Raw genomic sequence first — 56,674 nt, forward strand, 5'->3', positions numbered from 1 at the left:
CGCCAAGGCCGTGGTCACCAAGCGCATCAAGGCCTTGATGATCGAGGGCAAGCAGGTGCATACCGTCGGCCTGCCGCTGCACTGGGGCTTTACGGGCGTGGCCAAGCCGGGGTATCTGATCAATACCCTGACACCGGGCGTGGGGGATGCGAATTCGCAAACGCCGGAATTCAAGTCCTTCCTCGTGAAGGTGGAAAAAGCATGATGGGAGCTCAATAATGGCACTGCAATCCTTAGATATCCGGCGCCTGTCGGCTACCACGGTAACGCCGCCGCAAGCGCGCAGCCCGGTGACGGGCACCGTGGCCAAGCTGATCGATGTGTCGAAATGCATCGGCTGCAAGGCTTGCCAGACGGCGTGCATGGAATGGAACGACTTGCGCGATGAAGTCGGCGAAAACCATGGCACCTATGACAATCCGACGGACTTGACGCCGGAATCGTGGACGGTGATGCGTTTTGCCGAACACGAAGACAACGACGGCAACCTCGAGTGGCTGATCCGCAAGGATGGCTGCATGCACTGCGAGGATCCGGGCTGTCTGAAAGCCTGTCCGGCGCCGGGCGCCATCGTGCAATACACGAACGGCATCGTCGATTTCCACCAGGAAAACTGCATCGGTTGCGGCTACTGCGTGGCTGGCTGTCCTTTCGACGTGCCCCGCATTTCGAAAAAGGACGACCGCGCCTACAAGTGCACGCTCTGCTCGGACCGCGTCGCCGTGGGCCAGGAACCGGCCTGCGTGAAAACCTGCCCGACGGGCGCCATCCTCTTCGGCACCAAGGAAGACATGAAGGTGCATGCGGAAGAGCGCATCGTCGACCTGAAGTCGCGCGGTTTCGAGAATGCGGGCCTGTACGATCCGCTGGGCGTGGGCGGTACGCACGTGATGTACGTGCTGCACCATGCCGACAAGCCGAAGCTGTATTCGAACTTGCCGGAACGTCCGCGCATCAGCCCGATGGTGGGCTTCTGGAAGGGTTGGTCCAAGCCGCTGGCAGTAGCCGGCATGGCTGTCACGGCGCTGGCAGGCCTGTTCCATTACACGCGTGTCGGTCCGAACGAAGTGAGCAAGGACGAAGAGCACGAAGCCTTGGAAGAGGCCAAGCGCATCCGGGAGGAACAGCATGAAGCATAGTGAACATCACGATGGCAAGCTGCGCGACAAGGATGGCAATCCCTTGATCGAACGCTACAACCCGAACGAGCGCACGAATCACTGGGTCACCGCCATCACCTTCGTCATGCTGGCCCTGTCCGGCCTGGCCATGTTCCATCCTTCGATGGCGTGGCTGGCGAACCTGTTCGGCGGCGGGCAATGGACGCGCATCTTGCATCCGTTTGCCGGCCTGGTGATGTTTGTCTCGTTCGCGATCCTGGTGCTGCGCTTCTGGCACCACAACAAGTTCGAGGACGGCGACAAGCAGTGGCTCAAGCAAATGGATGACGTGCTCCACAACCGTGAGGAAAAGCTTCCGAAGATCGGCAAATACAATGCCGGCCAGAAGATCCTGTTCTTCGTGTTGCTGGTCAGCATGGTCGGCTTGCTGCTGTCGGGCATCGTGATCTGGCGCGCGTATTTCGCGTTCTACTTCCCGATCGACGTGGTGCGCTTTGCCGCCTTGTTGCATGCCGGTTGCGCCTTCGCCATCATCTGCGCCATCATCGTGCATATCTATGCGGCGTTGTGGGTCAAGGGCTCGATCGGCGCCATGGTGCGCGGCACCGTCACCTACGGCTGGGCGCGCAAGCACCATCCGAAGTGGTTTGAGGCTGTCATTCGCAATACGAAGGACTAAGGCTCTTCGTAATTAAACCCAACTGCAACTGCTGGGGTCAGACCCGAAGGGACTGACCCCTTTCTTTGCGGCTTGCCGCGACCGTATCGATTAAAATACTTTTACATCCCCTTTTTTGATGGGAAAACTCCATTGGTACAACGCATTCTTCAGCCAGGCGAAATCGAAGGCCTGGACCACAACGCGATTCCGCGCCTGCTGCTGCCGCAGCCTGACAGCTTGTTCAAGGCGCGCGCCTTGCGCTTGCGCGAACTGGCGCAAGGCAATATCAAGGGCATCCCCGTCGACGCGGGCATGCAGGGTTACCTGGTGCTGATGGCCGCGCTGGCCGACGCGCAGGCTGCCGTGGTGGGAAAACTGGCGCCCGGCGCCGTGCCCGCCGCCGACCCCGACGCGCTGCGCCGCGCGATGCAGCACCGCATGCCGGTGCTGCCCGTGAATGGCGCCCGTCCGCCCGTGTGGCGCGCCATCTTTGCCAGCCTGCTCGATGAATTGGCGAGCACGGCAGCCAGCCAGCCGGCATTGTCGGGCGGCCTGACGCAGGTGCTGGCGCAGCTGCGCGCGCTCGACGCGCTAGCGCTGGACGCCTGCGCCGATGCCGTGCTCGATGAAAACGGCGACAACCTCAATCCCATGCACGCGCCGTTCGTCGCCGCCGCGCTGCAAATTTTGTGGTCGGTGTCGGCCAGCGAACTGCGCGCCGCGCGCGTGCCGGACCTGGAAACGGGCACGCTGTGTCCCGTCTGCGGTTCGCACCCCGTCGCCAGCGTGATCCGCATCGGAGGCCAGTCGCAGGGGTATCGCTATCTGCACTGCGGCATTTGCGAAAGCGAATGGCATATGGTGCGCGTGAAGTGCTCGACCTGCGAACAGAATGGCAAGATCGCCTACCAGGGCCTGGACGCGGCCGATGCAAAGCCGTTCGACCCCGTGGCGGCCAAGGACGACAAATTGCCCAACAAGGCGAATGATCCGAAGAAGGTGGCGCGCGCGGAAACCTGCGACGACTGCCATACCTACCGCAAAGTCTTCAACCAGGAACACGATTACAACGTCGAACCGCTGGCCGATGACCTGGCCAGCCTGATGCTCGACTTGCTGGTGAGCGAAGCGGGCTATCAGCGCGCCAGCGGCAATCCGCTGCTGTGGCTGGGTAAAAGCACGGAACAGCCGTCATGACGACGGGGCAAACCGTGCGCCTGCCGTCGGTCGACCGCATCCTGGGCGACGCGGCTTGCCTGGCCCTGATAGCACACTACGGCCGCGTGCAAACCCTGGCCTGCGCGCGCGCCGTGCTGGCCGAACTGCGCACGGCCATGCTGGCGGGCGCAGTGTGCGAAGAGGGCGCATCGATCGCTGCCATCGTCGCGCAAATGGGCGAGCGGCTGCAAGCCCAATCGCGCTCGCAGCTGCGTGCCGTGTTCAACCTGACGGGCACCGTGCTGCACACGAATCTGGGCCGCGCGCTGCTGCCCGACGCGGCCGTGCAAGCGGTGGTGGAAGCGCTGCAGTGGCCGATGAACCTGGAATTCGACCTGGAGACGGGCAAGCGCGGCGACCGCGATGACCTGGTGGAGGAATTGCTGCGCGAACTGACGGGCGCCGAAGCGGCCACCATCGTCAACAACAATGCCGCCGCCGTGCTGCTGATGTTGAATACCCTGGCGCAGAATAAAGAGGTCGTCGTCTCGCGCGGCGAACTGGTGGAAATCGGCGGCGCCTTCCGCATCCCCGACGTGATGACGCGCGCGGGCGCCGTGCTGCGCGAAGTGGGCAGCACCAACCGCACCCACCTGGCCGATTACGCCAATGGCGTGAATGAAGACACGGCCCTCTTGATGAAGGTCCATTGCAGCAATTACGCGATCACCGGTTTCACGAAAAGCGTGGAACTCGACGAACTGGTGCCGCTGGCATCCAAACACGGCGTGCCGACGGCCGTGGACCTGGGCAGCGGCACCCTGGTCGACCTGGCCCAGTATGGCTTGCCGCACGAAACGACGGTGCGCGAAACGATAGCGGCGGGCGCCGACCTGGTGACTTTCAGCGGCGATAAATTGCTGGGCGGCCCGCAGTGCGGCGTCATCGTCGGACGCGCCGATTTGATCGCGAAGATCAAGCGCAACCCCCTGAAACGCGCGCTGCGCGTGGGCAAACTGACCCTGGCGGCATTGGCCCCGGTGCTGCAGCTGTACCGCGCGCCGGACTTGCTGGCCGAACGCCTGACTACCTTGCGTTTGCTGACGCGCCCTGCGGCCGCCATGCGCGCGCAGGCGCACACCCTGCTGCCGCTGCTGCAAGGCGCGCTGGGCATGCAATACGTGGTCACGGCCGAAGCCATGCAAAGCCAGATCGGCAGCGGCGCTTTGCCCGTCGACCAGCTGCCCAGCTTTGGCCTGGCCGTGCGCAGCGCCCCGGACTCGCGCCTGAGCAATCCCTTGGGAATGCTGGAGCAGCGCTTGCGCGCCTTGCCGTGCCCCGTGATCGGGCGCATCGGGCAAGACGCTTTGTGGCTCGATCTGCGCTGCCTGGAGGCGGCGCACGAGACGGCCTTCATCGAGCAGCTCGGCGAGTTGTCCGCATGATCGTCGGCACCGCAGGCCATATCGACCATGGCAAGACGACGCTCACGCGCGCGCTGACGGGCGTGCACACGGACCGCCTGAAGGAAGAGCAGGCGCGCGGCATTTCGATAGAACTCGGCTATGCCTACCTGCCGCTGGCGGACGGCACGGTGCTGGGCGTGATCGACGTGCCGGGCCACGAAAAATTCATCCGCACCATGGCGTCCGGCGTGACGGGCATCGACTTTGCCCTGCTGGTGGTGGCGGCTGACGACGGCATCATGCCGCAGACGCACGAGCACCTGGCGATCTTGCAACTGCTGGGCGTGACGCGCGGCGCCGTGGCGCTGACCAAGATCGACCGCGCCGATGGCGCCCGCGTGGCGCAGGTGGAGGCGGACATCGAGGCGCTGCTGGCCGGCACGCCGCTGGCGGGCAGCCCCATCTTCCCCACGGCCGCCAGCCGCGACAACGATCCCGGCGTGGCGGCCTTGCTGGCGCACCTGACGCAAGTGGCGCGCAGCCTGCCGCAGCGCGACGAGCGGCGCTTGTTCCGCCTCGGCGTGGACCGCGTGTTCACCTTGTCGGGGCAGGGCACCATCGTCACCGGCACGGCGCTGGCGGGACGCGCGCAGGTTGGTGACATGCTGCAACTGGCGCCCGGCGGCGCTCAAGCGCGCGTGCGCAGCATCCACGCGCAGAACCGCGCAGCCGAGACGGGCGTGGCGGGCCAGCGCCTGGCGCTGAACCTGGCCGGCATCGAGCGCGAGCGCATCGAGAGGGGCAACTGGATCGTCGCGCCCGAACTGGCGCAGTGTTCCGAACGTCTCGACGTGGAACTGACCTTGCTGCCCGACGCCGGCGTGCAATTGAAAGCCTGGTCGCCGCTGCACGTGCACCTGGGCGCGGCGCATCAGCTGGCGCGCGCCGTCATGCTCGATGGCGAAACCCTGTCGCCGGGGCAGACGGGCAGAGTACAACTGGTGTTCGAGTCTCCCATGCACGGCGTGCCGGGCGACCGCTTCGTCGTGCGCAATGCGCAAGCGACGCAGACGGTGGGTGGCGGCATGGTGCTCGACCCGTTCGGCCCCGCGCGCAAGCGGCGCAGCCCGACCAGGCTGGCCTGGCTGGCTGCGCTGGCCGCCTTTGTCGCACAGGGCGATATTGCTGCCTTGCTGGCGCAAAGCCCGCTGGGGCTGCGCGAGTCGCTGCTGGTGCGCCTGTCGCTACTGCCGGCGAACGCCATCGCGCTGCCGGCCGAGACGCGGCGCATCGCCCTGCGCGGTGGCGACGCCCTGCTGCTGGCGCCGCCCGCGTTGCTGGCGCTGGAAGAGCGGGTGCTGGCCGCCCTGGCGGTGTTCCACGCGCGCGCACCCGATGAAGCAGGGCCGGAACTGTGGCGCCTGAAGCGCATCGTCGACGCGGAGATGGAAGACGCCTTGTGGAGCCATCTGGTCGAAGGCTTGCTGGCGCGCGGCGAGGTGCTGGCGCGCGGCGCCAGCCTGCATCTTCCGACCCACAGCGTGGAACTGACGCCGCAGGAGCAGGCACTGGCCGAGCCCTTGCTGGCGGCCTTGCTGCAGGGGCGCTTCGAGCCGCCGTGGACGCGCGACCTGGCGCGCGACTTCGGCCTGGCCGAGGACGACACGCGCAGGCTGCTACGTAAACTGGCCAAGGCAGGGCAGATTAGCCAGGTGGTGCACGACCTGTTCTATCACCAGGCGGCGCTGGCCGAGCTGGCGCAACTGGTACGCACTCTGACCGAACAAGCGGAGCTGGACGAGCATCTGGCGCCCGGTTCCGGCGCCGTGGGCGCGGCCGCCTTCCGCGACGCCAGTGGTCTGGGGCGCAAGCGGGCGATCCAGGTCCTGGAATTCTTTGACCGCGTCGGTTATACTCGTCGTGTTGGCAATGGGCATCTATTACGCCCGCAAGCGCTGTGGTCCTATACTGCGGCCTTGCCCAACAGTTAGCTCAGGCACCGCGGAAAGCACACTCATCCGGTGATGTGGCCGGGCTTCAAACCCGGTGGAGGGCGTCAGACGTTCTCCCGTAGGTTCGACTCCTACTGTTTTCCGCCAGATATTCTTCCTTTCCCCTGCATGCTGATCGTCCCGGCGTTGGCCTATTACCACGTTGCGGAAAATACATGGTGTAATTGATAATATGCGGCGATGCAGGCTCGGGGCGATGGTAACATCGGCGGAAATCCCCTGTTGCAGATGAAAGCAAGCATGAAACAAGCAAGCATGGCGCGGCTGCTGGCAGTGGCGCTGCTGATGCCGGCGCTGGCCGCGGCGGCTGGCCTGCGCATCGTTGGCGAGCACTTGCCGCCATCGAGCATGATGGAAGGCAAGGTCGTTGTCGGACGCGAAACGATGAAGGTGCGCGACATCATGGCGCGCGCCGGCATCGCCTACAGCATCGAGTTGTTGCCGTGGAAGCGCGCGTATGCGCAGGCGCTGCGCGAGCCTGATACCTGCATCTTTTCCACCAGCCGCACGCAGGAGCGCGAAGCACAGTTTCGCTGGATCGGCCCCCTCAACGAAGCGGAGTGGATACTGTATGGCCTGGCCGAGCGGCATCTGACGCTGCGCACGCTGGCCGATGCGCGCGGCCTGGTGATCGGCACGGTGCTCGGTGACGCGCGCGACGACTACCTGCGCCAGCATGGCCTGAACGTGGCGCCCGTGACGCAGGAGTGGCTCAATCCGCAAAAACTGCTGCTGGGGCGCATCGACCTGTGGGCCGTGGGCATGGCGGTGGGCAGCAAGCCGTTTGCCGGCAAGGAGTGGGAGGGCAAGGTGGAACCGCTGCTGACCTTTAATCGCGTGCAGACTTACCTGGCCTGTAACCTCAAGGTGCCCGAGGCGCAGGTGGCTGCCATGCAGCGCGCCGCTGCCGCCATGCGCCGCGACGGCAGCATGGCGCGCTAACAGCAGCGCTGATGCAGTGCATTGAGTCAGCTTTCCAGCCACTGGCGCACGCAGTTGCGTCCTTCGCGCTTGGCCTGGTACAGGGCCTGATCCGCATGGCTGTAGGCCGTCTCGAACGGCGTGCCGGCGCGGTTCCAGCTCAGGCCCACGCTGACGGTGATGGCGCGCGTAATGGGCGCCGCATGGCGCTGGCGGCCGACGCTCTCGCAGATGCGCTGCGCGATGTGCGCCGCCTCGTCGCGCGAAGAGGTGGGCCAGACTACGGAAAACTCTTCACCGCCGACCCGGCCGATGGCCGTCTCCAGTCCCAATAATCCCTTCAGGCAGTCGACCACGGCCTGGATCACGCCGTCGCCGGCCGGGTGGCCGAAATCGTCGTTGACCTGCTTGAACAGGTCGATGTCGAGCACGATCAGGGCCATGTCGCCTTTCGCCAGGCAGTGCGAGGCATGCTCGATCACGGCGCCGCGGTTCAGGGCGCCCGTCAGCGGGTCGTGCGTGGCGCGGTATTCGAGCTGGCCGGCCAGGGTTTGCAATTGCCGGTTCAGCAAATGCATGTCGCGCTCGGCGCGGTCGCTGCGGCCGATCAGGCGCCGCGTCTCGCGCATCAGCCGTTCGTAGTGATTGATCAATTCACCGAGCACGCGGCGCTGCGCCTCGCCGCTGGCATGGACGTCGGCGTGCATGCGACGCGCGGCAGCCAGCGCCGCCGCTTCCACGGTGAACAGGTCGGGTTCCAGGCCGGACTCGGAGATGGCGGCGTGCATGCTCTAGCTGCCTCGCACGGGATGGTCGCAGAAATCGAGCGCCGTGAAGTCTTGCTGCAGCTCCTGGCCGAACTCCAGGATGGTGTCGTCGTCTTCGTCGTGATACCAGTTCAGGCGCACCTGGTTGCCATCGATGGCCGCCTGGTTCAGGGTGTCGAACAGGGTAAACAGCATCTTCGTGCTGGAGCTGTTGAAGTAGGCCAGCGAGACGTTGACGGTGATGGCGCTCTCGCGGCAGGCGTCCAGATAGGCGCGCACGGTGGCGATCAGCGGGCCATAGAAGGCGGCCGCGTTTTCCGGATATGACTCGCCCTTGATCGACAGGGTGTGCTGCTCGAAACGGAAGTCGATTTCGGGCGAACACGGGGTCGCGGCGATGAACAGTGGTGACGGTAATTGCATATGCTTTCCTGAGTCGGCTCTTTCAAATGATGGCTTTGATGCAGAAGATGGTGTGCCCCGGCTCCTGTGGGTCCTGGACGAATTCGAATTCCAGCGGCTCGCTGGCGTCGCGCGCCATGGTGAGAAAACCCAGGCCCGCGCCCTTGCTGTCGGCCGGCGCTTCTTCGCGCAGGGCCTTCTTGTAGGCGAGGCGGATTTCTTCCATCGTCATCGTGTGCAGCGGCTCCAGGCGGGCGCGGATCTGCGCCACGTTGTCCGTCGAGACGGGGTTGGCGCACAGCAGAAAAAAGCTGTCGCCGCGCGTGCCGATGCAAAACGAACCGCGCCGCATCTGCTGGTCCAGCTGCGCATCGGGCGTCAGGCTGTCGGCGGAATAATGCATGATGTTTTGCGACATCTCGATGAACGAGGAAAAGATGCGCCGCCGCGTGGGTCCGGCCGCGCCGGCCGTGTCGAGGCGCGCCTTGATGGTTTCGGAAATGGCGCTCACCACGTGCTGCGAGAAATAGCCCACGTAAAAAAAGATGATGTTGCGCTTGCGCGCCACATCCCAAAACTCGTTGAATTCTTCGTACAGCACGTCCGTGCTCCTGGCTGGCCGGTGACCCGGTTTCTTGTTGATAAGGTGGCTCGATGGCGCCAAAACTACAGGCGGAAACAGAAAAAGGTCAGGTCGTCGCGGCGCGGTTGCTTGCCTTGCCAGGCGGCGCTGTCCTGCAGCAGCGCCGCCGCCACGTCGCCGGCGGGAGCGTCGCGCTGCGCCAGCAGCTGCTCGCGCATGCGCCGCTTGCCATAGGCGATGTCGCGCGCGCCGCCGATCTGGTCGAGCAAGCCGTCGGTGGTGATGAACAGCAGGCTGCCGGCGGGCATGGCGAGCGTCTCGTTGTGCCAGCAGTAGCCGGGCGGCGTATCGACATAGCCCACGCCCATGCGCGCGCCGTCGATGGCGCGCACGGCCTCTTCGCCCGGCGCCACCACGTACAGCGCCAGTTTCGCCCCCGCGAAACGCAGGCTGGCGCTGGCGTCGTCGTAACACAGGAAGGCGCAATCCATGCCGTCGTTCGAACCGGCGTGGCCTGCGTTGTCGCTACCGGCGCCGTCCTGGCCCAGCAAGGTCTTGATGGAGCGGCTGACGGCGCTGATCAGGGCGGCCGGATCGCGCGGCCCCAGTTCGCGCAGTGCCTGGCTCAGGGCCGACGAGGCGATCAGGGTCATGAAGGCGCCCGGCACGCCGTGGCCGGTGCAGTCGGCGATGGCGGCAAACCAGCCGCCCGGGTGGCGCTCGAAGAAGTAAAAATCGCCGCCGACGACGTCGCGCGGCTGCCATTCCAGGTGCGCGTCGGGCAGGGTGGCGCGCAATTCCGCGTCCGAGGTGCGCAGCCGGGCGCGCTGGATCACGCTGGCGTAATCGATGCTGTGCATGATTTGCCGGTTCTTTTCCGCCTGCATGGTGGCCACCACGTTCATCAGCTGCAAGCCGAAGCCCACGCCGGCCAGCGCGCCATCCACGGTGATGATGAAGCCGTCGGCCAGCGCCTTTTCGCCCGCTTCCACGGCGCGGAAGGTGAGGTCTTCGATACTCATGGCGCCATCGACGATCAGCGGTTCCTTGTCCATGAAGGCGATGCAGCTCTTCTTGCCGTACACCTCGTGATAGAAGGGCTTGGACATCTGCGACATGAAGATGTTGCGGCTGATCAAGCCGATGGGCTTGTGCTGCTCCGTGACTGGCAGGCTCATCATGTCGCGCCGTTCCGTGAACAGTTCCAGCACGGCGAAATTGCTGGCGTCGGCCTGCACCGATTCCGTGGGTATGCACAGATCGAACGCCACGGAGGTGCGATAACGGGGAAGATGCAATCGAGAAGCGTTGAACTCCACAGCGGCTACCTTTACATGACGAGCGGACCCTTGTTGTCGCGACGGCAAGGCGACTGACAAACAGGCAATATCATCATGGTAGCCGTGGAATGTGACGGCTTCATTACCAGCTTGTCAAAACCGTATGCAAGATGGCTGCATGGCAAGCCGTTTCCGGCCCTACAGGCGCCGGGCCAGCGCCTGCGCCTGCTCCAGCCAGCGCGCGCGCTGCACTTCGGTGGAATCGAGGATGGGGCCGAAGCTGGCCACCTTGACGGGCTTGACGCCGCAAAATTCCAAGGTCGTCTTGCGCAGCTGGTGGATGCCGGGCATGTGGTACACCCAGCGGAAATACCAGGGTGGCGTGTCCATCGTCACCAGGAGCTGGGCCGTGCGGCCCTTCAGCAGCTGGGCCGGGAAAGCCTTGCCCGGGCGGTACTTGAAGGCAAAGCCGGGCAGGAAGACGCGGTCGACAAAGCCTTTCAGCAGGGCCGGCGCGCCGCCCCACCAGATGGGGTAGGCGAACACCAGGTGTTCGGCCCAGCGGATGGCTTCCTGGGCCGCCAGCAAGTCCGCTTCCAGCGGCTGTACCTGGCGGTAGCCTTCATGCAGGATGGGATCGAAGTCCAACTGGCCCAGGCGCAGCTCGCGCACGGTATGGCCTTCGTTGCGGGCCGTGGCGGCGTAGGCTTCGGCCAGGGCGGCGCAGAAACTGTCGCTGGACGGGTGGCCGAGGAGAATTAAAATGCGTTTCGGTGTAATGTTGCTCATGCTGCAGGCTTTCCGTTAAAGAACAGCTTGCATGCTAAAGCCTGCCCCTAGTGGCAGAGTCAAGCGGCCGCTGAAAGATGCTGGCGCGCCAGACAGTCGCGGATTTCCGTGTCGATGTCGGCCAGTTGCGCGTCGAGCTGGCGCAGGCGGGCGAACTCCTGCTGTATCTGCGCGCGCTTGGTGGCGATGTGCTGCGACAGGGCGGCCCAGTCGGTCTCGTCGCCTGCCAGGATGGGCAGCAGTTCGGCCAGGCGGAAGCCCAGCGCTTGCGCCTGGCGTATGAGTCTGACTTGCGCCAGGTCTTGCTGCGTGTAGACGCGGTAGGCGCCGGAACGGCGCACGTCGCCCAGCAAGCCCAGCGCTTCATAGTGGCGCAAGGCCTTGGGCGAGGTGCCCGCCAGGCGGGCGATTTCTCCGATGTACATGCTTGTCCCTGGTTGAGCTGCGGCGCACGCAGTGTAGCGCAGATGGCTTGCCAGGCGCTACCTTGCGCGCTGCCTCAGGAGGCTTTGCGCGGCGGGACTTTCTTCGCCGTGCATTCGGCGCAGGTGCCGTACAGCGACAGCGCGTGCTCATGCAGCACGAAACCTCGCTCGGTGGCGATTTCATTCTGGCGCAGTTCGATGCCTTCATCGACGAATTCATCGACCTTGCCGCAACCCGTGCAGACCAGGTGATCGTGGTGCTGGCCTTCATTCAGTTCGAAGACGGCATGGCCCGATTCGAAGTGCCGGCGAAACAGGATGCCCGCTTCGGCAAACTGCATCAGCACGCGGTATATGGTGGCCAGGCCCACGTCGATTTTTTCAGCCAGCAAGAGTTTGTAGACATCGTCCGCACTCAGGTGCTTGATGCCCCCTTCTTGAAACAGCTGCAGAATCCGCAAGCGGGGGATGGTTACTTTCAAGCCCGATTCACGCAGTTCCCTCAATATATCCATGTCTCCCATTCCTTTTTATGATCGCCTGAGCGAGCGCTTAAGCGTGAACCTGCATTATATCGCAAATGATAATCATTACCATTCGCATGTGCGAACTGGAAATAGTATGCGGTGTAGCCAGTTGGGTATCCAGTGACATCGGCGCAAGTGGCCATTGCGTGGCGGGCAACTTGTAGCAGCGCTAGTGTCCGATATGGAAAAGTGGCGCTCGAATCGTTACACTGTGCAGCAGGCAATAACAATGGAGGGGGCATGGACCGATTTGATGCGATGCGTCTGTTTACCCGCATCGTCGAGCTGCGCAGTTTCACGCAGGCGGCGCATGACCTCGGCTACCCGAAGGCGACCGTCACGCATGCGATCAAGCAACTCGAAGCGCGGCTGCACGTGCGCCTGCTGCAGCGGACCACGCGGCAAGTGACGCCCACGCCCGATGGCGAGGCGTATTACCAGCGCTGCGCGCGCCTGCTGGCGGACCTGGAAGAAACGGAAGCCGTGTTTTCCTCGGCGATGCAGCAGCCGGCAGGCAAGCTGCGCATCGACCTGCACGCGACCCTGGCCACGCATTTCGTCCTGCCCGTGCTGGACCAGTTCTGCGCCCGCTACCCTCTGATCGAACTGGAGATCGGCATGGGCGACCGCCTCGTAGACCTGGTGCGCGAAGGCGTCGACTGCGTGCTGCGCGTGGGCGAACTGAGCGACTCGTCGATGGTGGCGCGCCGCGTGGCGTTGCTGGAACAGCTGACGTGCGCCAGCCCCGCCTACCTGGCCGCGCACGGCATGCCGGAGAATCTGGCGCAGCTCGATGGCCACCGCGCCGTCAATTTCTTTTCCGCCCAGACGGGCAAGGTCTGGCCCTTCGATTTCAAGGTGGACGGCCAGCGCCACAGCGTGGCCTTGCCGGGCACCGTATCCGTCAACAATGCCGACGCGTATCACGCCTGCTGCCGCGCGGGCCTGGGCTTGATTCAGGCACCCCGCTACCATCTGCAGCAGGCACTGGCCACCGGTGAGCTGGTGGAAGTGTTGTCGGCCATGCGTCCCGACCCGCTGCCCGTGTCCGTGCTGTATCCCCATCAGCGGCAATTGTCGCCGCGCGTGCGCGTGTTTGCCGACTGGCTCGCCAGCTTGTTCGCCGAGGTGGCTTAATTTTGCAATGCCGCATTTTCTTGACCTTGGTAAAGAAAAAAATCCCTCTAGTGATGCCATCTAGCACTATTTGATGTGGATCAAAGTTTTTGTTGCACTGCACTCTTAAACTTCGCAGCGTTACTTAACGACAAAAAGAGGGAACTAGAATGAAGAAGTCCGCAACTGCAGCAGCAATCGTCCTGGCCGCCATCGGCGCATTCGCCGGTAATGCAATGGCGCAGGAAAGCCCATGGCTGGTGCGCGCGCGCGCCGTGCACATCGATCCTGCCAACAAATCTACTCCTGTTGGTGGCGTCGGCGCATCGGACACGATCCACGTCAGCAGCAAGACGATTCCTGAAATCGATATTTCGTATTTCTTCACACCGAACATCGCTGCCGAGCTGATCCTGACGTATCCGCAAAAGCATGACGTCACCCTGGGTGGCCAAAATATCGGCACGTTCAAGCATTTGCCGCCGACCTTGTCGCTGCAATACCACTTCATGCCGGAAAAACAGTTGAGCCCATACGTCGGTGCAGGCGTGAACTATACGAATATTTCGAGCGTGAAACTGCTCAATGGCGCTGGCCGCCTGGAGCATGACAGCTGGGGCTTCTCGCTGCAAGCTGGCGTCGACTACAAGCTGGATAAAAACTGGTCGCTGAACTTCGACATCAAGAAAGTCCAGATCCGCAGCGACGTCTTCGTCGGTGGCGCCAAGGCCAGCGAAGTCAAGATCGATCCTGTCCTGATCGGTGTAGGCGTCGGCTACCGCTTCTAGGGACACCTATCAAAACCTACTGCGCGTCGTAATTTGCGGTCTGCGATGCTCACTGGCTCGGCGCCCCCGTACCTTCGTACAGTTGCGCTTCTCAACCACAACTTACTTCCGCTCGCTACGGTTTTGTTAGGTGTTGCAAGTATTGAAGATGCCCGCGCAGTGCGGGCGCAAAAAAAACGGCCAGGTGTGAACCTGGCCGTTTTTTTGCGTGCAGCGCTTTGCCTTATTTTTTCAGCGTCTTTTCCAGCGCCAACTGGTAGTCCGTCTTTTCGTAGCCGGCCAGGTATTTGTTCGTCGCGTCGAGGAAGGCGCGCGAGCGGTAAGCCGCTTCCAGGTCCTTGACCCATGGCTTGGCCTTGTCGGCCGTGCGGATGGCCACCAGGTTGATGTAGCTGTCCGAGATTTTTTCCACGCTAAGGGCCGAGGTCAGCTTCATGCCGGCGGCCAGGGCGAAGTTACCGTTCACAAAGGCGTAGTCGGCGTCGGCCAGCGAACGCGGCAGCTGCGCCGCTTCCAGCGGCACCAGTTTCAGCTTCTTCGGGTTTTCCAGCACGTCGCGCTCGGAAGCGCGCAGCGGATCGACGTTCGGTTTCAGCTTGATCCAGCCCATCTTGGCCAGCATCACCAGCGCGCGCGCCTGGTTGGTGGGGTCGTTCGGCATGGTGATGGTGGCGCCGTTTTTGACTTCCGCCAGGGACTTTTGCTTGCCGCCGTACAGGCCGATCGGCATGGTCGGCACGGTGATGAGGGAGCTCAGTGGCAGCTTGTTATCGGTGGCGAACTTGGTCAGATACACGATGTGCTGGAACACGTTGGCATCGAGCGAGCCTTCGGCCAGCGCGTAGTTCGGTTGCACGTAGTCGTTGAATTCGACGATCCTGACCTTGTAGCCCTGTTTTTCCAGGATGGGCTTGATGCCCAGCTTCAGCTGGTCCGAATACGGGCCGGAGCTGGTGCCGATGACGAGTTCTTTCGGGTCCTTGGCGTGGGCGGCGGTGGCGAAGGCCAGGCTGGCGGCGGCCAGGAGCAGATTGCGGCGAAGATGGTTCATGCTTTTCCTTGTACTGAAATACTGAAGATGAATTAACGTTTGTCGAGGCGCTTGGCGATGCGCGTGCCGGCGAACTGGATGGTTTGCACCAGCACGATCAGGATGGCCACGGTGACGACCATGATGTCCGTCTCGAAGCGGTAGTAGCCGTAGCGGATGGCCAGGTCGCCGATGCCGCCGCCGCCCACCACACCGGCCACGGCCGAATACGACAGGAAGCTGATCGACAGCACGGTCAGGGCCAGCACCAGGCCGGAGCGCGCTTCGACCAGCAGCACGCGGAAAATGATCTGTATTTCCGACGCGCCCATGGCGTGCGCCGCCTCGATCACGCCGCGCGGCACTTCGCGCAGGTTCTGTTCCACCAGGCGCGCCAGGTAGGGAATGGCGGCGAACGACAGGGGCACGGCAGCTGCCAGCGGGCCGATGGAGGTGCCCGCGATGATGCGCGTAAACGGCGTCAGGGCGACCAGCAAGATGATGAAGGGGAAGCTGCGCACGGTATTTACCAGCCAGCCCAAAATCGTCGACAGCGGACGGTTTTCCAGCGACTGGCCTTCCGAGACGAGGAACAGCACAATGCCCAGCGGGCCGCCGATCAGGATCGCGGCCGTGAGACCGATGCCCAGCATGGTCATGGTCTGGCCCAGCGCGACCCAGATTTCCGGCAGCAGGTTGACGACGTTATTGATCGATTCTTCAAACATGTGTTGCATCCTTCCATGCGGTGGCTTCAAACGCCTCGGTGCCGTAGTACGCCAGCTCGCGTCCCAGCGCCGTCTTGCGCGGGGTGGCCGTGTCGCTCAAATCGAATTGTTCGGCGATGGCGCCGTTTTCCACGACGGCGACCCTGTTGCAGATGGCGCCCAGGACCGACAGCTCATGGCTGACGATGACGATGGTCACGCCAAGGCGCGCATTGATGTCGCGCAGGGTGTCGAGCAGGGCGCGCGTGGTTTCCGCGTCCAGCGCGGAAGTCGGCTCGTCGCACAGCAGCACGTCGGGGTGGCTGGCCAGGGCGCGCGCAATCGCCACGCGCTGTTTCTGCCCGCCGGACAATTGCGCCGGATAGCTGTGCAGCTTGTCGGACAAGCCGACGAGCGCCAGGCATTCCTCGACCCTGGCGGCAATCTGCTCGCCCTTGGTGGTGCCATGGATTTTCAAGGGGAAGGCGACGTTGTCGAAGACGCTGGCATTTTGCAGCAGGTTGAATTGCTGGAAAATCATGCCGATATTCTGGCGCGCGTCGCGCAGTTCGCTCTTGCCCAGGCGGGTCAGTTCGCGGCCGGCCACGGTAATGGTGCCGCTGTCGGGACGCTCGAGCAGGTTAATCAGGCGCAGCAAGGTGGATTTGCCGGCGCCGCTCTTGCCGATCAGGCCGAAAATATCACCGGGATAGACGTCCAGCGTGACCGATTTGACCGCGTGGAATTGTTCGCCCTTGGGCAGCGCGAAGGTCTTGTTCGCGCCATCGATGCGAATCACCGGCGTACGGGGTGGTGTGGTCATGCAGTGTTTCCTTATTTATTGGACCGTGACAGGCTTGCTTGCAGGGGCCAAATCGCCCGGCCTGCTACGTCGGTTGCGTAGTATACCTCCGATCGTGTTATTACTCCTACGACAGAATCTTGCTTTGAATATGCAAATAATGTCTATGCGCCGGTTTTTAAGTTGGAAAAGCGGAAAAGTGGAGCTCTTGCCGAATATAATCGCGTGGACTGGCGTAGTGGAGCCGCATCCTGGTAAAAAGTTCGACGCGCCCTGCGTGGGCATCGCGGTGCTTTTATGTGTGGTTCGGCTGATTTGGCATTTTTTTGACGTGGGCGCGGCCGTTTACTGCCTGCCATGGCCCTCGTCGCGGGCAGATTCTGCTCCGCTGGCGGCAGGGCCTTCGGGCCGCCGCAACAGGTAGACGAGGACGGCGATTTCCATGGCGCCCACCATGGCGATGACCCACCACGGCGGATGGCCCAGGCACATGGCGACAAAGCCGATGGCCATGCCCAGGCAAGCCATGGCCTTGCCGCGCCGCGAGACGGCGCGGTGTTCGCGCCACTGGCGCAGCGGCGGGCCGAAGCGGGGATGCTGCAGCAGCCAGTGCTCGAGGCGCGGCGAGGCGCGGCTGAAGCAGGCCAGGGCGAGGATCAGGAATATCGTCGTCGGCATGACGGGCAGCATGGCGCCGATGATCCCCAGCAGCACCATCAGGGCGCCGGCAGCGGTCCAGGCCCAGCGGCGCAGGCGCACGCCGTGCGCTTCGCGCAGTGGCATCCGGGCGTGCGGCTCCCGCATCAGGCGAAGGCGCCGGCGGTGGGGCCCTGGCTGCGGAGCGGGGAGGCGGCAGGATGGGCGTTCAAGGTGCGCATAGCGTGGCGGGTGTGGCGGGTGGCCGTCATGTTTTTCTGCTCTGGGTTTGGCTCTGTTTTCGGCTCTGCTTTTGGCTCTATTATGGATGAATCAAGGCGACGCTGCATGCGCGCCAAGGCCGCGATGATACCCAGTCTATAGAATAATAACAAGAATCATTCTCATTTGATGCATACTGCGGCGCCGGATAACGCTGGATATTTTTGGCAATGCAGACAATAATCGGCAGCAGAAGGCGCTGTCGTGGACATCATCATTGTTATTATCGATTTTATCGATGCTAACTAGGTATATTTTGCGTTTTACATCGATCTTCATGCCATGCATAATCTGTTGCAACTGAAGCCAGACAATCAGCCGCATGCGTCGTTCGCCTGCAGCTGCTTGCGGTTTTGACATCCTCCACTTTCTATCAGGAATCTACAATGAAAAAACTGCTCGCTTTTATCGCCGCCGCCGGCTTCTCGCTGTCCGCCGTTGCCGCGCCTGAAGTCTATGTCATCGATGGCAGCCACACTTTCCCCCGTTTCGAGTACACCCACATGGGTTTCTCGACGCAGCAAAGCCGTTTCAATAACACCACCGGCAAGGTCACGCTGGACCGCGCCGCCAAGACGGGCGCCGTCGAAGTACTGATCGACACCAAGTCCGTCGATACGGGTTCGACCCTGTTCAACTCGCACATCCAGGGTGAAGACTTCCTCGACACGGCCAAGTACCCGGTCGCCACCTACAAATCGACCAAGTTCAATTTCGATGGCGACAAGCTGGCCTCCGTGGAAGGCAACCTGACCCTGAAAGGCGTGACCAAGCCAGTGACACTGAGCGTCACCTCGTTCGCCTGCGCACCGCACCCGATGCTGAAAAAAGACGCTTGCGGCGCCAATGCCACGGCCAAGATCAAGCGCTCGGAATTCAACGCCGGCAAATATGCGCCAGCTGTCAGCGATGATGTGACTTTGACGTTCGCCATCGAAGCGATCAAGCAGTAATTTTCAAACCCAAAATCTGCACTGCCGGGGTCGGTCACTGCGTGATTGGAATGTTCCCCATTGGGTACCATTCCCCCGTCGGGTCCGACCCCAGTATTTGCTCTTGGGGTGAAATTGAAAAAGCGGCGGGCCAAAGTCCGCCGCTTTTTTTCGCCCTGCTGGTTACGATCACGCCAGGTGATGCACCTCCTGCTGTCCATACACGGGCGTGTTCAAACCTTCCATGCGCGCTTTCAGCTGCAGCGACAGGTACTGCGAATAGTGGCGCGACTGGTGCAGGTTACCGCCGTGGAACCACAGCGCTTGCTGCTGCGTGGGCTTCCACATATTGCGCTGTTCGCCCTCCCACGGACCCGGGTCCTTCGTCGTGTTTGACCCGAGGCCCCACACCTTGCCCACCTTGTTCGCCACTTCGGGCGAGATCAGGTCGGCCGCCCAGCCGTTCATGGAGCCGTAGCCGGTGGCGTACACCACCAGGTCGGCCGGCAGTTCCGTGCCGTCGGACAGCACGATGGAATGGGCCGTCAGTTCCTGCACGCCGACGCCGCTTTTCAGCTTGATCTTGCCGTCGGCGACCAGCTCGGAAGCGCCCACGTCGATGTAGTAGCCGGAGCCGCGGCGCAGGTATTTCATGAACAGGCCGGAATCGTCGTCGCCGAAATCGAGCATGAAGCCCCGTTCTTCCAGGCGCGCATAGAAATCCGCATCGCGCTCGCGGATGGCCTTGAAGACGGGCTTCTGGAAGTCGGCCAGGATTTTATAGGGAATCGAGGCGAACGTCAGGTCGGCCTTGTTTGTGGTCATGCCGGCCGCCAGCGCCCGTTCCGAATACAGGTCGCCCAGCGCCAGGTCCATCAGCGAGTCGGATTTGACGATGTGCGTCGACGAGCGCTGCACCATGGTCACGTCCACGCCCGCTTCCCACAGGGCGGCGCAGATATCGTGCGCGGAATTGTTCGCGCCGACCACCACCACCTTCTTGCCCACATACGCGTCCGGCCCCGGATGCTGCGACGAGTGCTGCTGCTCGCCCTGGAACACGTCCATGCCCTTGAACTTCGGCATGTTCGCCTTGCCCGACATCCCCGTGGCCAGCACCAGTTGCTTCGGTTTCAGGGTGACGCTCTGGCCGTCGCGCAGCACCTGCACCGTCCACTCGCCGGTAGCTGCGTCGAAGCTGGCCGATTCGCATGACGTCGAACCCCAGTAGTTCAGCTCCATCACCTTGGTGTACATCTCCAGCCAGTCGCCGACCTTGTCCTTCGGTGTGAAGACGGGCCAGTTGTCCGGGAACGGGATGTAGGGCATGTGGTCGTACCAGACGGGGTCGTGCAGGCACAAGGACTTGTAGCGCTTGCGCCAGCTGTCGCCGGGACGCGCATTTTTCTCGATGATGATGGTGGGGACGTTCAACTGGCGCAGCCGCGCACCGAGCGCGATGCCGCCCTGGCCGCCGCCGATGATGACGCAATAGGGCTGGCGCGCGTAGCCCAGTTCCTTTGCTTCCTGTTCGCGCTGCTCCAGCCAGCTGCTGCGGTCCGTGCGCGCGCCGTGTTCCGCGCCCATGGGCCGCCGGCTGCCCTTGGCTTCTTCAAAACCCTTCAATTCGCTCATGGTGGTGAGCAGGGTCCAGATCTTGCCGTCGCGGATGCGGATGAAGCCCACGCCGCGCGCCACGTTCGTCTCCACCGTGATCCAGCTTTGCAGCACGCCGCCCGCTTCCACCGCATGTTCGCCGTCGGCGATGCGGATCGAAACGGGCTGCACGGCGCCCAGCTGGGCGGCCAGCATGGCGGCGATCTGCTCGCGGCCTTCCAGGGTTTTCAGGTTCCAGGTAAACAGCACCAGGTCGCGCCAGTAGCCGTCTGGTTCGAACAGCTGTGCGGCGCCCGTGCCGTCGCTGGCGCGAAGACAGCCTTCGAGCTGCTCCAGGATGCCGGCCACGGCCAGGTCGTGCGGGTTGTTATCGGTTTGCATCGTGTCTCCTCCAAGTCTGCTGACTTTATGATGGGATGCGGCTGTGTTGCCGCTGACGATGTTGTAACACTGGCGTTCCGGCCCCGCATCTCGCAGCGCAGCATGGCGGAATATGAGACGGAAATCTCAGCTTGCCGGATGCCTCACTGGCGGTGCGGCGGCACGATGTGCAGCTGCTTGAGGCGCCGGTACAGCGTGGCGCGCGAGACGCCCAGCATGGCGGCCGCCTGCAGCGGGCGCCATTTGGCGGCGTTCATGGCGTGGACGATGCGCGTGCGCTCGGCCAGCTCCGGCGGCGTGTATTCCGGTACGCCGTCCGCGACGGGCGCCTCGCGTGTGGCGCGCACGCGCGCGCTGGCCTGGCGCAGCGGCGCACGCACGCGGACATGCAGCCAGATGCTGCCGCCGGCCAGGCGCAGCGACAGCAGATTGTGTCCCGCGCGCGCGTCGAACAGCCGTTCGGCGCGCACTTCCAGTACCTCGCCGACGGGGCGCGGCAGGGTGTCGAGCCCCCCGATGACGTCGCGCGCGCAGCCGTTGGCGGCGACGACGTTGCCATGTTCGTCGATGGCCAGCAGCATCTCCGGCTGCACTTCCACGAAGTGGCGGTTGCGGTGCGCCAGCAGGATGCAGCAATGGCTGTAGGACTTGAGAAAAAAGCCGTCCTCGATCAGGGTCGCGCCCTGGCGCACCAGTTGTTTCACCAGACGCTGGCTGTCGCGCGCGTCGGGCGAGTTCAAGGCCGACGCATCGAGCACGCCGATCAAGTCGCCGTGCGGCGAGAAAATCGGTGCGGCGCTGCAGGTCAGGCCCGTGAAGGCGGCGCGGAAATGGTCGCTCTTGTGCACGGTGATGGCTTCCTGGTCGAGCAGCACGGAGGCGATGCCGCACGTGCCTTCCTCTTCTTCCGACCAGCACGAACCCGGGTACAGGCCCGCCTTCTTGAAATCCTTGCGCTGGTCCGTGTCGACCACGTAGTCGATCGTCACGCCGCGCGCATTGGCCAGAATGACGCAGTAGCCCGCTTCGCGCACCATGGCGTGCAGGCGCGGCAGGCACTGGCCCGTGGAGCGCAGAAAGCCTTCCTCGGATTGCTGGATGGCGCGCAGTTCGGCGCCCGTCAGGATGCGCGGCCCCGTGGTGGAGGCGGGGTCGAGCCGGTAGTCGTCCAGCGAGCGCCGGTACGACGACGCCAGCCTGGCCGTCTCGGCCCCTGGGTTGACGATACGCCCGGCGATCAGGTCGCGCACGCGGTCGATATGGCTGGTCTGGCGGACGTAGGGCATGGCGCTCTCCGGTGTCTCTGCTGCTGGTGTCTGGATGGTTTTCCGTTTGTAGCACGAAGCGCCGGGCTGCGCATCCTGCGTTGCAGCATGGCGCGCGCGTGAGACGATCGTCTCAGCGCGTGGCCCGCACAATAGAATGCTTTACAACAATAAAAAAGAGCATCTCTGATAACATCCGCTCAAATTGACAGTCGGTTATCGCAAGGGATATCTATGGCAATGCAAGCGATGTTCCTGATACGCAGAGCGATGGTGCTGGCCTTGCTGGGAGCGAGCGCCGCCTGCGGCGCCGCCGGCCAGCTCGATCCCGATGGCCAGAGCAGCATGGAAAAAGAGGTGGCGCGGCGCGCCGCCGTCGAACCGGCCATAGTCGCCAGCTGGCACATGACGCGTTCCGTGGAAGCGGGCGTGCAGGTGGCCGGCGAGAGCAATCTGTTCTGGAAGCTGTCGAATACGCCGGCGCGCAATCCCGACTTCGATTTCAAGCCCTACTGGTACGAGTTCTATGTCAAGCCGGCGCTCGGTTTCAAGCGCAATTTCGGCGACGGCAGGCAGCTGTATGCACGCGTGTCCGCCGTCGGCTCGGGCACCTTGCGCCACGACCCTTTCGGCGCGGGCGACACGGGCCGCATCTCGATCGAGGAATTCGTCGCCGGCATCCGCATGCCGCTCGGCGGCACGCGCGCCATGCTCGACCTGTCGGCCGGTGCGCAGAATTTCACGCTGGGCACGGGCATGCTGATCGCCAATGGCGGCTCGAATGGCTTTGACCGCGGCGCGCTGAAGCTCGGCCCGCGCAAGGCCTTCCAGAATTCCGTAGTGGCCAAGATAAGCCAGGATGCGTTCAGCGCCCAGGCGTTTTACCTCGACCCGAATGAAAACCCCGACAACGATAGCGGCACGCGCGTCGTCGGCGTGGATGTCAGCTACGCGCCCGCGAACGACCGCAAGGCCGGCATCGCGTATGGCAAGGTACCGCGTTCGCATGCCGCGTATCCGCAGGCGGCGCCGGGCGGCATCGGCGCGCCGCTGGCCGTGCCCGATGGCCGCAAGGATCTGCAGTTCGTGTATGGATACGCGCGCGTTCCCCTGCTGCCAACTCTGTTGTCGAAAGGCTGGTTCGGCGTCGATGCGGCGCGCGAATGGAATACGCGCGAGCCGATGCGGGGCTGGGGCTGGCGCACGGAAGGGGGCTTTTCGCTGCCCGACGTGGCCTGGACACCGAAGTTCACCCTTGGCTATCAGAGTTTTTCAGGCGACGATCCGCACACGGCGCGCAACGAGCGCTTCGACCCGCTGTTCTTCGAAGGCACGCCGGGCGCCTGGGCTTCGGGCAGCAAGGCCACCTGGGTTTTCGTGAATGCCAACGTGAACGCGCTGCAGGCCACCATCGAGCTGCACCCGACGCCGAAAGATACCGTGACCGCCTACCTGGCCCAGGTGCGGGCCAACCGGATGGGCAGCCCGCTGCAGTTCGGCCAGGCCACGCGCCTCGACGTGCCGGGCGACGCCCCCGTGGTGATCGCCGGCGTGCTGCGCCCGATGCTGGCCAACGATGTCTTCGTCAAGTATGTGCGCGTGGTGAACCCGAATACCTATCTGACCCTGGGCTTCAGCGCCTCGTTCGCACAGTCGGGCGTCAACCAGCTGGTGAATGGTCAGGCCAAAACGTGGACGGGCTGGCTGGCGAACGTCGTATGGGTCTATTAAGCATTCTGTCTATCAAGGAGAGCATCACATGAACGATTTCCCCAGCATGAAACGCCTGGCCCTGGCCGCCGCCTGCCTGGCGCTGGCCGCCGGCGCCCACGCGGCCGAGACGAGCAAGGTGGCTGCCACGCCGCTGTCAGCGGCCGCCAGCGATCCGGCTGCCTTGCAATGGATGGTGGGCGCGCCGCCGCCGGCCGATAAAATCATCCGCTTCGACGATGGCAGCTATTTCAATTTCCCGCAGCTGCGCTGGAGTGTGTCGCACTTCCGCCAGCTGATGCCGACGGTGGAAGTCGCGCGCGGCTTGAAAGCGCCCGTGCCATTGAAACGCGCGCTGCGCAAGGATATCGACAGCCTGCGCTTCACACCCCTGGGCGCGAAGGACACGATGACCTGGGAGCAGTCGCTGGGCGCCAATTACACGGACGGCATCGTGGTGCTGCACCGGGGCCGCATCGTGTATGAGCGTTACCTTGGCGTGCTGAAGGAAGGCGGCCAGCATGGCGCCATGTCGGTGACGAAGTCCGTGATGGGCACCATCGGCGCGGCGCTGGTGGCCGAAGGCAAGCTCGATCCGGCCAAGAAAGTGGCAGAGTATGTGCCGGAACTGGCCAAGTCGGCGTTTGGCGACGCCACCGTGCGCCAGGTGCTCGACATGACCACGGGCCTGAAATTCAGCGAAGATTACGCCGACCCGAAAGCGGAAGTGTGGCAGCACGCGGCGGCAGGCAGCCCATTGCCCAAGCCGAAGGATTACACGGGGCCGCGCAGCTATTTCGAGTACCTGCAAACGGTGCAGCACGAAGGCCGGCACGGCGAGGCGTTCGGCTACCGCACGGTCAACTCCGACGTGCTGGGCTGGATCATCGCCCGCGTCACGGGGCAGAACGTCAACGACTATCTGTCCGAGCGCGTCTGGCAAAAGCTGGGCGCCGAGCAGGATGCCTACATGACGGTCGATTCGACCGGTACGCCGTTTGCCGGCGGCGGCTTGAATGCGGGCTTGCGCGACCTGGCCCGCTTCGGCGAAATGCTGCGTAACGATGGCCGCTACAACGGCCAGCAGATACTGCCCAAGGCGGCTGTCGACGATATCCGCCGCGGCGGCGACAAGCAGCTGTTCGCCAAGGGCGGCTACGATTTGCTCAAGGGCTGGAGCTACCGCGACATGTGGTGGGTCACGCATAACGACCATGGCGCCTACATGGCGCGCGGCGTGTACGGCCAGCGTATCTATGTCGATCCGAAGGCGGAAATGGTGATCGTGCGTTTTGCGTCGACGCCGACGGCGGCCAATGCGGCGAATGACCCGACCACCACGCCGGCCTTCGAAGCGCTGGGCAAGCTGTTGCTGGCCAAGCCGAAATAGGCTGCCAGCCGTGCGGCGGGCTGGGCACAACTGGAATACACTATCCTTTCGTCATCATTCGTTGCTTGAGTGATAATTCATGCAACGCACGCAAGGGAAGCATACCGTGGAAACCAGCTCGCCAGATCAACCGCGCCCGCCGCTCTGGCGGCGCCTGCTGTGGCCGCTCGCCCAGCTGGGCTCGGCCTTCAAGCTGACGGGCACGCACCTGCTGCACCACGTGATCGGCGCCAGCCTGATCGCCGCGCTGATGCTGGTGCTGGAAGGTTTTCACGTGCTCGAATGGCTCGATGCGGCCATGCTGCGCGCCAGCGCGGAACAGGGGCAACTGCTGGAGCGGGGCAAGGACCCGGGCGCCGCCTACCGGCCCGGCATCATCGAAATCGACCAGCCCGCGTTCGAACAAGTCTTCGACGAACGCGAACCGCTGGAGCGTTCACGCCTGGAGCAATTGATTGCGAGTGCCGCCGCGCGCGGCAGCAAGGTGCTGGCCATTGACCTCGACCTGGCGCCTGCCGTGTATGAACAGCACAAGGATGGCGAACGGCCGCTGGACCGCCTGCTCGACCAGTTGGCCGCGAACGGCCGGCAACTGGTGCTGATCCTGCCCGAACAATCGGACCGGAACGCGAACTTGCCGTGGATACGCGCGCGCTGCGCCGCCGGCATTCACTTCGCCAGCCCGCGGATCCGCGAACGCATGGGCGCCGTCACGCGCATCGAGCTGAAAAGCCCCGTGCTGGCGGCCGTGGCTTTCGAACTGGCGCATGGCGCCGACGAGCAGGAGCAGCAGCAACCGATGCCGGCCGCCTTGTCCGAGCAAAAGGATGGGCTGGCGCTGGCCGGCCGCGTGTGCCAGCTGGCGCGGCGCACGGACAGTGAAAAGGAATTGGCGCGCTGGGCGTTCGAACCCGTCATCCACGGCGACGCGAAGGATGCGGCGGAGCAGAACGCCGTCACGGCGCCGTTTCACCCGGCCGCCGTGGCGCCGCCATTTCTGAACCCCACGCGCACGCGCGTCCAACTGATCGATGGCCAGGCCGGCGTGGCGGCGAATGCACTACGCAAGAACGTCGTGTATATCGGCAGCACGTATGATGTGCGCGACCGCTATACGACGGCAGAAGGCGAACAGGCCGGCCTGCACCTGCACGCGGCCGCCCACACGTCGCTGGGCATCGGTACGGCCGACGTCAATAAATATGCGGTGTTCGTGGCCGACATCGTCATCGGCGTGCTGCTGGGCTGCCTGTTCGGCGGCCTCTGGACCCTGTACGGCCGCGCCGAACTGGCCATCGACAAGCGCATGGAAGACCACGATTTCAGCCGCTTGCACCGTCTTGGTACCCTGTTCGAATTCTATGGCATCCGCCTGATGCTGGCGCTGGTGTGGGCTTCGCCGTTTGTCATCGGCGCGCTGGCCATCTACCTGTCGCGCGGCTTGCTCGAGCAGGGCTGGTGGGTCAACCCCGGTCCCCTGATCGCCGGCATGTTCCTGCACGCGATGTCGCTGCGCGACGAAGCCCACCATCCGCACGAAGAAGTGCCGGGTCTGTCCGTGTGGGCCCAGCTGCGCCGCACGCATCCCGGCATCGTGCTGGTGCAGGCGCCGCTGGCGGTGGTGCTGTTGATCATTGCCGTAAGCTAGCGCAAACCGTGGCGCCACAGCGGCGCTACACTGGGCGCCTTTTTCATTTGCAGAAGGGTAGGTCGGATCAGGCCGCAGGCCGTCATCCGACAACATTGTTGGCGATGCCTGTCGGATTACGCTACGCTAATCCGACCTACGTGACCCATGGTTTCAGCCGATCAGTTTCAAGCCCGGCGGCAGCGCCTCGCCCAGCATGCGGCGGGTAACAGCTTCGTCCAGTTGCGTCACTTCGCTGACCATCGCTTGCCACAGGGGCGGGGCGCCCACGGCTTTCAGGCGGGCCAGGATGGTGGCGCGCAAGTCGTCGGCGATGTCGCGCGAGCGGTCGCCCGTCATGCGTGCCAGGTGGGTGGCGGCAAACGCCGCCGGTTCCGTCTTTTTCCAGTCCAGCGCCAGCAGCATCGTGAGCCATTCGGCCACGGTGGCGCTGTCGACCACTTCGTGCGCGCTGCCGTGGAAGGGCTGGCGCGCGCCGACCCTGGCCAGCGCCCACAGGGTATTCGTATCCGCTGCTTCGCTATCTGCTTTCTGCAGACGCTTGATCAGCCAGGCGCCCACTTCCGCCTTGTAGGCGCCGGGGATGCGCTCGAGCGAGGCGCCCAGGCGCAGCATGTCGTCGTCGCTGCCGTTCACCAGGGTGACGGGGCGGCTGCCGCGCTGGGCCGCATCGGCTTGCAGGTTGAAGGCGAAGTCGTCGAGCAGGCGCAACTGCTGCTGCGTGCTCAAGCCGCCGGCCACCCTGCGCCACAGGGTCCACCATTCGGCGCAGACCTGGTTGTCCTTGTGATGCTGGATGCCCGTGTCGAACAGGGCCCATAGCTGCTCGATGCGCCACGGGTCGAGCGCGTCGCCATAGCCGGGACGCAAACAGTAGCCGGCCAGGTTCAGCCAGACACGTTCGTGCTCGGCGGAGCGGCGCCGGCCACGCGCGCGCTGCAATAGGGCGTCGAACAGCTGGCGCAGCAGCGGCGTCTCCCAGCTTTCGCGTCCGCCCAGCCCCCGTTCCAGGTGCTGGCGCAGCTGGCGCACTTCTTTGGTGTCGACCTTTTGCGCCTTGCCGCCGAAGATACGCTCGATCTTCTCGATGGCTTCTTTCACGCGTGGCGAGGCGGTGGACGTTACGGCGGGGTTTTCCTCTTCGCCCCGTAACTGGAATTCCAGCAGCCAGCGCTGGCTGGCATCGGCTTCGGCCACGCAATGCACTTCCAAAGTCCCTACCTCGGTCATGACTGTCACCAGTTGCACGGTGATGTCGCGCTTGTCGCCACTTTCCGCTTGCAGCACGCTGGCCAGCGGCGGCAGGCGCAGATACTCGCCCGCATCCAGGTCGACGATCTCGCCCAGCGTGGGCGGCGCGCCCGCCTCAAAGAGGGAAGTGGCCAGGTGGAAGCGCACGGGCCGGCCCAGGCGCAGCGCGAACAGCCGCTCGCTCAGGCGAATTTCTTCGCCGCTGGCGCTGCCACGGGGCAGGATGCAGACGGCGCGGTTGTCTTTGCCCGCTTCGCCCAGCACGAGAAAATAGCTGCGCGGCGAGCCGCCGCCGATGCGCGGCGCCTGGCCACGCCGGGCCAGCGCGTAGGCGACGGCGCCACGCGCCACGGCCACGTCGGGATTATCGTTGTGCAGGATGGTCAGGGGCAGGGTCGCGCCGCGCCAGTGCGCGAGCGTCTCGGCCAGGCGGCGCGCCAGCGCGTCGGCGCGGAACACGCCGCCGTTCAGCAGCAGGGTGTCGGGCAGCTCGCCTTGATGCTGTTGCAGGAAACTGGCCAGGTGGCGCGTGATGGCCGCGTCCTGCGCATACGGCAGGCCGAATTCGACGATGCCGGCGCGGCCTTTTCTTGCTACCTCGCTGAGTTCCACCTTGGGGAAGAAGCCGTCGACCACCAGGGCCGCCACTTCCTCGCGCGTGACGTCGGCGGAACGGCTGCCACCGATCAGGCGCGAACCGGTGCCCAGCAGGGTGACGCTGGCCTTGTCTGGTGCGTCGCTGGAGAGCAGCAGTTCCTTGGCGGCGCGGCAGCGCTCCATCAGCTGCGATAATCGCGCGGCGGACAGCCTCATGCCACCTTCGACGCCTGCCGCCATGCGCGTTTCCACCAGGTGGGCCAGCGCCAGGTCCATATTGTCGCCGCCGAGTATCAAATGGTTGCCCACGCTGCTGCGCGTGAGCTGCGGTTCGCCATCCTCGTCAAAGGCGACGTCGATCAGGCTGAAATCGGTGGTGCCGCCACCCACGTCGCAGACTAGAATGCGGCGCGTATTGGCCAGGTCATCGCGCAAGGTGTCGCGCCGGCGCTGCAGATAATCATAAAAGGCCGCCTGCGGCTCTTCCACCAGGCGCAAGGTGGGCAAACCCGCCAGGCGCGCCGCCTCCAGCGTGAGTGCGCGCGCACCCTCGTCGAACGAGGCGGGGATGGTCAGCACCAGTTCCTGCTCTTCGAGCGGAACCTGCGGGAAGCGGTGATTCCACGCGGCGCGCACGTAGGCGAGGTAGCTGGCGCTGGCCGCCACGGGCGACACCTTGGCCACGTCGGCATCGGCACCCCACGGCAAAATCGGCGCCTGGCGGTCCACGTTCGCATGCGACAGCCAGCTCTTCGCGCTGGAAACGAGGCGGCCCGGTACTTGCGCGCCGAGCTGGCGCGCCAGCGCCCCCAGCACGCGGTGCTCCGCGCTGGTGACATCGTCCTGTGGCCACGGTAGCTGCAAGTCGCCCGCCGCCAGTTCGCCAGGGGCAGGGTGGTAGCGCAGCGAGGGCAGCAGGGGGCGTGCGCCCACTTCGCCGGGAGCGAGCAGCTGCTCGATGGCGAACAGCTGTATGCCCGCCTGCGCATCGGCCGCATTGGCCGCATTGGCATACGCCACCACCGTGTTGGTGGTGCCCAGGTCGATGCCGACCAGCCAGGCCGGCTTGCCCACAGCGCTAGCCACGTTTATTGCTGCGGCGTGCCGCGCACGTCGAATTCCACTTTCCAGCGCTCGGCGCCGTCAGGGGAAACGGCCAGCAGTTCCAGCGTGCCCGCTTCCGTGACTCTGGCGTGCAATTTCACTTGCACCACGTCGCCGGCCGAGCGGCCTTCGGCCGATAACGTCGCCTGGATTTCGCTCAGCTCCTGCAATTCATCGGGACCCCAGAAGTCCAGCAAGTCGCCGATCTGGTCGTTGCGGCGCGTGGACGAGGCGAAGAAGCGGAAGTGCACGGGTTCACCGACGACCAGGCCGAATTGCTGGCCTGGCAGTTCCAGTTCGCTGCCTTCTTCCATGCCGAACGGCGCCACGCACAGGGCCTGGATCGGCGGTTCCATGCCGGGGATGGCCGGCATGGCCGATTCGATGGCGACGTAGAAGGCGCTGGCCGTGCCGCCGCGGATGCGCACGCCATGGCCGCGCCGCACGTAGCTGTAGTAGGCCGCGCCACGCGCGACGGCCAGGTCCAGGTCGGCCCCGGCCAGCATGCGTGCCGGTTCCGCGCCTTCCAGGTACAGCCAGTCGTTGACGGTCGCCATGATGCGCTGCACCAGCAAGTCGGACTTGAAGACGCCGCCGTTGAACAGTACGGCCGTCGGGTGCAAGAAGCTGGCCTCTGCCGACTGGCGGCCCGCAAAGCCTTCCAGTTCGCTGGTCGCCGCCACTTGCCGGCCCAAAAACGCTGCCAGGTGGCGCGTGATGGCCGCGTCCTGCGCATATGGCAAGCCCAGTTGCGTTAGGCCGGCGCGCGTGCGCACGGCAGGGCGGCTCGATGCTTCCACTTGCGGGAAGAAGCCGTCGAGAATGAAGGTGGACACTTCCGCGCGCGTCAGTTCCGTGCGGATGGAGCCGCCGATCAGTTTCGAGCCGCGGCTCGGCACGACGATCGGTGCCACATCGAGGCCGCTGTCGGCCAGCAGGCTTTCCTTGGCGCTGCGGCAGCCGTAAGTGAGTGCGCGCATTTGCCAGGCGTCGAGCTGCGTGCCGTTGGCGGCCAGTTTGCGCGCCACCAGGTGGGCCAGCGCCAGGTCCATATTGTCGCCGCCGAGCAGGATGTGTTCACCGACGGCCACGCGGTGCGGTTCCAGCACGCCGTCGCGTTCGAGCACGGCGATCAGCGAAAAGTCGCTGGTGCCGCCGCCCACGTCGACCACTAAAATGATGTCGCCCGGCTTGACTTCCTTGCGCCAGCGGCCTTCGCTGGTCTGGATCCAGCTGTACAGGGCCGCTTGTGGCTCTTCCAGCAGGGTCAATGCGGTGTAACCGGCCGCCTGCGCCGCTTCCATCGTCAGCTCGCGCGCGGCCGGATCGAACGAGGCGGGTATCGTCACCGTGATTTCCTGCTGCGCGAACGGCGCTTGCGGGTGGGCGTTGTCCCAGGCCTGGCGCAAGTGCGTCAGGTAGCGCGTGGCGGCCGTGATCGGTGAAATGCGCGCGACTTCGGCCGGCGCGTCGTTCGGCAAAATCGCCGCGCGGCGGTCCACGCCAGGGTGGCACAGCCAGCTTTTCGCACTCGAGACCAGACGAATCGGCGTGGTGGCGCCGCGGCTGCGGGCCATTTCGCCCACGACGAACGGCGCTTCGGCTGCCTCGGTGACCCAGGGCAGGGCCAGGTCGCCCGCCGCCACTTCGTCGGCGTGCGGCAGATACACGAACGAGGGCAGCAGTGATAATTCTTCTACCGTGCCTGGCGCCGACAACTGCGGCACTTTCAGCACGCCGTGGCTGGACTTTTCGCCGTCGCTCTCGACCAGGTTCACATACGACAGGGCGCTGTGGGTGGTGCCCAGGTCGATGCCGATGGCGTAGCGCGGGGTGTTGTTGGCTTGATCGCTCACAGTTCCACCTCGGCCGGGGCCAGGATGGCGGCGTCGTGCTGCCCGCTCAGTTTCGGCAGGCGCACGCTCGAAGCGCGCCAGCCGCGATGGCTCAGGGTGCCCGTGAAGGGCGCCGCGCCGACGACGTTGCCCGTCAGGCGTACTTGCGCGCTGTCAAAACCTTCCTGCAGCACGATGCGGCTGCCTTCGGCTTCCTGGCGGACGGCCTCGATGGTGAAATACTCGCGCATGACCTTGGCGCAGCCTTCGTGCACCACGCGGGCGGCCGCGCCGATGTCGGCATCGGCATGGCTGCCCAGGTTTTCCTGTGTGAAATCGATCAAGCGCGCTTCGCGTTGCAGCAGGGCCAGCAATTGCAGGGCGGCGTCCGGCGTGGCTTCTTTTAATATGACGGGCGCTGCGGCCGGCGTTGGCACGGGGGCAGGCGCAGGAGCAGGAGCAGGAGCTACCGGCGCCGCCTCGGGCAAGGACAGTTTTTCCACGCGGGCCGCATAGGCGGCGTCCGACAGGGTGCTGAAGAAGGCGCCAAAAGCCAGCGGGACGCGGCGCCAGAACGATGGGTGGGACGATGGTGTGCTCATAGGAACTCGTTTCTCTGATCTGTAGGGTGGCGTCGGCGGCGCGCCCGGTGGCGGGGCCGCTTCGCAGGGTAGTGCAGGTGCCGGCCCCGTCGTACATATCGGGCCGGCTGCGTTTGCCCGCATGATACCAGCTACGGGGCCGCCGCCAAAGCCGCCGGCCCCGACGCAGCCAGCCTGACGCATGGATTTTCTTTGTTCCTGCGCAAGGAAACGCTCGATTTCGTGCCGTTTCGACTAGAATCGCGCATTATCTTTTTGCATGATCTTGATGCCATGGTTGCCGACTTTTTCCCCGACTTTTCCATCTATCTGGCCAGCAGCACGTACATCGACAGCGAGCATCCGGCGGTGCGCGCCAGGGCGGCCGAACTGGCGGCAGGCGCCGTGAGCGACGCCGCCATCGCGGCCCGCTGCTTTGCCTTCGTGCGCGACGAGATTGCCCACAGCTGGGACTACCAGCGCAATCCCGTCACCTGTCGCGCTTCCGACGTCTTGCAGCATGGCACGGGATATTGTTATGCGAAGAGCCATCTGCTGGCCGCGCTGCTGCGCGCCAACGGCATTCCTGCCGGCCTGTGCTACCAGCGCCTGGCCGTGGGCGAAGTGGGGCCGCCGTTTTCCCTGCATGGCTTGAATGCCGTGTATCTGGAGGACTTCGGCTGGTACCGCATCGATGCGCGCGGCAACAAGCCCGGCGTCGATGCCGCCTTTGTGCCGCCACGCGAGCAGCTGGCCTTTCCCGTGCTGGCGCCCGAGGAACGCGACTTGCCGGAAATCTGGGCGGAACCGTTGCCGCAGGTGGTGGCGTCCCTGACCAGCTACGCCACGGTACAGGACGTGGCGGCGCAATTGCCCGATATCGAGATGCTTCCGCTTTGCAAATAATCCAAAGAAAGAAACCATGAAAAAAGTCTATATTGGCGTGCTCGGCCTGATGCTGCTGGCCGGTTGCGGCAGCAAGGGCGAGAGCGCGGGCCAGTCCAGCGCCGCGCGTCTCGATGGCAAGGAAAAAGGCAGCGAGTTCCTTGCCTATGAACACAATGTCAACGTCGATACGCATGAGGCGCAAGTGCGGCCCCTGTATGAACGAGTGGTCGCCGCCTGCAAGGCCGACACGGACAACGGCTGTCTGCTGCTCGATTCGAGCATTGACGGCGGCCGCTACGTGCATGCGCGCATCAGCATGCGCGCCAAGCCGGCCGGCATCAAGAAGCTCGTGGAGCTGGTTGCAGCCGGCGGCGACGTCACTAGCCAGGGCACCAAGGTGGAAGACCTGGGGCGTCCCGTGCTCGACAGCAAGAAACGCCTGGACATGCTCAAGCAGTATCAGGCGCAATTGCAGGACCTGGAAAAACGCTCGGGCGCGAACGTCGACGCCCTCATCAAAGTGACCAAGGAGCTGGCCACCGTACAAGTGGAACTGGAGCAGGCGACGGCGGCCAATGCGCTGTTGATGCAGCGCATCGACACGGACTTGCTGAATGTGGCCATCAGCGCCGAAGGCAAGCAATCGTTCTGGCGTCCCGTCAAGCGCGCGCTGGGCAATTTCACGGAAAACCTGTCGGAAGGCGTGGCCAACGCCATCACGGCCATGGCGTATATCCTGCCGTGGCTGATCGCGTTCGTGCTGCTGTTCCCGCTGGGCCGCAAGGGCTGGCGCCGCCTGAGAGGTACACCGCGCAAGGATTAAAGTGCAAGGATAGCCGCGTCCGGCGCACCTTTTTACGGCAATTTGAAACCTGGCTGCACAGTCCTTGTGCAGTCAGGTTTTTTTTCGTGCGGCGCTGGCCGCGTGCACCATGCCAGACGCTTGGTGCTGCTGGCATGCATTCTGCTTTAACAACATCGTATGCCCAGACCGTCCCCCACGAACCATTCACAGGAGTCTCCATGTCACGACGCATCATCCTGAAAGCGGTCGCCGCCGGCGCATTCGCCCTGGCCACCTCCACCACCATGCAGGCGGCCCTGGCCGCCGACACCATCAAGGTGGGCATCTTGCACTCCCTGTCGGGCACCATGGCCATTTCCGAAACATCGCTGAAAGACGTGGCCTTGATGACGATCGCCGAGATCAATGCCAAGGGTGGCGTGCTGGGCAAGAAGCTGGAAGCCGTCGTCGTCGATCCCGCATCGAACTGGCCTTTGTTTGCGGAAAAAGCGCGCCAGCTGGTGGCGCAGGATAAAGTGGCCGTGGTGTTTGGCTGCTGGACGTCTGTCTCGCGCAAATCGGTTTTACCTGTCTTCAAGGAACTCAACAGCCTGCTGTTTTACCCGGTGCAATACGAGGGCGAGGAGCTGGAAAAGAATGTGTTTTATACGGGCGCCGCACCGAACCAGCAGGCGATCCCGGCGGTGGAATACCTGATGAGCAAGGATGGCGGCGGCGCCAGGCGTTTCGTACTGCTGGGCACGGACTATGTGTATCCGCGCACCACCAACAAGATCTTGCGCGCCTTCCTGAAAAGCAAAGGGGTCAAGGATAGCGATATCAGCGAGGTCTACACGCCATTTGGCCATGCCGACTATCAAACCATCGTCGCCAATATCAAGAAGTTTTCCACGGGCGGCAAGACGGCCGTCATTTCCACCATCAATGGCGATTCCAACGTGCCGTTCTACAAGGAACTGGGCAATGCGGGCTTGAAAGCGACGGATGTGCCCGTCGTCGCGTTTTCCGTGGGCGAGGAAGAGCTGCGCGGCATCGATACCAAACCCTTGCTTGGTCACCTGGCGGCGTGGAATTACTTTGAATCCGTCAAGAACCCTGTGAATACAGCCTTCATCAAGCAGTGGAAAACGTATGCGGTGGCGCAAAAGCTGCCGAACGCGGGTTCGGTGGTGACGAACGACCCCATGGAAGCGACCTATGTGGGCATTCACATGTGGGCGCAAGCCGTGGAAAAAGCCAAGTCGACGGACACGGACAAGGTGATCGCCGCCATGGCCGGCCAGAGCGTGAAGGCGCCATCGGGCTTCACCTTGACCATGGATGCGACGAACCACCACTTGCACAAGCCCGTGATGATCGGCGAGATCAAGGCCGATGGGCAATTCAACGTCGTGTGGAAAACCAAGGAACCGATCCGCGCCCAGCCGTGGAGCCCGTTTATCAAGGGCAATGAGGGCAAGCAGAAGTTGTAGGAGCTGATATTTAACCCAGCAGCAACTGCCGGGGTCGGACCCTGAGGGTCCGACCCCAGTCGTCGCCCTTGGGGGCAGCATACGCCCCCGTGCAGTCATTCTTTGGAACGCACATGCAGCTCCTCCCCAAACTGCTGATCCTCGCCTGCCTGTTACTATCCCCGCTGGCACAGGCCGCCATCCCTCCCGACCTGCTGAAACCGCTGTCCGGCGACGACCCCGATGCCAGGGTCGCTGCCGTCGCCCGGATCGCCGCCCTGGCCACGCCCGAGGCCGCCAAGGTGCTGCAAGCGCTGCAGGACGACGCCTTGTATGCCGCGCCCGATGGCAAGGTGTATGTCGTCGACGGCGAGCAAGCCTACGATCCGGCCACGGGTCAGCTGGGTGCCGTGCCCGACGGCATCGATGGCGTGATGGTCAACAACCGCTTGCGCTCGGCCGTGGCGGGCGCCTTGTCTGGCTTGCAGTTGCTGGCGCCGGAACGCAGCGCCCGGCTGGCGGCCGCGCAAGCCTTGCAAAAGGCGATCGATCCCGCGCAGCTCCCCCTGATCCGCACGGCGCTGGCACGGGAAAACGATGCTGACATCAAACAGATCTTGCAAGTGCTGATCGCCAGCGCCAACCTGCATGCGCCGGACGCCGCCACGCGCAAGCAGGCCGTGCAGGATCTGGCGGGCAGCAGCGATGCCCGGCTGCTGCCCGTGCTGCAAGCCATGCTGGAGAAAGGGGGGGAGCCCGACGAGACTGTGCAACTGGCCGCCATCGAGACCATGCGCCAGATCAAGGGACGAGTGTCACGCATGGAATTGGCCGGCACTGTGTTCTACGGCATTTCGCTGGGCAGCGTGCTGTTGCTGGCCGCCTTGGGCCTGGCCATCACCTTCGGCTTGATGGGCATCATCAACATGGCACATGGCGAATTGCTGATGATAGGCGCTTACACGACGTATCTGTGCCAGCTGTTTTTCCGCAGCTACTTGCCGGCCATGCAGGACTGGTATTTGCTGGCCGCCTTGCCGGCCGCTTTCTTCGTTGCCGGCCTGGTGGGCGTGGCGCTGGAACGCACGGTGATTCGCTGGCTGTACGGCCGGCCGCTGGAAACCCTGCTCGCCACCTGGGGCATCAGCCTGATCCTCATGCAAACAGTGCGTACGATCTTCGGTGCGCAAAACGTGGAAGTGGCGAACCCGGCCTGGATGTCGGGCGGCGTGACCGTGCTGGGCGGCCTCGTGCTGCCGTACAACCGCCTGGCCATCATCGGCTTTGCCGTCATCGTCGTGGTGGCCGTGTGGCTGATCCTGAACAAGACACGGCTGGGCCTGTTCGTGCGGGCCGTCACGCAAAACCGCCGCATGGCCGATTGCGTGGGCGTGGCCACGGGCAAGGTCGACATGCTGACCTTCGGCCTCGGTTCCGGCATCGCGGGCCTGGGCGGCGTGGCGCTGTCGCAGCTGGGCAATGTGGGGCCGGACCTGGGCCAAAGCTACATCGTCGACTCCTTCATGGTGGTGGTGCTGGGCGGCGTGGGCCAGCTGGCCGGCACCGTGATCGCCGCGCTGGGCCTGGGCGAAGTCAACAAATTTCTTGAACCGGTGGCGGGCGCCGTGCTGGCGAAGATCGCCATTCTCGTGTTCATCATCATTTTCATCCAGCGCCGGCCGCAGGGCCTGTTTGCCATGAAGGGACGCAGCGTCGAATGACTACCTCCTATCCGATAAAGCAGGGCCTGTTTACGCGGCCCGTCTGGCTGGCCATTGCCGCATGCACGCTGCTGGCGGCGCTGCTGCCGATTTTTAACCTGGCGTTTGCCGAAGGGCATGCGCTGCACGTGTCCGCCTACACGGTGGCGCTGGTGGGCAAGTTCATGTGCTATGCACTGGCCGCGCTGGCGCTGGACCTCGTCTGGGGTTACACGGGCATCCTGTCGCTGGGGCACGGCGTGTTCTTTGCGCTGGGCGCCTATGCGCACGGCATGTATCTGATGCGCGCCATCGGCGACCAGGGCCAGTACCACAGCAGCTTGCCCGACTTCATGGTCTTTCTCGACTGGAAGACTTACCCCTGGTACTGGGCCTTAACGGAACACTTCTGGTATTGCATGGCCCTCGTCGTGCTGGTGCCAGGCGTGCTGGCTTTTGTCTTCGGTTACTTTGCCTTTCGCTCGCGCATCAAGGGCGTGTATTTTTCCATCATCACGCAAGCGATGACGTATGCCTTCATGCTCTTGTTCTTCCGCAATGACACCGGCTTTGGCGGCAACAACGGTTTCACGGATTTCAAGACGATTTTGGGCCACAGCGTCACGGCACCCGCCACCCGGGCCGTGCTGTTCCTGCTGACTTTGGCTTTCCTGCTGGCGGCCTTGATCGGCGCGCGCGCCATCGTCCGCTCGAAACTGGGCCGGGTGTTGCAGGGCGTGCGCGACAGCGAGGCGCGCTTGATGTTTCTTGGCTACAACCCGCTGTGGTTCAAGCTGTTCGTCTGGACGTTGTCGGCCGTGCTGTGCGGCATCGCCGGCGCCCTGTACGTGCCGCAGGTGGGCATCATCAACCCGTCCGAAATGTCGCCCGCCAACTCCATCGAAATGGTGGTGTGGGTGGCCGTGGGCGGGCGCGGCACCTTGCTCGGTCCGATTGTGGGCGCCTTCACCGTGAACGGCTTGAAAAGCTGGTTTACGGCTGCCTTGCCGGAGCTGTGGCTGTTCGCGCTGGGCCTGCTGTTCATCGTCGTCACGCTGTTCATGCAGCAAGGCATGCTGGGCGTGTTGAGCAAACTCAAACGCAAGCCCGTCGTGGCAGAGGAGGGCGCATGAGCATCCGCATGTTGCCCGGCATGGCCAGCGCCGAAGCTGGTGCCACGTATTCGCGCGTGAAAGGCGAGGGCGTCGATACCACGCACGGCGCCATTTTGTACCTGGAAGACATCAGCGTGTCGTTTGACGGCTTCAAGGCCATCAACAAGCTGAGCCTGGATATTTCCGTGGGCGAGTTGCGCTGCATCATCGGCCCGAACGGGGCGGGCAAGACGACGATGATGGATGTCATCACGGGCAAGACGCGGCCCACGTCCGGCACGGCCTGGTTCGGCCAGACCATGAATCTGGCGACGATGACGGAAGCGCAGATCGCCCACGCGGGCATCGGCCGCAAGTTCCAGCGCCCCACCGTGTTCGAGCAGCACACGGTGTTCGATAACCTGGAACTGGCCATGAAGATGGACAAGCGCGTGGCGCCCACCCTGTTTGCCCGCTTGAGCTCGGAGCAGGCAGGCAGGATCGAAGCGATATTGCGGTTGATACGCCTCAACGGCCACGAGGCGCGGCCGGCCGGCTTGCTGTCGCACGGGCAAAAGCAGTGGCTGGAAATCGGCATGCTCTTGATGCAGGAGCCGCAGCTGATCCTGCTGGACGAACCGGTGGCTGGCATGTCCGACGCGGAAACGGCGCGCACGGCGGAGTTGCTCAATGAATTGCGCGGCAAGCACTCGATCATGGTAGTCGAGCACGACATGGGTTTCGTCACGGAAATTGCCCAGCAAGGCATCGTCACCGTGCTGCACGAAGGGGCCGTGCTGGCGCAGGGCCGCATGGACGAAGTGCAAGCCGACGAGCGGGTCATCGAAGTCTATCTGGGAAGGTAATCATGCTCGAAGTGCAACAGTTAAATCAATACTATGGCTCCTCGCATACCTTGCGTGGCATCAACCTGTCGGCGCGCAAGGGCGAGTGCCTGGCCTTGCTGGGCCGCAATGGCGTGGGCAAGACGACCTTGTTGAAATGCCTGATGGGCGTGCTGCCCGTGGCGCAGGGCAAGGTGGTGTTTCAGGGGCGCGACATCACCAGGCTGGCGCCGCATGCGCGGGCAAAGCTGGGCATCGCCTATGTGCCGCAGGGGCGCGACATCTTTGCGCGCCTGACGGTCGAGGAAAACTTGCTGATGGGTATGGCGGTGAGGCGGGGCAGACTGGCCTCGCGCATCGATCCCCACGTGTATGAGTTGTTTCCGGTATTAAAGGAGATGCTGCAGCGGCGTGGCGGCGATTTGTCGGGTGGGCAACAGCAGCAGTTGGCCATCGCCCGCGCGCTGCTGGCCGAACCGCAATTGATCATCTTCGACGAGCCGACGGAAGGTATCCAGCCGTCCGTCATCAAGGATATCGGCAGGGTCATTGCCTTGTTGAAACAGCGCGGCGACATGGCCATCGTGCTGTGCGAACAGTATTTTGATTTTGCCCGCGAACTGGCCGACGACTTCATCGTGCTGTCGCGCGGCAGCGTGGTGGCCAGCGGCACGGCCGAACAGATGGATGGCGAGGAGGTAAAGCGCCATTTGGCCGTGTAAGGTCAGACGACTTGGAACCAGCCCAGCACGGCGCCGGCCGCCAGCAGCCACAATAAATGGATCTTCGTGCGCCAGATGATCAGGCCGGCCACGATGGACAGGCTCCACAGGGGCCAGTCCGTGCGCAGGTCATGGTTGGCGCCGCCCAAAATCATGCCGGTGGAAATTAGCAGGGCGATGACGATGGGCGCCATGCCTTGCTTGAAGGCGCGCACGGGGCGCAGGTCGCGGTTGCGGTAGCCCCACTGAGCCGCCACGTAGGTGAGGGTGGTGCTGGGCAGCATGATGCCCACCATGGTCACCAGCACGCCCAGGTAAGCGGCCGTGTAGCTGCCCGCATTCATGCCCACGTTCCAGCCCATCAGGGCGACGAACAGCACGTTCGGGCCGGGCGCGGCCTGGGCGATGGCGATCGATTCATTGAATTGTGCCTGCGTCAGCCAGCCATGCTGCTCGACGAGGAAACGGTGCATTTCGGAGGTGGTGGAAATGGCGCCGCCAATCGACATCAGCGACAGCATCAGGTAGTGGCCAAACAGGTTCAGCCAGTCGCCCGTGCTCAACACCAGTTGCAGTGGCGGATTCATGCGGACAGCTTTCGATACGTCAGCAGGCAGCCGATGCCGCCCAGGCCCAGCAGGATGTACAGCAGGGGCCAGCGCAGCACGGCCACCATCAGCACGCCCAGTACGGTGATGGACAAGGTCAGCCACAGGGGCAGCGGATGTTTCACCAGCGCGGTCGCCAGTTTCACGCCCGTGGCGGCGATCATGCCGGCCGACACGGCGGCCATGCCGCGCAGTGCGCCCGCCATCTGCGGGTTGTCGCCAAAGCGCGTGTACAGCACACCGAGCAGCAGCACGATGACGAGGGGCACGGCCAGCATGCCGGCCAGCGCCGCCAGCGCGCCCGGCAAGCCGAAATAGCGCCCGCCCACCATCAGCGACAGGTTGACGACATTCGGTCCGGGCATGATTTGCGCCACGGCCCAGTCTTCCAGAAATTCCTCCTGCGTCAGCCAGCGCTTGCGTTCGACCATTTCGCGCTGGATCACGGCCAGCACGCCGCCGAAGCCCTGCAAGGCCAGCCAGGTGAATGAGAAGAACAGGTCGGCCAGCGAGGCCGGTTGCGGGCGGGGCAGGTCGGGCGGGGGGGATGAAGACATGGCTGATTATCGCCGTGGCCGATTGCGCTTGTCCATCGCTTTCGGCTCCAGTTGTGCCTGCAAGAAAAAAACTGTGGCTCATGTTTCCCTGCCATTGACATCGTGAGTTTATCGGCAATACTTTATCGGCAGCACGACCACTGTTCCTGTCAGCGCGGGTGCGGTTCGTAGCGCTAGGCCGTCTCCCTCCCTCCGTTCCCCCTTCGCAGGAGTTGTTCATCATGCTTAATTCCACAGAAACGCTGCATATGCCCGTCAAAACCGTGGTGCCGCATGCCCGGGTCGATCAAAAGATGTGCGATATCGTCAACTTGGGCATTGCCGTGCAGGCCGCCTTCAGTACCTTGTGTGCCCTGGAATACCTGAAGTCATACAATGTCGCCCCGGAACTGATCGAACGCGTGCTGTTGCATCCGGAGCAGCGCCGCCAGACTATGCATTGAGTAGCCACACGGCAACTGTGTTGCCGGCAGCGTCAGTGCGGCGTTGTCGGATTGATCATTATGGCTCAGTTATGCACAAATGATGGGTTAGCGAAATTGCTGAAATAATTTTCTTGTGATGATATGCGAATTTCTAAGTGATTGATTTTTATGGGTTTTATTTTTGCTGTTTGATTGAGCAGTTTATTGAAAGCCGCACGGGCTGTGGCTTTGAAGCCTGTCAATAGGCGCTTATCCACAAAGATATCCACAGTCCGTGTGGATATCTGAAAAAGCGCTTAACAATCCGCTACTTAGGAAATTGGGGCCGGTCAGCGCCTGCCATCGGCCAGCAAGATGGGCCAGAATGGGGCATGTCACAAGCCTGTATGCCTATCCAGTGCTTTTGTTTTTATGACTGAAAGTAGCGGCGGCTGCTCAGGGTTTGCCGCCAGCCGGTTGCGCTGGCGCGTCGCCGCAGTGGGCCAGGGCGGCGGCGAGGTCGGCGACTTGTTGCTGCGCTTCGCGCAAGGTGGCGTAGGTGCGCAGCGAGGCGATCACGGTGGTAAACAGCTTGCGCGTGGTCAGGTCGGTCTTGCACCAGAAATCATTGATGTCGTAGTCGATGATGATGCGGTGTTCCAGTGCCTGGCCAGGCTGGCCCGTGCGCAGGATGATGCGCACGGCACTGTTGTGCAAGTCTTCGCGCACCTGGCGCGCCACTTGCAGCCCGGCATCCTGGGTTTCCATGATGACATCGAGCAGCACCACGGCGATATCTTGTGTGCTGCGCAGCAAGGCGAGCGCCTCGGCGCCCGAATACGCGTGCAGAAAGCTCAGCCTGCGGCCCTGGAAACTGGCCTGGCTGAGGGCGAACTTGGTCACCACGTGCACATCGACATCGTCATCGACAATCAGCACGCGCCATGGCGCCGCGTTGGCGGACTCTGCCGCCGCGTCTGCCCGCCCGAGTGGCTCCTCAACCAGCCAGTCGGGTTCGTCCGCTCCCTTGGCGGGACTGTCGCTATCCATATTCATGCATTTATCCACCGTTGATCGTGCTCACTCACTCCACACTATGCCAGTCTGCGGGGTTTGTCAAAACAATGCGGTTCAGGCAAGACAGCCTGGAGCAAGATTGCGTATGCCCAGAAAAATATATTTTCATGGTGTTCGGGCAACTTTGCTTTGGCGTAAAATCATGATTCTAAGTCATTGATTTCATTGGAGTAAAAAATTGCCTGTGAAATCAGCAAATTGTTGAAAGCCGCATCGATACTGGCGTTGCGGCTTGTCAAGAGGGGCTTATCAACAACTTTATCCACAGTTGCTGTGGATATCTGAAAAAGCCGTGCAAAAACCGGGGCTTAGCGCCCGTTCGTGCGGCAGGGTGGCAGCATTCACGCTACCAGCCCCAGCCCGCTCAGCTGGGCAAAGGCATGCAGGAAGCGCTGTTTGGCTTCGGCCGGACCCATGGCGTCGATTATACCGGGCAATGGGGCGATGCCGTCAAGGTAAGCCCAGCGCTCGGCCGAGTGCGGCATCAGGTCGCGCTTTTCCGTGGCCAGCGCGATCAGGTCGGCCCGCTTGATGGGGGCGTAGTCGGAAAAATCCAGGCCATACGTGGCGGCGATGATGGCGCTGACCTTGTCTTCCAGTACGGAAAATTCCGGCAGCAGCACTTTCAAGGGCTTCACCATGTCGCCCAGGTAGGCTTCCGCCGCGTCGTGCAGCAGGGCGGCCAGGCGCAAATGGGGCGGCACCAGCCCGGCGACGATCAGGCTGTGCTGGGCGACCGAGTAAAACACTTGCGTCTGTCCATTGAAGCGGCACTGATACGCGAGGCCGTGGGCAATGTCTTCAATGACTACCTTGTCGATATGCGGGCGCAAGGGATAAAAACGGTTGCCGGAATAAGTGGAAACGTAGTCGGTGGTAATCATTGCCTGTGCTCGGATATGCAAGATGGCTCATCGTACACCCGATGGCCCAGGCTTGCCCCGGCCGCCGCGCGTGTGGCGTGCTGCTGAGCCCATGCATCTTGGCAAATCCTTTCATTTATTTCATATCATTCATTGTTCTTTCTCAATACACTGTAGCAATCTTGTTTGTCTGAAACTTCACAGGGGCAGGGCAATGACGGCGCAACCTTCGGCAAGACCTTCGTATATCTATCAGGGCGGTTCGGTGATGATGCACTCGCCGCTGCAATTGAAACAGTCGGAAATGTTCGGCTATTTCGTCAGGGGCGACCTGGCCAGGCTGCAAGCCACCGTGAATACCACCTTGAACCAGGTGGCGGGCAAGCGCATGACCCTGAAAGCGCTGTCGCCGTACGTGATGCTGACGTTTACGCGCGTCAACCATGCGGACTCCGCCAATCCCGTCGACCAGGCCAAGGGCTGGATCACGGAAGTCGACATCGTCACCTGGATCATGGTGGGCCAGATGGATGCGGCAGGCAAGCTCGCGCATATCTATTGGTACCCGTGCCATATTTTCGTCGACGACGCCATGGCCCTGATCAACGGACGCGAGCTGTTCGGCTATCCGAAATACCTGTGCGATTACGAGATTCCCGCCGCCGGCAGCGAGCCGCTGCGCTGTGCCGTGGCCGCCAAGGGTTTCCAGCATTTTTCGCCGGAAACGAAACTGGCCCTGCATCCGTTGCTGGAAGTCAACGCCACCGTGCAGACGGGGCAGCACAAACCCGTCAACAGTTTCCTGGAACTCATCGAGCAGGCCTTCCAGATTTTCCTCTCCATTCCCGATTTCTTCGACATGGACCAGGCCGGCTGGGCGGACATCCTGTCGCTGTTGCGCAAACCTCGCATCGACCAGATCTTCCTCAAGCAATTTCCCGACAGCGCCGGCGTGAAAGCCGTGTACCAGGCCATCGTCGCCGCGCCGGCCGAAATCAACCGCCTGCACAGCGCGCGCCTGCTCGGCTACGAGTATGAATGCACCTTGCACGCGTTTGACAGCTTTCCGCTGGACCAGACCCTGGGCTTGCAGCTGGGGCCGCAGGCGGCGATATTGCCGTTCCATGTGAACTTCGACTTCACGGCCATGCCGGGCGAGGAATTGGTCGACAATTCGCAGATCGCGCCGGAAAAGATCGCCATCCTCGGTGGCGGCGTGGCGGCCATGACCACCGCGTATTATTTGACGAGCCAGCCGGGCTGGCAAAACCGGCACGCCATCACCGTGTACCAGCTGGGCTGGCGCCTGGGCGGCAAGGGCGCGAGCGGGCGCAATGCGCAAGCGGGCCAGCGCATCGAGGAACACGGCTTGCACATCTGGTTCGGCTTTTATGCGAACGCCTTCAAGATGATCAAGGAAGCCTACGCGAGCCTGGAACGCCCGCCCGGCGCGCCGCTGGCCACCTGGCGCGACGCCTTCAAACAGCACGATTACGTGGCCCTGTCGGAAGACGTCAAGGGCCAGTGGCGCAACTGGTCGATCGTCTTTCCCACCTTGCCGGGCGAGCCGGGCGAGGGCGGCGAAGACATCACCCTGTGGCAGATGGCCATCGCCATGGTGGGCTGGATCGAGCAGTGGATACGCCAGATCCGGCAAGTGGCGGACGCCGACGCGCGCATAGAGTGTGCCAGTGCCAGTGCCAGCGCCACCGCGGCGCAAGGCGAGGGCGTGTGGCCGGGCTGGCTGCGCCGCCTGGCCGATGAAGTGGTGGGGCAAGCCGATGAACTGGGGCTCGACGTGGGCCTGTCCGTGGGCGCGCTGGCGGCGCTGGTGGCCGACCTGGCGCCGGACTCCTCGCGCCACGACCAGGCGCGCCACCAGCTGCTGGCCAGCACCCTGAACGGTATCCGCGCCTGGCTGCGCCTGCGCTACCGCGCCCTGATCGATGGCGACGATGCATTGCGCCGCCTGTTCATTTGCCTGGACCTGGGCATCACGGTCATGAAGGGCATGTTCGAGGATGGCGTGTTCAAGAATGGCTTTGACGTCATCAACGACATCGATTTCCGCGCCTGGCTGAAAAAACATGGCGGCGACGAGCAGTTCAGCGTCAATTCGGCGCCCGTGCGCGGCTTTTACGACCTGGTGTTCGCCTACGAGGGCGGTGATTTCGCGAAACCGAACATCGAGGCGGGCACCTTATTGCGGGCGATGGCGCGCATCGGCCTGGCCTACAAGGGCGGCATCATGTTCAAGATGCAGGCCGGCATGGGCGACACGATTTTCACGCCCCTGTACCAGGTGCTCGCCAAGCGCGGCGTGGAATTCAAGTTCTTCCAGCGCGTGGAAGAACTGGTGCCGGGCGCGGGCGACATCGACAGCATCCGCATCACGCAGCAGGTGCAATTGAAGGACCCGGCTGCCGGCTACGCGCCGCTGGTGGATGTGAAAGGCCTGGCCTGCTGGCCCAGCGCGCCCGATTACGCGCAGATCGAGCCGACCCAGGCAGCGCTACTGCAAGCGCAGGACGTCAACCTGGAATCGTACTGGAGCGGCTGGCCGCAGCAGTACCAGCAAGCGTTCGGCCGCGCGCTGCCGGCCACGGTCTTGAAGAAGGGCGTCGACTTTGACAAGGTGGTGTTCGGCATTTCCATCGGCTCGCTGCCCGCCCTGTGCCCGCAACTGCTGGCGCAAAGCCCGGCCCTGCAACTGGCGGCCGAGAAGGTGCAAACCGTGGCCACGCAGGCTTACCAGGTGTGGCTGAACAAAAACCTGGCGCAGATGGGCTGGACCACGCAGCCGAAAGGCCAGCAACCGGTGTTGTCGGCCTTCACGGAACCGTACGACACGTGGGCGCCGATGGATCAATTATTGGCGCACGAAGACTGGCCGGCGGGGCTGGAACCGAAAAACGTCTCGTATTTTTGCAGCGCCTTCCCCGTCGACAGCTACCCGCCCGTCACCGACACGGATTTTCCCGCCCGCTGCGCGGCCAGGGCGAAACAGGGCGCGCTGCACCAGCTGGAACGCGAGATCGGCGCACTGTGGCCCGAGGCGGGCGCGCCCGGCGCGTTTCCTTGGCAATGGCTGGTCGACGCAAAAGCCGGCACGGGGCCGGCGCGCTTCGACAGCCAGTACTGGCGCGCCAACGTCGACCCGTCCGAGCGCTACGTGATGTCGGTGGTGAACAGCACGCAGTACCGGCTGGCCACCGACCAGTCGGGCTTCAGTAACCTGTTCCTGACGGGCGACTGGATCAAGACGGGCCTCAACGCGGGCTGCGTGGAAGCGGCCGTGATGGCGGGCATGCAGACCTCGCGCGCCATGACCGGTTATCCGGCCGTGATTCAGGGCGAGACGGATTTTTAGTGCGGGCGCCTCAAGCTCCCGGCTGAGCTTCCAGGTCGCGCCGCGCCACGTCCAGCGCCGTCTGCAGCTGTGGCAGGAATTGCGTCACGTTATCGAGCTGGCCGTTCGAGGCCAGGGTTTCCATCTGGTGGCACAGGCCGTGCAGGGTGGGGCGGCTCAGGTAGCCGGCGCTGCCTTTCAAGGCGTGGAAGGCGGCGGCGGCTGCGCTGGCGTTGCCATCGCGCACGGCGTGGCAGGCCAGGTCCAGGCGCCGCGGCGCCTCCGTCAGGAACGCTTGCGCGATGCGCTGCAAGTGCTGCGGCGACAGGCCTGCCAGCGGCAGGATGTGCACGGGCGCCGTCATGGGATCGGCCGGCGCGGGTGATTCGTCGGCGGGGTCGTCCAGGCCGAACTGGCGCGCCAGCGTGTCGTCACCGGTGGGCATGGCCGGTGGCAGGGCGTGGCCGCGCGCCAGCAGCAGGTCGATGATGGCGTCGATTTTCTGGAACAGCAGCGCTTCGTCGACGGGCTTGCTGAGGAAGTCGTCCATGCCGCAGGCCAGGTAGCGTTGCCGGTCATGTTCGCTGGCGTTGGCCGTCAGCGCGAGGATGGGGATGTGCGCGTCGGGAATCGGGAATTGCGCGTTGCCGCCGTCGCGGATCAGGCGCGCGGCCTGTTCGCCATCCATCAGCGGCATGCGGCCATCCATCAGCACGCAGTCGTAGGCACCCGTGCCCAGCGCGCGCAGCGCCTGTTCGCCGTTTTCCACGATGGTCACCTCATGGCCCATGCTTTCGAGCAGGGTGCCGATGATGATCTGGTTGGTGCGCACGTCTTCGGCGCACAGGATGCGCAGGCGGCAGGCATGGCGCGCCTGGTGCGTGGGGCGGCGCGCATCGGCCGCCGGCGCGCTGCCGTCATGCAGCGGCAAGGTGAAATGGAAGCGCGAACCGATGCCGACCCGGCTTTCCACGCCGATGCTGCCCTGCATCAGTTCGACCAGTTCCTTGCAGATGGCCAGGCCCAGTCCCGTGCCGCCGTAGCGGCGCGTGGTGGAGTGGTCGGCTTGCTCGAATTTCTGGAACAAACGCGGCAAGGTGTCCGCGTCGATGCCGGGGCCCGTATCGCTGATGATGAAGTCGATCTCGCTGCGGCCATCGCGGCGCGGCGGCGTGCGGGCACGCCGCACTTCCAGCAGCACTTCGCCATTGGCCGTGAATTTCAGCGCGTTGCCCAGCAGGTTGATGAGGATTTGCCGCAGGCGCGTGGGATCGGCGCGCACGTAGCGCGGCAGGTCCAGCGCCAGTTCGCGGCGCAGCAGCAGGCTCTTGGCGTCGGCCTGGCCCTGCACGATGCCGGCCGCGTCGCCGATCAGCGCCAGCAGGTCGAAGTCCACGGTTTCCAGGGTCAGCTTGCCCGCGTCGATCTTCGAGAAATCGAGGATGTCGTTGAGAATGGTCAGCAGCGACACGCCATTGTGCAGGCCGATGCGCAGGTATTCCTGCGTGCGGCCCTTGACGGACTGGTCGCGCAGGGCGAACTTCAGCATGCCGATCACGCCGGCCAGCGGGGTGCGGATGTCGTGGCTCATGGCGGACAGAAAATCGATGCGGTGGCGGCTGACCACTTCCGCGTGCTCCTTGGCCTTCAGCAGGGCGTCGTTGCTGAGGGTCAGGGCCTGGGTACGCTCCTGCACGCGCTGTTCCAGGTTGTTGCGCAGCAGGCGGATCTGGTCGGCCAGGGCAAACGCCAGCAGCAAGCCGTCGAGCGTGCCACCGAGCAGGGTCACCAGCTGGGCGTTGGCCACCATGGCCGGCATCAGGCCCAGGTTGGCCGGCAGGATCAGGAAGCCGGGCAGCATCAGGGCGACGAAGGCCAGCACGAAGAAGCGCGCCGGCTGGTAGCCGCGGCACCAGACGACGATGCCGCAGATCAGCGCCAGCAGCATCCAGATGCTGATGGCAATGGTGGCCAGGGTGTGCGCATACGCCAGGGCGACGAAGCAGCTGGGCAAGAGCAGCAGGGGCAGCACCAGGTTGACCTTGCTGAGGTGGTACAGCAAGGGCGAGTAGTCGCGCAGGCGCAGGAAATGCATGTAAAACAGGGTGCTGAAGACGGGCAGCAGGAAGAACGGCACGTAATGCAGCTGCAGCTGGTGCCAGTCGAACAGGTCGGCAAAGACGTGGAAAGTCATGGCCCAGGCCAGGCCATACGTCAGCACGTACAGCGCGTAATACGCCGAGGCTTTGTCCAGGGTGATGGAAAAGATGAAGAAATTGAACAGGCCCAGCGCCAGCAGGGCGCCGATGGACGCCACCATCAGGAAGTTTTCCTGGGCCACCAGCTTGCGGTAGTCCTGCTGCGTCCTCACGCCGAACTGGGGTGCGCGCGCGTAGTAGGGGCTGGAAAAGCGGATCAGGATGTCATACGTGGCGCCCGGCGCCAGCTGTACGTTACTGCCGTAGTGCAACAAATACTCGTGCGGGCGCTGGTAGCCCGTCAGCAAGGTGTGCGGCGCCGCGTGCGGTGCGGGGCCATACACGTGCAGGTCGACCAGGTCGATCAGGGTGTCGTTCGGGTCGATGACCCAGGCCGCGACGCTGCTGTCGTTGCGCACCTGCGCATGCAGCCAGTAGGCGCCGCCGAACAGGTCGACGTGGTCGGCCGGGCGCTGGCGCGCCAGCCAGGCGGGCAGGGCGGCCGCATCGGCAGGCGCGGCGTCATTTCCGGCGAAAAACAGTTTCCCTTCACTGCCCAGGTGCGCAATGCCTTGCTTGCTCAGGGACAAGGGTGCCGCCTGCGCCGCGCCCGCCAGGCCCAGCAGACTGAACAGCAGACCGAACAGCAGACCGAACAGGAGCGGCCAGCCGCATAGCCAGGCGCTGACGCGGGAGCAGGAAGCGCGGTGGCGGGACGGGGGCGGGTGGGCTGGCATCGATGAGTGTGGTGGTGGTCGCGCGGGACTGGTGGCAACGCCGTTTGCTGTGGATGGCTCATTTTAATCGACTCTCGGTGGCATAAGGACAATTTCATGTCCTGCCGGCATGGCGCGCGCTCCGGTATCATGGCGCCTTTGCCCGCGAGATATTCATGCTCAGTCCCGACCAGTTCCTGGCCTTCCTGGCCGCCGCCGTTTTGATCACCGCCAGTCCCGGCCCCGACAACCTGATGGTGCTCGGTGTGGGCATGTCGCGCGGGCGCCGCCAGGGCATGGCATTCGGCCTGGGCTGCGCCCTTGGCTGCCTCACGCACACGGTGCTGGCGACCATCGGCGTGTCGGCCCTGCTGGCCGCCTCGCCCACGGCATTTATGGCGCTGAAAGTGGCTGGCGGACTGTACCTGGTGTGGCTGGGCATCGGCGCCTTGCGCAGCCGTGGCGGCGCCAGAGTCGATGGCGCGGGCGCCTTGCCTGACGAGTCCTTTCTGCGCCTGTTCGGCAAAGGACTGTTTGCCAACAGTATCAATCCGAAAGTCGTGCTGTTTTTTCTGTCGTTCTTGCCGCAGTTTATCGTCGCGGGCCAGGGCCATGCCAGCTGGCAGACGGCGCAGCTGGGCCTGGTCTTCACGGCGCAGGCTTGCGTGCTGTTCAGCCTGCTCGGCTATTTTTCCGGCGCCGTCGGCCTGTGGCTCAACCGCCGCCCGCGCGCCGGCCTGTGGCTGGACCGCGTGGCCGGCACCATCTTCATCGGCCTGGGTTTGCGCCTGATCCTGGCGCGCTGACGTCTTGCCGGGCGGTAATGCGAAACGCCAGTTCCATCTGGTCTTGCACGGCCATGGCGCCGCCCAGGATGGCGAACGGCACGATGCCGAAGTCGCTCTGTTTCAGCAGCAGGCTACCGCTGGCCTGCAGGCCGCGCCCATCGGCCGCTTGCTCGACCCGCACTGGCAACTGCACGGTGCGCGTCACGCCATGCAGCGTGATGTCGGCCTCAAACACCTCTTTGTCGCCCGTGCGACGGGCCTCGATGCTGACCCACGGATAACGCTCGGCATCCAGCACGCGCACCAGCATATTGTGGCGCGTGCCGGCGATGGCGTCGGCCGACGGCGTCGTCGTCAGGCCCGCCGCCTGGCGCAAGCCCTCTTCATCCACACTCATCTGGTCGAGCCGGAACTGGAATTGCGCGCGTCCCGGCGCGGGCGTCACCACGCCCTGCAAGGTACGGCTGGCGATCACGTGGTCATGTCCCAGGCGGGCCAGCGCGCCGCCACGCCGCACGGTGATCGTCAGCAGGGATTCCTGCGCGACGATATGCAGCACGTGCATGCCCGGCTGTTGCCACGCGGGCGCAGTTGTGGCGGATAGGGCTGCAGGGGCGGCCGGCGCAGGTGCCTGGGCAGGAGCGGGCGGCAAGGGCGTGCAGGCCGCCAGCACGGCGCAGGCAAGCAGGAAAATGGTGCGAAGGTTCTGGCTGGGCATGGGCAGAGAAGAGGGCAGGGGCAACAGGAGCATAGTACGCGATCGGCGCGGCGGCGCGCGTATTGTTAGCGCTACGTCATAAGGCGGTCACATGGCGCTGCTATGATGCTTGTGTTGGCACATAGCATGCGTTGGGCACATCACTACGTTCCGGGAGCGATAGGATGCAGGCATGACTCAACAGCTTAGCCGGTGAGCTCAAGCATCGGCACCAGACACGTGAAACTTGTTTTTGTGGTAATTATTGCAGGGCGGGGCAGGGGAAATGCAGGGATAGTGCGGGGATTTAATGAAGTCCTAAGCCTGTCTCAACGAAGGGCTGGCATAGTGGATACATGGCGCACGGAAACCCCGGGCGCAGGGTTGCCGGACACCTCAATGACCGGCACGATTTCCGCTTTCCTGTTTTTCCCAGTTTATCCCTGCGCTCTGAAACAGCGTTTCAACCGGCTACCGCAATCTGCGAAGCCGGTTTTTTTTGCCTGCGTTTTCATCGGTGTTCATCGCCTCCCGGCGCCGCGGCGCCGGGAATTTTACTTAGCCCGTTTGCTTGGCCAGCCACGCATCGACCGCCGGCAGGCGCTCGGCGCGCACCTTGATGCGGTACTTGATGCCGGCCACGGAACTGTCGGCGTCGCCACGCGCGCCGGCCGGCAGGTTGGCCTGCGCATACGCTTCCAGCTTGGCGATCATCTCTGGCTGCGCCGAACCGGCGGCCAGGCGCGGGAAGTAGCGGCTGCGCGAGCTGGCGTCGATGCGCGCATTGACTTGCTCCAGGTGTGCCAGCGCGAAGTCGAAGGCCAGTTCCGGATGCGTGCGCGCCACGCGCGAGATCATGGCGGGGCTGTTGGTCACGCCCGGTTCATCCGTCAGCGCCAGCGTCAGCGCGCGCTGCGCCAGGGCTGGATCATCGCTCGACGCCAGCAGGTCGTACAACTGGTTCTTGACCAGCGGCGTCTTTTCCTGCTGCGCCCTGGCGTGCAGCTGCTCCCAGGTCGCGGCGTCCGCATGCTGCGCCACCACGCCCAGGATGGTGCGGCGCAGCGGCGCTGGCATGGCGGAGGGATCCTGCTCGCTGGCCGCGTAACGGCGGCGCGCCTCGGCGATCACGCCCGGCTCACCCATGTCGCCGAGGATGGCAATCAGGCGTGCGCGCAGGGTCGCCACGCTCGACGCTTCGCCCGCGCGCGCTTCCCAGCCCGTCTGCGCCATCATCGGCGCCAGGCGCGCCATGGCGAAGCGGCCGAAGGCCTGCTGGCGCGCTTTGCTCTCCGTGCTATCACCGGCATACTGTTCGTACAGGCCGCCCAGGGCGCCGGCTACCTTTCCCAGCACCTGCGGGTCGGCCGACAGCGGCGTCGCCTTCACCAGTTCCAGGAAATCAGCCAGGTTTTGCGCACCGGCCAGGCCCAGCGACTGGCTGTCCGCCAGCAAGCCCAGTTGATCGATGGGCGCCAGGCGCGCAAAGCTGCCCGCCAGCGCGCGCGTGTTGGCGGGCGCGTACACGGTGCGGTAGTAGCCGCTCTGGCCCGCGTTCACCAGCAGGGCGCCGCAACCGGGCACGTTCAAGGTCGCCTTGCCATTCTTGACCAGCACGCGGGCCAGTTTGCCGTTGCCAACCGTCGAGGCGATCACCGGCACTTTCCACGACAGCGCTTTCTTCTCCGGCTGGTCCTTGGAAAACTCCGTCTGCGTCAGGGTCACGCGCGTGCTGCCCTTCCTGCACACGGCTTGGCCCACCGTGATCATCGGCACGCCCGGCTGCAGGGTAAAATCATGGGCGATGGCGCTGACAGGCTTGCCGGCGGCCGCATCGACTTCGCGCCACAGGTCGTCCGACACCGTATTGCCATACGCATGCTTGCGCATGTAGCTGCGCACGGCCGTGCGCCAGGTGTCGGCGCCCACGTACGCTTCGAGCATGCGGATCACCGCTTCGCCCTTCTGATAGGTGATGCCGTCGAAGGCCTGGCTGGCTTGCTCCACGGTGGCGATGCGCTGCACCACGGGATGCGTGGTGCGCAGCGCGTCCTGGCTCATCGCCGATTCGCGCCCGCCCACGTTGGACAGGGCCGTGTTCCACTCCGGGTGCAGACGCTCCGTGGTGCGGCTTTCCATCCACGACGCAAAACCTTCGTTGAGCCACAGGTCGTCCCACCAGCGCATGGTGACCAGGTCGCCGAACCACTGGTGCGCCATTTCATGCGACAGCGTGGTGTAGATGTTTTCCTTGTCCGACTGGGTCGAGATGGCCGGGTCGAGCAGCAGGCCGTATTCGAAGGTGAAGACGGCGCCCCAGTTTTCCATGGCGCCGAAGAACTGGCTGCGGCCCGGCGCGGCGATGTTGTCGAGCTTGGGCAGCGGGTAGCGCACGCCGAAGTAATCGTTGTATTCGCGCAGCAGGGCGGCTGACTCGTCGAGCGCGAAGCGGCTTTGCGCCAGCGCGCCCTTCTTGGTGATGACGCCTATTTCCGTACCGTCGCTCATGGCCGTGGCGCGCTCGAAGTCGCCCAGGCCGAAGAACAGCAGATACGTCGACATGCGTGGCGTGGTGGCGAAGTACACGTGCTTCATGCCATAGCCCATCTCCTCGCTGCGGGCAATCGGCATGTTGCTGACGGCCATCTGGCTGCTCGGCACGACCACACTGAGATCGAAGGTGGCCTTGTAGTCCGGTTCATCCCACGACGGCAGCATGCTGCGCGCATCGGAATTCTCGAACTGCGTGTAGAGCGCGCGCTGGCGCCCTTGCGGCGTGTCATAGTCGAGCGAGAACAGGCCCGTGGCCTGCGTGCCGATCTTGCCGGTGTAGTCGATGCGCAACAGGTACTCGCCCTTGGCAAGCGGCTCGGCAAAATGCACGGTGGCCGTCTGCTTGTCTGCATCGAACTCGATCTTGCGCGTCACCTGCTTGCTGCCGCCTGCGCCTTCGATGGCGGCGGCGGCAAACGCCAGGTTCAGGGCATTGAAGGTGATGCTGGCCGTTGGCGTGTCGACGGCCACCTTGATGGCGGCTTCGCCCTTGAAGGTGGCGGCGGCGGCGTCCGGCGTGATCGACACAATATAGTGCAAAGGCGTGACGCCGCGCGGCAGCTGCGTGGTGGTCGTGGCGGCATGGCTGGCCGAGGCGTATCTGGCGGCGGGAGCGGCGTGGCTCGCATGGGCTGCGGTGATGGAAGCCAGTGCCAGGACGGCGGCGGCCAGTTGGCTGCGGCGGAAACGCGGAGTCGGTGTGCGATGCATGGTATGCCCTTCGTTCATGAGTAAAACGCCCGCCAGCCGGATAGGCTGCGAGCGTTGATGGCGGTTGGGGGACATCGCTGGAACTGAAAGCCAGCGTTCCCGTACAGCAATCTAAGTGGAAACGGGGGCAAAGTCAACGCACCAGGGCCGTCGCGTGGCTGCCGTGCGCTGGTATGATTGTGAACCACCATAACGAGACGAGACCCACGCACATGAAACTGACTATCAGCCCCCGCACGCCCAATCCGCGCCGCGTTACGATGTTCATCGCCGAGAAGGGCATCACCGGCATCGAGGAAGTGGCGCTCGACCTGATGGCGGGCCAGCACCGCGACCCCGCCTTCCTGGCGAAAAACCCGCTGGGCCGCGTGCCCGTGCTGGAACTGGCGGACGGGCGCGTGCTGACCGAGACGCGTGCCATCTGCACCTACCTGGAAGGCTTGCAGCCGCAGCCGAACCTGATGGGCGAGGGTTTCGAGGAGCGCGCCTTCATTGAAATGGCCGACCGCCGCGTGGAACTGCATTTGTTCAGCGCCGCCGCCAACTGGGTGCGCCACGGCCATCCGGCCCTGGTGGCGCTGGAAAACCCGCAGTTTCCCGATTTCGCCACGGCGCAGGCGGGCAAGCTGCGCGAAACGGCGCAATGGCTGGACCAGGTGCTGGCCGGCCAGCCGTATATCGCCGGCGAGCGCTTTACGATTGCCGACATCACGGCCTTCTGCGCGCTGGAATTCGCGCGCGGCCTGATGAAGTACCGGCCCGGTGCGGAAGGGTTACAGAACCTGCAAGCCTACCGCGACCGCATCGCCGAACGCCCCAGCGCGCAGGTGAAGTAAGCAATGTCTGCGGCCCGCGTCGACCTCCGGTCTGCGGCGGCCGCTTTCGCCCGGTAGGTCGGATTAGCGGAACGCGTAATCCGACATCATCGCGGGCGGGCCAACAATGTTGTCGGCTTACGCCCGTTGGGCTAAGCCGACCTACGCCGACCTACGCCGACCTACAGCCCGGTAGGTCGGATTAGCGCGTGAGCGCGTAATCCGACACCACCACATTACTTCAGCTGCTCGTGCAGGAAGGTGTAGGTCAGCGCCCACATCAGCGCCTGCTGGTCGTTGTTGGCGGCGCCCGCATGGCCGCCTTCCGTGTTTTCCCAGTACAGCACGTCGTGGCCTTGCTCTTCCATCTTCGCCACCATCTTGCGCGCATGGCCAGGGTGGACCCGGTCGTCGCGCGTCGAGGTGGTCAACAGCACGCGCGGATACTTTTTGTCCTTGAAGACGTTCTGGTACGGCGAGTACTTGCTGATGTAAGCCCATTGTTCCGCCACGTCCGGGTCGCCGTACTCTCCCATCCACGAGGCGCCCGCCAGCAGCTTGTTATAGCGGCGCATGTCGAGCAGCGGCACCTGGCTGACGACGGCGTTGAACAGGTCGGGACGCTGCACCAGCACGGCGCCCGTCAGCAGGCCGCCATTGCTGCCGCCCATGATGCCCAGGTGGCGCGGACTGGTGACCTTGCGCTTGATCAGGTCTTGCGCCACGGAGATGAAGTCGTCATATGCGCGCTGGCGGTTTTCCTTCAATGCCGCCTGGTGCCAGCGGGGGCCGAATTCGCCGCCGCCGCGGATATTGGCCAGCACATACACGCCGCCCTTTTCCAGCCACGCCACGCCGGTGGTGCCGCTGTAGCTGGGTTTGAGCGACACTTCGAAGCCGCCGTAGCCATACAGTACGGTGGGGTTGCGGCCGTCGAACTTCGTCTTCTTGTTCATGATGGCGAAATACGGCACCCTGGTGCCATCCTTCGACGTCGATTCGAACTGCTCCACCTTGTACGGCGCCGCGTCGTAGTAGGCGGGCAGCGATTTGATTTTCGTGCGCTTGTCGCTTTGCGCCGTGGCCAGGTACAGGGTGGTCGGGTTGAGGAAGTCCGTCACCGTCAGGAAGTACCGGTCCGAGTCGACGGGATCGAGCGCGCTGACGGCCAGGGTGCCCAGCTTCGGCGCGTCGACGGCGCGGCGCTGCCACTTGCCGTTCACGTGGCGCAGTTCCGTCAGGCGGTTCTTGACCTTGTCCAGAGTCGTCACGAGGATGGCTGACCTGGTCGGTGTGACATTGTCCAGCGACGACGTGGCCGTGGGCGCGTACAGCACTTCCAGCTCCTGCTTGCCCTGCATGAAGGCCTTGAAGTCGGTCGCCAGCAATGAGCCTTGCAGGTAGGTCTTGCCGTTCACTTTCCAGTCCGAACGCAGGGTGATGATCAATTGGTCGCGCACGGTGAAGGCCGTCGCGTCGTCCGGCTTCGGCACTTTCTTCAACTCGGCGCCGTCGCGCAGGAACATTTCGCCGCTGTAGAAATCGATTTGCCGTTCGATGAACTGGTGTTCGTAGCCGGGCGTGAAGTCCTTGTAGGCGCCGGCGCTCAGGTCGTCGGCCTTGGCTTCATACAGCGTGTGTGCCTGCGCCAGCGGCGTGCCGCGCTGCCACTCTTTGATGATGCGCGGGTAGCCGGAGCTGGTCATCGTGCCGGGGCCGAAATCGGTGGAGACGAACAGGGTGTCCTGGTCGATCCAGGTGGCGCTGCCCTTCGCTTCGGGCAGGGTAAAACCGCCGTCGACAAAGGCGCGTTTGGCCACGTCATATTCACGCACCACCTTGGCGTCGCCGCCGCCGCGCGACAGGGAAATGAGGCAGCGTTCGCCCTTTGGATACAGGCAGGACGCGCCGCCCCAGACCCAGTTTTCATGCTCGCCGGCGGCCAGCTGGTCGAGGTCGATCACGGTTTCCCAGGCCGGCTCGGCCAGCTGGTACTGCGCCAGCGTGGTGCGGCGCCAGATGCCGCGCACATGCTGGGCGTCGCGCCAGAAATTGTAGTAATACTCGCCTTCCTTGCTGACGTAGGGAATGCGTTCCTTCGAGTTGAGG

The 56,674-nt window shown here is 64.0% G+C and carries 49 protein-coding genes and 1 tRNA gene (2 of these 50 only partly in view); 25 read left to right on the top strand and 25 right to left on the bottom strand.

What is annotated here, in order from left to right:
• From fdnG to CLU93_RS21015, 8 genes are all read left to right on the top strand, one after another.
• Positions 1-205 carry the 3' portion of a formate dehydrogenase-N subunit alpha gene (gene fdnG / locus CLU93_RS20980; RefSeq protein WP_143451777.1) on the top strand. 2,867 nt of this gene lie to the left of the window's left edge, so 205 of the gene's 3,072 nt are visible here — the last part of the coding sequence; its start codon lies beyond the left edge, outside the window; it ends in the stop codon at positions 203-205.
• A 13-nt stretch (positions 206-218) separates the two neighbouring features.
• A complete protein-coding gene (gene fdxH / locus CLU93_RS20985) occupies positions 219-1,139 on the top strand; it encodes a formate dehydrogenase subunit beta (RefSeq protein WP_099763149.1) in 921 nt (306 codons plus the stop codon).
• A complete protein-coding gene (locus tag CLU93_RS20990; RefSeq protein ID WP_099763150.1) occupies positions 1,129-1,800 on the top strand; it encodes a formate dehydrogenase subunit gamma in 672 nt (223 codons plus the stop codon). The genes fdxH and CLU93_RS20990 overlap by 11 nt, the downstream gene beginning before the upstream one ends.
• 132 nt (positions 1,801-1,932) lie before the next feature.
• Complete coding sequence (fdhE, locus tag CLU93_RS20995) at positions 1,933-2,979, top strand: formate dehydrogenase accessory protein FdhE (protein ID WP_099763151.1); 1,047 nt, start codon at positions 1,933-1,935, stop codon at positions 2,977-2,979.
• Positions 2,976-4,385, top strand: coding sequence for an L-seryl-tRNA(Sec) selenium transferase (selA, locus tag CLU93_RS21000; RefSeq protein ID WP_099763152.1), 1,410 nt, complete (start codon positions 2,976-2,978; stop codon positions 4,383-4,385). The genes fdhE and selA overlap by 4 nt, the downstream gene beginning before the upstream one ends.
• On the top strand, positions 4,382-6,337 hold the full coding sequence (gene selB, locus CLU93_RS21005) for a selenocysteine-specific translation elongation factor (RefSeq protein WP_099763153.1): 1,956 nt from the start codon (positions 4,382-4,384) through the stop codon (positions 6,335-6,337). Before selA ends, selB begins: the two co-directional genes overlap by 4 nt.
• A 12-nt stretch (positions 6,338-6,349) precedes the next feature.
• Positions 6,350-6,445: transfer RNA gene (locus CLU93_RS21010), tRNA-Sec, on the top strand.
• Between the two features lie 153 nt (positions 6,446-6,598).
• Entirely contained in the window at positions 6,599-7,300 is a 702-nt protein-coding gene (locus CLU93_RS21015; RefSeq protein ID WP_257225037.1) for a substrate-binding periplasmic protein, read from the top strand.
• A 26-nt stretch (positions 7,301-7,326) separates the two neighbouring features.
• Here the strand turns inward: CLU93_RS21015 and CLU93_RS21020 are convergent, their stop codons facing one another.
• The 7 genes from CLU93_RS21020 to fur all read right to left on the bottom strand — a co-directional run bounded on the left by CLU93_RS21020 (position 7,327) and on the right by fur (position 12,040).
• A complete protein-coding gene (locus CLU93_RS21020) occupies positions 7,327-8,067 on the bottom strand; it encodes a GGDEF domain-containing protein (protein ID WP_099763154.1) in 741 nt (246 codons plus the stop codon).
• Between the two features lie 3 nt (positions 8,068-8,070).
• Positions 8,071-8,469 carry a DUF1987 domain-containing protein gene (locus CLU93_RS21025; RefSeq protein WP_099763155.1) on the bottom strand — a complete coding sequence of 133 codons (399 nt, stop codon included), beginning with the start codon at positions 8,467-8,469 and terminating at the stop codon, positions 8,071-8,073.
• 22 nt (positions 8,470-8,491) lie between these two features.
• On the bottom strand, positions 8,492-9,049 hold the full coding sequence (locus CLU93_RS21030; protein ID WP_071076508.1) for a SiaB family protein kinase: 558 nt from the start codon (positions 9,047-9,049) through the stop codon (positions 8,492-8,494).
• Between the two features lie 65 nt (positions 9,050-9,114).
• Positions 9,115-10,329 (bottom strand): SpoIIE family protein phosphatase, encoded by a 1,215-nt coding sequence (locus tag CLU93_RS21035; protein WP_218968348.1) that lies wholly within the window; start codon positions 10,327-10,329, stop codon positions 9,115-9,117.
• A 180-nt stretch (positions 10,330-10,509) separates the two neighbouring features.
• A complete protein-coding gene (locus CLU93_RS21040) occupies positions 10,510-11,100 on the bottom strand; it encodes an NAD(P)H-dependent oxidoreductase (RefSeq protein ID WP_180287899.1) in 591 nt (196 codons plus the stop codon).
• Between the two features lie 59 nt (positions 11,101-11,159).
• On the bottom strand, positions 11,160-11,525 hold the full coding sequence (locus tag CLU93_RS21045) for a MerR family transcriptional regulator (RefSeq protein WP_099763156.1): 366 nt from the start codon (positions 11,523-11,525) through the stop codon (positions 11,160-11,162).
• Positions 11,526-11,599: 74 nt separating this feature from the next.
• Positions 11,600-12,040, bottom strand: coding sequence for a ferric iron uptake transcriptional regulator (fur, locus tag CLU93_RS21050; protein WP_099763157.1), 441 nt, complete (start codon positions 12,038-12,040; stop codon positions 11,600-11,602).
• Positions 12,041-12,292: 252 nt separating this feature from the next.
• Here fur and CLU93_RS21055 point away from each other — a divergent pair, with 252 nt between their 5' ends.
• Positions 12,293-13,189, top strand: coding sequence for a LysR family transcriptional regulator (locus tag CLU93_RS21055; RefSeq protein ID WP_099763158.1), 897 nt, complete (start codon positions 12,293-12,295; stop codon positions 13,187-13,189).
• Positions 13,190-13,338: 149 nt separating this feature from the next.
• Positions 13,339-13,956, top strand: coding sequence for an OmpW/AlkL family protein (locus tag CLU93_RS21060; RefSeq protein ID WP_099763159.1), 618 nt, complete (start codon positions 13,339-13,341; stop codon positions 13,954-13,956).
• A 223-nt stretch (positions 13,957-14,179) separates the two neighbouring features.
• On the opposite strand, the gene CLU93_RS21065 is transcribed toward CLU93_RS21060, so the two are convergent.
• From CLU93_RS21065 to CLU93_RS21085, 5 genes are all read right to left on the bottom strand, one after another.
• Positions 14,180-15,007, bottom strand: coding sequence for a MetQ/NlpA family ABC transporter substrate-binding protein (locus tag CLU93_RS21065; protein ID WP_099763160.1), 828 nt, complete (start codon positions 15,005-15,007; stop codon positions 14,180-14,182).
• Between the two features lie 32 nt (positions 15,008-15,039).
• Positions 15,040-15,714, bottom strand: a complete 675-nt coding sequence (locus CLU93_RS21070) for a methionine ABC transporter permease (protein WP_099763161.1) — start codon at positions 15,712-15,714, stop codon at positions 15,040-15,042.
• Complete coding sequence (locus CLU93_RS21075; protein ID WP_099763162.1) at positions 15,707-16,516, bottom strand: methionine ABC transporter ATP-binding protein; 810 nt, start codon at positions 16,514-16,516, stop codon at positions 15,707-15,709. Before CLU93_RS21075 ends, CLU93_RS21070 begins: the two co-directional genes overlap by 8 nt.
• Before the next feature lie 324 nt (positions 16,517-16,840).
• Entirely contained in the window at positions 16,841-17,278 is a 438-nt protein-coding gene (locus CLU93_RS21080) for a YbaN family protein (RefSeq protein ID WP_099763163.1), read from the bottom strand.
• Between the two features lie 231 nt (positions 17,279-17,509).
• Positions 17,510-17,773: a hypothetical protein gene (locus CLU93_RS21085; protein ID WP_133250801.1), complete on the bottom strand. Its 264-nt coding sequence runs from the start codon at positions 17,771-17,773 to the stop codon at positions 17,510-17,512.
• 26 nt (positions 17,774-17,799) lie between these two features.
• On the opposite strand from CLU93_RS21085, the gene CLU93_RS21090 reads away from it, so the two are divergent.
• The gene (locus tag CLU93_RS21090; protein WP_096236355.1) at positions 17,800-18,366 is read left to right on the top strand and encodes a YceI family protein; all 567 of its coding nucleotides are present in this window, start codon (positions 17,800-17,802) and stop codon (positions 18,364-18,366) included.
• Between the two features lie 168 nt (positions 18,367-18,534).
• Here CLU93_RS21090 and CLU93_RS21095 read toward each other — a convergent pair whose 3' ends face one another.
• Positions 18,535-20,343, bottom strand: coding sequence for an NAD(P)/FAD-dependent oxidoreductase (locus CLU93_RS21095; RefSeq protein WP_099763165.1), 1,809 nt, complete (start codon positions 20,341-20,343; stop codon positions 18,535-18,537).
• A 143-nt stretch (positions 20,344-20,486) separates the two neighbouring features.
• Positions 20,487-21,629 (bottom strand): sigma-54-dependent Fis family transcriptional regulator, encoded by a 1,143-nt coding sequence (locus CLU93_RS21100; protein ID WP_099763166.1) that lies wholly within the window; start codon positions 21,627-21,629, stop codon positions 20,487-20,489.
• Between the two features lie 213 nt (positions 21,630-21,842).
• On the opposite strand from CLU93_RS21100, the gene CLU93_RS21105 reads away from it, so the two are divergent.
• The 3 genes from CLU93_RS21105 to CLU93_RS21115 all read left to right on the top strand — a co-directional run bounded on the left by CLU93_RS21105 (position 21,843) and on the right by CLU93_RS21115 (position 26,356).
• Positions 21,843-23,339 (top strand): alginate export family protein, encoded by a 1,497-nt coding sequence (locus CLU93_RS21105; protein ID WP_099763167.1) that lies wholly within the window; start codon positions 21,843-21,845, stop codon positions 23,337-23,339.
• Positions 23,340-23,511: 172 nt separating this feature from the next.
• Positions 23,512-24,708, top strand: a complete 1,197-nt coding sequence (locus CLU93_RS21110; protein WP_257225140.1) for a serine hydrolase domain-containing protein — start codon at positions 23,512-23,514, stop codon at positions 24,706-24,708.
• A 79-nt stretch (positions 24,709-24,787) separates the two neighbouring features.
• The gene (locus CLU93_RS21115) at positions 24,788-26,356 is read left to right on the top strand and encodes a CHASE2 domain-containing protein (RefSeq protein WP_099763168.1); all 1,569 of its coding nucleotides are present in this window, start codon (positions 24,788-24,790) and stop codon (positions 26,354-26,356) included.
• Positions 26,357-26,509: 153 nt separating this feature from the next.
• Here the strand turns inward: CLU93_RS21115 and CLU93_RS21120 are convergent, their stop codons facing one another.
• From CLU93_RS21120 to CLU93_RS21130, 3 genes are read right to left on the bottom strand one after another with little or no spacing between them, the layout of a single operon-like run.
• Positions 26,510-29,290: an Hsp70 family protein gene (locus CLU93_RS21120; protein WP_099763169.1), complete on the bottom strand. Its 2,781-nt coding sequence runs from the start codon at positions 29,288-29,290 to the stop codon at positions 26,510-26,512.
• A gap of 2 nt (positions 29,291-29,292) precedes the next feature.
• Positions 29,293-31,164: an Hsp70 family protein gene (locus tag CLU93_RS21125; RefSeq protein WP_099763170.1), complete on the bottom strand. Its 1,872-nt coding sequence runs from the start codon at positions 31,162-31,164 to the stop codon at positions 29,293-29,295.
• A complete protein-coding gene (locus CLU93_RS21130) occupies positions 31,161-31,745 on the bottom strand; it encodes a DUF2760 domain-containing protein (protein ID WP_099763171.1) in 585 nt (194 codons plus the stop codon). The genes CLU93_RS21125 and CLU93_RS21130 overlap by 4 nt, the downstream gene beginning before the upstream one ends.
• Before the next feature lie 273 nt (positions 31,746-32,018).
• On the opposite strand from CLU93_RS21130, the gene CLU93_RS21135 reads away from it, so the two are divergent.
• From CLU93_RS21135 to urtE, 7 genes are all read left to right on the top strand, one after another.
• A complete protein-coding gene (locus CLU93_RS21135) occupies positions 32,019-32,630 on the top strand; it encodes a transglutaminase-like domain-containing protein (protein WP_099764522.1) in 612 nt (203 codons plus the stop codon).
• 16 nt (positions 32,631-32,646) lie between these two features.
• Positions 32,647-33,435: a DUF4349 domain-containing protein gene (locus CLU93_RS21140; protein ID WP_099763172.1), complete on the top strand. Its 789-nt coding sequence runs from the start codon at positions 32,647-32,649 to the stop codon at positions 33,433-33,435.
• Between the two features lie 200 nt (positions 33,436-33,635).
• A complete protein-coding gene (urtA, locus tag CLU93_RS21145; protein ID WP_099763173.1) occupies positions 33,636-34,889 on the top strand; it encodes an urea ABC transporter substrate-binding protein in 1,254 nt (417 codons plus the stop codon).
• A 113-nt stretch (positions 34,890-35,002) separates the two neighbouring features.
• Positions 35,003-36,589, top strand: coding sequence for an urea ABC transporter permease subunit UrtB (gene urtB / locus CLU93_RS21150; protein ID WP_099763174.1), 1,587 nt, complete (start codon positions 35,003-35,005; stop codon positions 36,587-36,589).
• On the top strand, positions 36,586-37,701 hold the full coding sequence (gene urtC / locus CLU93_RS21155; protein WP_099763175.1) for an urea ABC transporter permease subunit UrtC: 1,116 nt from the start codon (positions 36,586-36,588) through the stop codon (positions 37,699-37,701). Before urtB ends, urtC begins: the two co-directional genes overlap by 4 nt.
• Complete coding sequence (gene urtD / locus CLU93_RS21160) at positions 37,698-38,528, top strand: urea ABC transporter ATP-binding protein UrtD (RefSeq protein WP_099763176.1); 831 nt, start codon at positions 37,698-37,700, stop codon at positions 38,526-38,528. The genes urtC and urtD overlap by 4 nt, the downstream gene beginning before the upstream one ends.
• A 2-nt stretch (positions 38,529-38,530) precedes the next feature.
• The gene (gene urtE, locus CLU93_RS21165; protein WP_099763177.1) at positions 38,531-39,229 is read left to right on the top strand and encodes an urea ABC transporter ATP-binding subunit UrtE; all 699 of its coding nucleotides are present in this window, start codon (positions 38,531-38,533) and stop codon (positions 39,227-39,229) included.
• A 2-nt stretch (positions 39,230-39,231) separates the two neighbouring features.
• Here the strand turns inward: urtE and CLU93_RS21170 are convergent, their stop codons facing one another.
• Complete coding sequence (locus CLU93_RS21170; protein ID WP_099763178.1) at positions 39,232-39,816, bottom strand: chromate transporter; 585 nt, start codon at positions 39,814-39,816, stop codon at positions 39,232-39,234.
• Positions 39,813-40,394: a chromate transporter gene (locus CLU93_RS21175; protein ID WP_099763179.1), complete on the bottom strand. Its 582-nt coding sequence runs from the start codon at positions 40,392-40,394 to the stop codon at positions 39,813-39,815. The genes CLU93_RS21170 and CLU93_RS21175 overlap by 4 nt, the downstream gene beginning before the upstream one ends.
• Positions 40,395-40,615: 221 nt before the next feature.
• On the opposite strand from CLU93_RS21175, the gene CLU93_RS21180 reads away from it, so the two are divergent.
• Positions 40,616-40,837, top strand: a complete 222-nt coding sequence (locus CLU93_RS21180) for a hypothetical protein (RefSeq protein WP_099763180.1) — start codon at positions 40,616-40,618, stop codon at positions 40,835-40,837.
• A gap of 417 nt (positions 40,838-41,254) precedes the next feature.
• Here CLU93_RS21180 and CLU93_RS21185 read toward each other — a convergent pair whose 3' ends face one another.
• Both CLU93_RS21185 and CLU93_RS21190 read right to left on the bottom strand, forming a co-directional pair.
• Positions 41,255-41,854 (bottom strand): response regulator, encoded by a 600-nt coding sequence (locus tag CLU93_RS21185; protein ID WP_243420290.1) that lies wholly within the window; start codon positions 41,852-41,854, stop codon positions 41,255-41,257.
• 362 nt (positions 41,855-42,216) lie between these two features.
• Entirely contained in the window at positions 42,217-42,759 is a 543-nt protein-coding gene (locus CLU93_RS21190) for a phosphohydrolase (RefSeq protein ID WP_099763181.1), read from the bottom strand.
• A gap of 193 nt (positions 42,760-42,952) precedes the next feature.
• Here CLU93_RS21190 and CLU93_RS21195 point away from each other — a divergent pair, with 193 nt between their 5' ends.
• Positions 42,953-46,108 (top strand): NAD(P)-binding protein, encoded by a 3,156-nt coding sequence (locus tag CLU93_RS21195; RefSeq protein ID WP_257225038.1) that lies wholly within the window; start codon positions 42,953-42,955, stop codon positions 46,106-46,108.
• A 10-nt stretch (positions 46,109-46,118) separates the two neighbouring features.
• Here CLU93_RS21195 and CLU93_RS21200 read toward each other — a convergent pair whose 3' ends face one another.
• Positions 46,119-49,022 carry a hybrid sensor histidine kinase/response regulator gene (locus CLU93_RS21200; RefSeq protein ID WP_257225039.1) on the bottom strand — a complete coding sequence of 968 codons (2,904 nt, stop codon included), beginning with the start codon at positions 49,020-49,022 and terminating at the stop codon, positions 46,119-46,121.
• Between the two features lie 155 nt (positions 49,023-49,177).
• On the opposite strand from CLU93_RS21200, the gene CLU93_RS21205 reads away from it, so the two are divergent.
• On the top strand, positions 49,178-49,807 hold the full coding sequence (locus CLU93_RS21205; protein WP_099763182.1) for a LysE family translocator: 630 nt from the start codon (positions 49,178-49,180) through the stop codon (positions 49,805-49,807).
• Here the strand turns inward: CLU93_RS21205 and CLU93_RS21210 are convergent.
• Positions 49,770-50,540 carry a YceI family protein gene (locus tag CLU93_RS21210; RefSeq protein WP_257225040.1) on the bottom strand — a complete coding sequence of 257 codons (771 nt, stop codon included), beginning with the start codon at positions 50,538-50,540 and terminating at the stop codon, positions 49,770-49,772. The genes CLU93_RS21205 and CLU93_RS21210 overlap by 38 nt on opposite strands.
• Positions 50,541-51,044: 504 nt before the next feature.
• Positions 51,045-53,750 carry a M1 family metallopeptidase gene (locus tag CLU93_RS21215; protein ID WP_099763183.1) on the bottom strand — a complete coding sequence of 902 codons (2,706 nt, stop codon included), beginning with the start codon at positions 53,748-53,750 and terminating at the stop codon, positions 51,045-51,047.
• A 212-nt stretch (positions 53,751-53,962) separates the two neighbouring features.
• Between CLU93_RS21215 and CLU93_RS21220 the strand changes: the two genes are divergently transcribed.
• Complete coding sequence (locus CLU93_RS21220) at positions 53,963-54,586, top strand: glutathione S-transferase family protein (protein ID WP_099763184.1); 624 nt, start codon at positions 53,963-53,965, stop codon at positions 54,584-54,586.
• A gap of 215 nt (positions 54,587-54,801) precedes the next feature.
• Here the strand turns inward: CLU93_RS21220 and CLU93_RS21225 are convergent, their stop codons facing one another.
• Positions 54,802-56,674, bottom strand: the 3' portion of a protein-coding gene (locus CLU93_RS21225) for a prolyl oligopeptidase family serine peptidase (protein ID WP_099763185.1). The gene runs 239 nt beyond the window's last position; 1,873 of the gene's 2,112 nt are visible here — the last part of the coding sequence; its start codon lies off the right edge, out of view — the gene reads right to left on this strand; its stop codon occupies positions 54,802-54,804.

Source organism: Janthinobacterium sp. 35 (assembly GCF_002754575.1).
Classification (GTDB): Bacteria; Pseudomonadota; Gammaproteobacteria; order Burkholderiales; family Burkholderiaceae_D; genus Janthinobacterium; species Janthinobacterium tructae.

Excerpts from the sequence above, each read along its gene's own strand:
- fdxH (WP_099763149.1), top strand. The coding sequence starts at position 219 with ATGGCACTGCAATCCTTAGATATCCGGCGCCTGTCGGCTACCACGGTA.
- CLU93_RS20990 (WP_099763150.1), top strand. The coding sequence starts at position 1,129 with ATGAAGCATAGTGAACATCACGATGGCAAGCTGCGCGACAAGGATGGC.
- selA (WP_099763152.1), top strand. The coding sequence starts at position 2,976 with ATGACGACGGGGCAAACCGTGCGCCTGCCGTCGGTCGACCGCATCCTG.
- selB (WP_099763153.1), top strand. The coding sequence starts at position 4,382 with ATGATCGTCGGCACCGCAGGCCATATCGACCATGGCAAGACGACGCTC.
- CLU93_RS21015 (WP_257225037.1), top strand. The coding sequence starts at position 6,599 with ATGAAACAAGCAAGCATGGCGCGGCTGCTGGCAGTGGCGCTGCTGATG.
- CLU93_RS21020 (WP_099763154.1), bottom strand. The coding sequence starts at position 8,067 with ATGCACGCCGCCATCTCCGAGTCCGGCCTGGAACCCGACCTGTTCACC.
- CLU93_RS21025 (WP_099763155.1), bottom strand. The coding sequence starts at position 8,469 with ATGCAATTACCGTCACCACTGTTCATCGCCGCGACCCCGTGTTCGCCC.
- CLU93_RS21040 (WP_180287899.1), bottom strand. The coding sequence starts at position 11,100 with ATGAGCAACATTACACCGAAACGCATTTTAATTCTCCTCGGCCACCCG.
- CLU93_RS21045 (WP_099763156.1), bottom strand. The coding sequence starts at position 11,525 with ATGTACATCGGAGAAATCGCCCGCCTGGCGGGCACCTCGCCCAAGGCC.
- fur (WP_099763157.1), bottom strand. The coding sequence starts at position 12,040 with ATGGATATATTGAGGGAACTGCGTGAATCGGGCTTGAAAGTAACCATC.
- CLU93_RS21055 (WP_099763158.1), top strand. The coding sequence starts at position 12,293 with ATGGACCGATTTGATGCGATGCGTCTGTTTACCCGCATCGTCGAGCTG.
- CLU93_RS21060 (WP_099763159.1), top strand. The coding sequence starts at position 13,339 with ATGAAGAAGTCCGCAACTGCAGCAGCAATCGTCCTGGCCGCCATCGGC.
- CLU93_RS21065 (WP_099763160.1), bottom strand. The coding sequence starts at position 15,007 with ATGAACCATCTTCGCCGCAATCTGCTCCTGGCCGCCGCCAGCCTGGCC.
- CLU93_RS21070 (WP_099763161.1), bottom strand. The coding sequence starts at position 15,714 with ATGTTTGAAGAATCGATCAATAACGTCGTCAACCTGCTGCCGGAAATC.
- CLU93_RS21075 (WP_099763162.1), bottom strand. The coding sequence starts at position 16,516 with ATGACCACACCACCCCGTACGCCGGTGATTCGCATCGATGGCGCGAAC.
- CLU93_RS21080 (WP_099763163.1), bottom strand. The coding sequence starts at position 17,278 with ATGCCACTGCGCGAAGCGCACGGCGTGCGCCTGCGCCGCTGGGCCTGG.
- CLU93_RS21085 (WP_133250801.1), bottom strand. The coding sequence starts at position 17,773 with ATGTCAAAACCGCAAGCAGCTGCAGGCGAACGACGCATGCGGCTGATT.
- CLU93_RS21090 (WP_096236355.1), top strand. The coding sequence starts at position 17,800 with ATGAAAAAACTGCTCGCTTTTATCGCCGCCGCCGGCTTCTCGCTGTCC.
- CLU93_RS21095 (WP_099763165.1), bottom strand. The coding sequence starts at position 20,343 with ATGCAAACCGATAACAACCCGCACGACCTGGCCGTGGCCGGCATCCTG.
- CLU93_RS21100 (WP_099763166.1), bottom strand. The coding sequence starts at position 21,629 with ATGCCCTACGTCCGCCAGACCAGCCATATCGACCGCGTGCGCGACCTG.
- CLU93_RS21105 (WP_099763167.1), top strand. The coding sequence starts at position 21,843 with ATGGCAATGCAAGCGATGTTCCTGATACGCAGAGCGATGGTGCTGGCC.
- CLU93_RS21110 (WP_257225140.1), top strand. The coding sequence starts at position 23,512 with ATGGTGGGCGCGCCGCCGCCGGCCGATAAAATCATCCGCTTCGACGAT.
- CLU93_RS21115 (WP_099763168.1), top strand. The coding sequence starts at position 24,788 with ATGCAACGCACGCAAGGGAAGCATACCGTGGAAACCAGCTCGCCAGAT.
- CLU93_RS21130 (WP_099763171.1), bottom strand. The coding sequence starts at position 31,745 with ATGAGCACACCATCGTCCCACCCATCGTTCTGGCGCCGCGTCCCGCTG.
- CLU93_RS21135 (WP_099764522.1), top strand. The coding sequence starts at position 32,019 with ATGGTTGCCGACTTTTTCCCCGACTTTTCCATCTATCTGGCCAGCAGC.
- CLU93_RS21140 (WP_099763172.1), top strand. The coding sequence starts at position 32,647 with ATGAAAAAAGTCTATATTGGCGTGCTCGGCCTGATGCTGCTGGCCGGT.
- urtA (WP_099763173.1), top strand. The coding sequence starts at position 33,636 with ATGTCACGACGCATCATCCTGAAAGCGGTCGCCGCCGGCGCATTCGCC.
- urtB (WP_099763174.1), top strand. The coding sequence starts at position 35,003 with ATGCAGCTCCTCCCCAAACTGCTGATCCTCGCCTGCCTGTTACTATCC.
- urtC (WP_099763175.1), top strand. The coding sequence starts at position 36,586 with ATGACTACCTCCTATCCGATAAAGCAGGGCCTGTTTACGCGGCCCGTC.
- urtD (WP_099763176.1), top strand. The coding sequence starts at position 37,698 with ATGAGCATCCGCATGTTGCCCGGCATGGCCAGCGCCGAAGCTGGTGCC.
- urtE (WP_099763177.1), top strand. The coding sequence starts at position 38,531 with ATGCTCGAAGTGCAACAGTTAAATCAATACTATGGCTCCTCGCATACC.
- CLU93_RS21170 (WP_099763178.1), bottom strand. The coding sequence starts at position 39,816 with ATGAATCCGCCACTGCAACTGGTGTTGAGCACGGGCGACTGGCTGAAC.
- CLU93_RS21175 (WP_099763179.1), bottom strand. The coding sequence starts at position 40,394 with ATGTCTTCATCCCCCCCGCCCGACCTGCCCCGCCCGCAACCGGCCTCG.
- CLU93_RS21180 (WP_099763180.1), top strand. The coding sequence starts at position 40,616 with ATGCTTAATTCCACAGAAACGCTGCATATGCCCGTCAAAACCGTGGTG.
- CLU93_RS21185 (WP_243420290.1), bottom strand. The coding sequence starts at position 41,854 with ATGAATATGGATAGCGACAGTCCCGCCAAGGGAGCGGACGAACCCGAC.
- CLU93_RS21190 (WP_099763181.1), bottom strand. The coding sequence starts at position 42,759 with ATGATTACCACCGACTACGTTTCCACTTATTCCGGCAACCGTTTTTAT.
- CLU93_RS21195 (WP_257225038.1), top strand. The coding sequence starts at position 42,953 with ATGACGGCGCAACCTTCGGCAAGACCTTCGTATATCTATCAGGGCGGT.
- CLU93_RS21200 (WP_257225039.1), bottom strand. The coding sequence starts at position 49,022 with ATGCCAGCCCACCCGCCCCCGTCCCGCCACCGCGCTTCCTGCTCCCGC.
- CLU93_RS21205 (WP_099763182.1), top strand. The coding sequence starts at position 49,178 with ATGCTCAGTCCCGACCAGTTCCTGGCCTTCCTGGCCGCCGCCGTTTTG.
- CLU93_RS21210 (WP_257225040.1), bottom strand. The coding sequence starts at position 50,540 with ATGCTCCTGTTGCCCCTGCCCTCTTCTCTGCCCATGCCCAGCCAGAAC.
- CLU93_RS21215 (WP_099763183.1), bottom strand. The coding sequence starts at position 53,750 with ATGCATCGCACACCGACTCCGCGTTTCCGCCGCAGCCAACTGGCCGCC.
- CLU93_RS21220 (WP_099763184.1), top strand. The coding sequence starts at position 53,963 with ATGAAACTGACTATCAGCCCCCGCACGCCCAATCCGCGCCGCGTTACG.